The sequence below is a fragment of the Acinetobacter tjernbergiae DSM 14971 = CIP 107465 genome (assembly GCF_000374425.1).
Lineage (GTDB): Bacteria > Pseudomonadota > Gammaproteobacteria > Pseudomonadales > Moraxellaceae > Acinetobacter > Acinetobacter tjernbergiae.
In genome coordinates this window covers 1-57,671 of the sequence record NZ_KB894356.1, presented here as the reverse complement: position 1 = coordinate 57,671, position 57,671 = coordinate 1, and the positions used below count along the sequence as shown (strand labels likewise).

Annotated in this window: 53 protein-coding genes and 2 pseudogenes (1 of these 55 running past the window's edge); 31 read left to right on the top strand and 24 right to left on the bottom strand. The window is 40.2% G+C overall.

Going from position 1 to position 57,671, the window contains the following annotated elements:
* The 3 genes from C502_RS0103905 to C502_RS0103895 form a co-directional block, all read right to left on the bottom strand.
* On the bottom strand, window positions 1-374 hold the 5' portion of the coding sequence (locus C502_RS0103905; protein WP_369346759.1) for an NAD(P)-dependent oxidoreductase. It extends 508 nt beyond the left edge of the window; 374 of the gene's 882 nt are visible here — the first part of the coding sequence; the start codon lies at window positions 372-374; its stop codon lies off the left edge, out of view.
* Window positions 375-381: 7 nt separating this feature from the next.
* On the bottom strand, window positions 382-1,170 hold the full coding sequence (locus C502_RS0103900) for a crotonase/enoyl-CoA hydratase family protein (RefSeq protein ID WP_018677554.1): 789 nt from the start codon (window positions 1,168-1,170) through the stop codon (window positions 382-384).
* 76 nt (window positions 1,171-1,246) lie between these two features.
* Window positions 1,247-4,057 carry a GacS-like sensor histidine kinase gene (locus tag C502_RS0103895; RefSeq protein ID WP_018677553.1) on the bottom strand — a complete coding sequence of 937 codons (2,811 nt, stop codon included), beginning with the start codon at window positions 4,055-4,057 and terminating at the stop codon, window positions 1,247-1,249.
* Window positions 4,058-4,206: 149 nt separating this feature from the next.
* Here C502_RS0103895 and cysM point away from each other — a divergent pair, with 149 nt between their 5' ends.
* The 4 genes from cysM to C502_RS0103875 all read left to right on the top strand — a co-directional run bounded on the left by cysM (window position 4,207) and on the right by C502_RS0103875 (window position 9,815).
* On the top strand, window positions 4,207-5,130 hold the full coding sequence (gene cysM / locus C502_RS0103890; protein WP_018677552.1) for a cysteine synthase CysM: 924 nt from the start codon (window positions 4,207-4,209) through the stop codon (window positions 5,128-5,130).
* A gap of 102 nt (window positions 5,131-5,232) precedes the next feature.
* Window positions 5,233-6,054, top strand: coding sequence for a 3'-5' exonuclease (locus tag C502_RS0103885; protein WP_018677551.1), 822 nt, complete (start codon window positions 5,233-5,235; stop codon window positions 6,052-6,054).
* Window positions 6,055-6,063: 9 nt separating this feature from the next.
* Window positions 6,064-7,452, top strand: a complete 1,389-nt coding sequence (rlmD, locus tag C502_RS0103880) for a 23S rRNA (uracil(1939)-C(5))-methyltransferase RlmD (protein WP_018677550.1) — start codon at window positions 6,064-6,066, stop codon at window positions 7,450-7,452.
* 56 nt (window positions 7,453-7,508) lie between these two features.
* A complete protein-coding gene (locus C502_RS0103875) occupies window positions 7,509-9,815 on the top strand; it encodes a RelA/SpoT family protein (RefSeq protein ID WP_018677549.1) in 2,307 nt (768 codons plus the stop codon).
* A gap of 101 nt (window positions 9,816-9,916) precedes the next feature.
* On the opposite strand, the gene C502_RS0103870 is transcribed toward C502_RS0103875, so the two are convergent.
* The 5 genes from C502_RS0103870 to C502_RS0103850 form a co-directional block, all read right to left on the bottom strand.
* Window positions 9,917-10,918 carry a CsgG/HfaB family protein gene (locus C502_RS0103870; RefSeq protein ID WP_026315733.1) on the bottom strand — a complete coding sequence of 334 codons (1,002 nt, stop codon included), beginning with the start codon at window positions 10,916-10,918 and terminating at the stop codon, window positions 9,917-9,919.
* Window positions 10,919-10,991: 73 nt separating this feature from the next.
* The gene (gene lpoB / locus C502_RS0103865; protein ID WP_018677547.1) at window positions 10,992-11,594 is read right to left on the bottom strand and encodes a penicillin-binding protein activator LpoB; all 603 of its coding nucleotides are present in this window, start codon (window positions 11,592-11,594) and stop codon (window positions 10,992-10,994) included.
* Between the two features lie 28 nt (window positions 11,595-11,622).
* Window positions 11,623-12,030, bottom strand: a complete 408-nt coding sequence (locus C502_RS0103860) for a DUF1425 domain-containing protein (RefSeq protein ID WP_018677546.1) — start codon at window positions 12,028-12,030, stop codon at window positions 11,623-11,625.
* An 18-nt stretch (window positions 12,031-12,048) separates the two neighbouring features.
* The gene (locus tag C502_RS0103855; protein ID WP_018677545.1) at window positions 12,049-13,419 is read right to left on the bottom strand and encodes a COG3014 family protein; all 1,371 of its coding nucleotides are present in this window, start codon (window positions 13,417-13,419) and stop codon (window positions 12,049-12,051) included.
* A 199-nt stretch (window positions 13,420-13,618) separates the two neighbouring features.
* Window positions 13,619-14,392: an SDR family oxidoreductase gene (locus C502_RS0103850; RefSeq protein WP_018677544.1), complete on the bottom strand. Its 774-nt coding sequence runs from the start codon at window positions 14,390-14,392 to the stop codon at window positions 13,619-13,621.
* 94 nt (window positions 14,393-14,486) lie between these two features.
* On the opposite strand from C502_RS0103850, the gene mazG reads away from it, so the two are divergent.
* The 9 genes from mazG to yjgA all read left to right on the top strand — a co-directional run bounded on the left by mazG (window position 14,487) and on the right by yjgA (window position 21,143).
* Window positions 14,487-15,293 carry a nucleoside triphosphate pyrophosphohydrolase gene (gene mazG / locus C502_RS0103845; protein WP_018677543.1) on the top strand — a complete coding sequence of 269 codons (807 nt, stop codon included), beginning with the start codon at window positions 14,487-14,489 and terminating at the stop codon, window positions 15,291-15,293.
* Window positions 15,262-15,690 (top strand): ComEA family DNA-binding protein, encoded by a 429-nt coding sequence (locus C502_RS0103840; protein WP_018677542.1) that lies wholly within the window; start codon window positions 15,262-15,264, stop codon window positions 15,688-15,690. The genes mazG and C502_RS0103840 overlap by 32 nt, the downstream gene beginning before the upstream one ends.
* A 139-nt stretch (window positions 15,691-15,829) precedes the next feature.
* On the top strand, window positions 15,830-17,284 hold the full coding sequence (pcnB, locus tag C502_RS0103835; protein ID WP_018677540.1) for a polynucleotide adenylyltransferase PcnB: 1,455 nt from the start codon (window positions 15,830-15,832) through the stop codon (window positions 17,282-17,284).
* Window positions 17,281-17,769 carry a 2-amino-4-hydroxy-6-hydroxymethyldihydropteridine diphosphokinase gene (gene folK, locus C502_RS0103830; RefSeq protein ID WP_018677539.1) on the top strand — a complete coding sequence of 163 codons (489 nt, stop codon included), beginning with the start codon at window positions 17,281-17,283 and terminating at the stop codon, window positions 17,767-17,769. The genes pcnB and folK overlap by 4 nt, the downstream gene beginning before the upstream one ends.
* Before the next feature lie 38 nt (window positions 17,770-17,807).
* A complete protein-coding gene (gene panB / locus C502_RS0103825; RefSeq protein WP_018677538.1) occupies window positions 17,808-18,617 on the top strand; it encodes a 3-methyl-2-oxobutanoate hydroxymethyltransferase in 810 nt (269 codons plus the stop codon).
* Window positions 18,618-18,620: 3 nt separating this feature from the next.
* Window positions 18,621-19,466: a pantoate--beta-alanine ligase gene (gene panC, locus C502_RS0103820; RefSeq protein WP_018677537.1), complete on the top strand. Its 846-nt coding sequence runs from the start codon at window positions 18,621-18,623 to the stop codon at window positions 19,464-19,466.
* A gap of 20 nt (window positions 19,467-19,486) precedes the next feature.
* Entirely contained in the window at window positions 19,487-20,338 is an 852-nt protein-coding gene (gene rapZ / locus C502_RS0103815) for an RNase adapter RapZ (protein ID WP_018677536.1), read from the top strand.
* A complete protein-coding gene (locus C502_RS0103810) occupies window positions 20,335-20,604 on the top strand; it encodes an HPr family phosphocarrier protein (RefSeq protein ID WP_018677535.1) in 270 nt (89 codons plus the stop codon). Before rapZ ends, C502_RS0103810 begins: the two co-directional genes overlap by 4 nt.
* A gap of 2 nt (window positions 20,605-20,606) precedes the next feature.
* Entirely contained in the window at window positions 20,607-21,143 is a 537-nt protein-coding gene (yjgA, locus tag C502_RS0103805; protein ID WP_018677534.1) for a ribosome biogenesis factor YjgA, read from the top strand.
* Window positions 21,144-21,188: 45 nt separating this feature from the next.
* On the opposite strand, the gene C502_RS0103800 is transcribed toward yjgA, so the two are convergent.
* Window positions 21,189-22,832: an acyl-CoA synthetase gene (locus C502_RS0103800; protein ID WP_018677533.1), complete on the bottom strand. Its 1,644-nt coding sequence runs from the start codon at window positions 22,830-22,832 to the stop codon at window positions 21,189-21,191.
* A gap of 264 nt (window positions 22,833-23,096) precedes the next feature.
* Here C502_RS0103800 and thrS point away from each other — a divergent pair, with 264 nt between their 5' ends.
* The 4 genes from thrS to C502_RS0103780 all read left to right on the top strand — a co-directional run bounded on the left by thrS (window position 23,097) and on the right by C502_RS0103780 (window position 27,020).
* Entirely contained in the window at window positions 23,097-25,019 is a 1,923-nt protein-coding gene (thrS, locus tag C502_RS0103795) for a threonine--tRNA ligase (RefSeq protein ID WP_018677532.1), read from the top strand.
* Window positions 25,020-25,024: 5 nt separating this feature from the next.
* Window positions 25,025-25,576 (top strand): translation initiation factor IF-3, encoded by a 552-nt coding sequence (infC, locus tag C502_RS0103790; protein WP_081401092.1) that lies wholly within the window; start codon window positions 25,025-25,027, stop codon window positions 25,574-25,576.
* A 373-nt stretch (window positions 25,577-25,949) separates the two neighbouring features.
* Window positions 25,950-26,567 (top strand): glutathione S-transferase N-terminal domain-containing protein, encoded by a 618-nt coding sequence (locus C502_RS0103785; protein WP_018677530.1) that lies wholly within the window; start codon window positions 25,950-25,952, stop codon window positions 26,565-26,567.
* 27 nt (window positions 26,568-26,594) lie between these two features.
* A complete protein-coding gene (locus tag C502_RS0103780; RefSeq protein ID WP_018677529.1) occupies window positions 26,595-27,020 on the top strand; it encodes a YqaA family protein in 426 nt (141 codons plus the stop codon).
* 34 nt (window positions 27,021-27,054) lie between these two features.
* Here the strand turns inward: C502_RS0103780 and C502_RS0103775 are convergent, their stop codons facing one another.
* Window positions 27,055-28,308, bottom strand: a complete 1,254-nt coding sequence (locus tag C502_RS0103775; RefSeq protein WP_018677528.1) for an MFS transporter — start codon at window positions 28,306-28,308, stop codon at window positions 27,055-27,057.
* A 237-nt stretch (window positions 28,309-28,545) separates the two neighbouring features.
* On the opposite strand from C502_RS0103775, the gene rpmI reads away from it, so the two are divergent.
* The 3 genes from rpmI (at window position 28,546) to C502_RS0103760 (ending at window position 29,766) form a co-directional block, all read left to right on the top strand.
* The gene (rpmI, locus tag C502_RS0103770; RefSeq protein WP_004278281.1) at window positions 28,546-28,740 is read left to right on the top strand and encodes a 50S ribosomal protein L35; all 195 of its coding nucleotides are present in this window, start codon (window positions 28,546-28,548) and stop codon (window positions 28,738-28,740) included.
* 11 nt (window positions 28,741-28,751) lie between these two features.
* Complete coding sequence (gene rplT, locus C502_RS0103765; protein ID WP_004664213.1) at window positions 28,752-29,111, top strand: 50S ribosomal protein L20; 360 nt, start codon at window positions 28,752-28,754, stop codon at window positions 29,109-29,111.
* 91 nt (window positions 29,112-29,202) lie between these two features.
* The gene (locus tag C502_RS0103760; RefSeq protein WP_023274525.1) at window positions 29,203-29,766 is read left to right on the top strand and encodes an NADAR family protein; all 564 of its coding nucleotides are present in this window, start codon (window positions 29,203-29,205) and stop codon (window positions 29,764-29,766) included.
* A gap of 129 nt (window positions 29,767-29,895) precedes the next feature.
* On the opposite strand, the gene C502_RS0103755 is transcribed toward C502_RS0103760, so the two are convergent.
* Window positions 29,896-30,894, bottom strand: a complete 999-nt coding sequence (locus tag C502_RS0103755) for a hypothetical protein (RefSeq protein WP_018677526.1) — start codon at window positions 30,892-30,894, stop codon at window positions 29,896-29,898.
* A gap of 231 nt (window positions 30,895-31,125) precedes the next feature.
* Between C502_RS0103755 and pheS the strand changes: the two genes are divergently transcribed.
* From pheS to C502_RS0103740, 3 genes are read left to right on the top strand one after another with little or no spacing between them, the layout of a single operon-like run.
* Window positions 31,126-32,106, top strand: a complete 981-nt coding sequence (pheS, locus tag C502_RS0103750; RefSeq protein ID WP_018677525.1) for a phenylalanine--tRNA ligase subunit alpha — start codon at window positions 31,126-31,128, stop codon at window positions 32,104-32,106.
* 33 nt (window positions 32,107-32,139) lie between these two features.
* Window positions 32,140-34,521 (top strand): phenylalanine--tRNA ligase subunit beta, encoded by a 2,382-nt coding sequence (gene pheT / locus C502_RS0103745; RefSeq protein ID WP_018677524.1) that lies wholly within the window; start codon window positions 32,140-32,142, stop codon window positions 34,519-34,521.
* Window positions 34,518-34,814, top strand: coding sequence for an integration host factor subunit alpha (locus C502_RS0103740; RefSeq protein ID WP_004664224.1), 297 nt, complete (start codon window positions 34,518-34,520; stop codon window positions 34,812-34,814). The genes pheT and C502_RS0103740 overlap by 4 nt, the downstream gene beginning before the upstream one ends.
* Window positions 34,815-34,916: 102 nt before the next feature.
* Here C502_RS0103740 and C502_RS0103735 read toward each other — a convergent pair whose 3' ends face one another.
* The 3 genes from C502_RS0103735 to trxA all read right to left on the bottom strand — a co-directional run bounded on the left by C502_RS0103735 (window position 34,917) and on the right by trxA (window position 37,474).
* Window positions 34,917-35,162: a hypothetical protein gene (locus tag C502_RS0103735; protein WP_018677523.1), complete on the bottom strand. Its 246-nt coding sequence runs from the start codon at window positions 35,160-35,162 to the stop codon at window positions 34,917-34,919.
* Window positions 35,163-35,553: 391 nt separating this feature from the next.
* Window positions 35,554-36,822 carry a transcription termination factor Rho gene (gene rho, locus C502_RS0103730; protein WP_018677522.1) on the bottom strand — a complete coding sequence of 423 codons (1,269 nt, stop codon included), beginning with the start codon at window positions 36,820-36,822 and terminating at the stop codon, window positions 35,554-35,556.
* A 325-nt stretch (window positions 36,823-37,147) separates the two neighbouring features.
* On the bottom strand, window positions 37,148-37,474 hold the full coding sequence (trxA, locus tag C502_RS0103725; protein ID WP_018677521.1) for a thioredoxin: 327 nt from the start codon (window positions 37,472-37,474) through the stop codon (window positions 37,148-37,150).
* A gap of 273 nt (window positions 37,475-37,747) precedes the next feature.
* Here trxA and ppx point away from each other — a divergent pair, with 273 nt between their 5' ends.
* From ppx to C502_RS0103700, 5 genes are read left to right on the top strand one after another with little or no spacing between them, the layout of a single operon-like run.
* Window positions 37,748-39,268, top strand: coding sequence for an exopolyphosphatase (gene ppx, locus C502_RS0103720; RefSeq protein ID WP_018677520.1), 1,521 nt, complete (start codon window positions 37,748-37,750; stop codon window positions 39,266-39,268).
* Between the two features lie 33 nt (window positions 39,269-39,301).
* Complete coding sequence (locus C502_RS0103715; protein WP_018677519.1) at window positions 39,302-40,126, top strand: acetyl-CoA carboxylase carboxyltransferase subunit alpha; 825 nt, start codon at window positions 39,302-39,304, stop codon at window positions 40,124-40,126.
* On the top strand, window positions 40,063-41,454 hold the full coding sequence (tilS, locus tag C502_RS0103710; RefSeq protein ID WP_081401091.1) for a tRNA lysidine(34) synthetase TilS: 1,392 nt from the start codon (window positions 40,063-40,065) through the stop codon (window positions 41,452-41,454). Before C502_RS0103715 ends, tilS begins: the two co-directional genes overlap by 64 nt.
* A gap of 3 nt (window positions 41,455-41,457) precedes the next feature.
* Window positions 41,458-42,297: a pyrroline-5-carboxylate reductase gene (gene proC / locus C502_RS0103705; RefSeq protein ID WP_018677517.1), complete on the top strand. Its 840-nt coding sequence runs from the start codon at window positions 41,458-41,460 to the stop codon at window positions 42,295-42,297.
* A gap of 16 nt (window positions 42,298-42,313) precedes the next feature.
* A complete protein-coding gene (locus C502_RS0103700; protein WP_018677516.1) occupies window positions 42,314-42,883 on the top strand; it encodes a YggT family protein in 570 nt (189 codons plus the stop codon).
* 58 nt (window positions 42,884-42,941) lie between these two features.
* Here the strand turns inward: C502_RS0103700 and polA are convergent, their stop codons facing one another.
* Entirely contained in the window at window positions 42,942-45,707 is a 2,766-nt protein-coding gene (gene polA / locus C502_RS0103695; protein ID WP_018677515.1) for a DNA polymerase I, read from the bottom strand.
* Window positions 45,708-45,896: 189 nt separating this feature from the next.
* Here polA and C502_RS19720 point away from each other — a divergent pair.
* Together C502_RS19720 and C502_RS0103690 are read left to right on the top strand one after the other, a co-directional pair.
* A pseudogene (locus C502_RS19720) lies at window positions 45,897-46,296 on the top strand (DUF2339 domain-containing protein); the annotation flags it as partial.
* A 173-nt stretch (window positions 46,297-46,469) separates the two neighbouring features.
* Window positions 46,470-48,770, top strand: a pseudogene (locus C502_RS0103690) (DUF2339 domain-containing protein); the annotation flags it as partial.
* Here the strand turns inward: C502_RS0103690 and C502_RS0103685 are convergent.
* Both C502_RS0103685 and C502_RS0103680 read right to left on the bottom strand, forming a co-directional pair.
* A complete protein-coding gene (locus tag C502_RS0103685) occupies window positions 48,771-49,688 on the bottom strand; it encodes a mechanosensitive ion channel family protein (protein WP_018677513.1) in 918 nt (305 codons plus the stop codon). It lies immediately after the preceding pseudogene.
* Between the two features lie 9 nt (window positions 49,689-49,697).
* Window positions 49,698-50,519: a hypothetical protein gene (locus C502_RS0103680; protein WP_018677512.1), complete on the bottom strand. Its 822-nt coding sequence runs from the start codon at window positions 50,517-50,519 to the stop codon at window positions 49,698-49,700.
* Between the two features lie 93 nt (window positions 50,520-50,612).
* Here C502_RS0103680 and gspE point away from each other — a divergent pair, with 93 nt between their 5' ends.
* Window positions 50,613-52,103, top strand: coding sequence for a type II secretion system ATPase GspE (gene gspE / locus C502_RS0103675; RefSeq protein ID WP_018677511.1), 1,491 nt, complete (start codon window positions 50,613-50,615; stop codon window positions 52,101-52,103).
* 64 nt (window positions 52,104-52,167) lie between these two features.
* On the opposite strand, the gene C502_RS0103670 is transcribed toward gspE, so the two are convergent.
* The 7 genes from C502_RS0103670 to C502_RS0103640 all read right to left on the bottom strand — a co-directional run bounded on the left by C502_RS0103670 (window position 52,168) and on the right by C502_RS0103640 (window position 57,215).
* Window positions 52,168-52,602 (bottom strand): organic hydroperoxide resistance protein, encoded by a 435-nt coding sequence (locus tag C502_RS0103670; protein WP_018677510.1) that lies wholly within the window; start codon window positions 52,600-52,602, stop codon window positions 52,168-52,170.
* 87 nt (window positions 52,603-52,689) lie between these two features.
* Window positions 52,690-53,127 carry a MarR family winged helix-turn-helix transcriptional regulator gene (locus C502_RS0103665; RefSeq protein ID WP_018677509.1) on the bottom strand — a complete coding sequence of 146 codons (438 nt, stop codon included), beginning with the start codon at window positions 53,125-53,127 and terminating at the stop codon, window positions 52,690-52,692.
* 80 nt (window positions 53,128-53,207) lie between these two features.
* Window positions 53,208-53,555: a DUF4951 domain-containing protein gene (locus C502_RS0103660; RefSeq protein ID WP_018677508.1), complete on the bottom strand. Its 348-nt coding sequence runs from the start codon at window positions 53,553-53,555 to the stop codon at window positions 53,208-53,210.
* A 207-nt stretch (window positions 53,556-53,762) separates the two neighbouring features.
* Entirely contained in the window at window positions 53,763-54,587 is an 825-nt protein-coding gene (locus tag C502_RS0103655; protein WP_018677507.1) for a carbon-nitrogen hydrolase family protein, read from the bottom strand.
* Window positions 54,588-54,615: 28 nt separating this feature from the next.
* Window positions 54,616-55,137 carry an anti-anti-sigma factor GigB gene (gene gigB, locus C502_RS0103650; protein ID WP_018677506.1) on the bottom strand — a complete coding sequence of 174 codons (522 nt, stop codon included), beginning with the start codon at window positions 55,135-55,137 and terminating at the stop codon, window positions 54,616-54,618.
* A gap of 102 nt (window positions 55,138-55,239) precedes the next feature.
* Entirely contained in the window at window positions 55,240-56,208 is a 969-nt protein-coding gene (gene gigA, locus C502_RS0103645; protein WP_018677505.1) for an RsbU family protein phosphatase GigA, read from the bottom strand.
* Between the two features lie 128 nt (window positions 56,209-56,336).
* Window positions 56,337-57,215 (bottom strand): MlaA family lipoprotein, encoded by an 879-nt coding sequence (locus tag C502_RS0103640; protein WP_018677504.1) that lies wholly within the window; start codon window positions 57,213-57,215, stop codon window positions 56,337-56,339.
* Window positions 57,216-57,671: the final 456 nt, after the last annotated feature.

Below are 57,671 nucleotides of genomic sequence, written 5' to 3'. Positions count from 1 at the left end.
GGCGAGTCAATCCAAGTGACGTGTTGCTGTTGAGCGAATTGTGCCAGTTGTTGTGTGGCTGCTACCGACAAGCTAGAGAAATCAACAATGATTTGCTCTGTTTTTAAATATGCTTGAATCTGAGCAAAAACACTGTGGACAGCCTGATCATCGGCTAAACAGGTCAAAATGACAGGGTAATTGCTAATTTTTTCCAATTCTAAGGCGGTTGCACCTTGTTGAATCAGTGCTTCACATGCATGGGGAGTGCGATTCCAGACGGCTACAGCATAACCTGCTTGAAGCAGTCGGGTTACCATACGTGTACCCATTAACCCCATGCCTAAGAAAGCGATTGGTGTTTGTTGATTAACATGCATGTGAAATGTACTCAGTGAATGATTATTTGTATTGACGTGGCAAGAATTGAATGTCTGGATTCTTGTCTTTTTTACGTGCAAGGCTACTGTTTTTACCCAAGAGTAATTTAAGCTGCCAAAGTTTTTCTAAACGTAACGCCTTTTCTGGTTGATGCTCCATTGCATCCAACACCCGTTTCGCTGCCATAATCGCATCAGGTGAGCGTTGTAAGATTTCTTGAGCAATCATATTGGCTTTGGCTAAAGGATCATTGTCTAAGTGTGTCACCAGACCAATTTCTTTGGCATATCCTGCATCAAAGATACGTGCAGTCAGTGTCAATTCTTTGGCTAAATCAACACCGATGAGTCCTTTTAATGAACGAGTCAAGCCCATATCGGGAACTAAGCCCCAACGGCTTTCCATAATTGACATTTGAGTGTTTGGTGTTGCAATACGAATGTCTGCTGCTAGCGCAAGTTGCATACCTGCACCAAAACAAAAACCTTCGATTGCTGCAATAACTGGAATTGGTAAATTTTGCCAAATTAAGAAAGCTTTTTGAAATAAGCTTTGTCCTGGCTTAATCAGTTCCCATGCTGCAAATGCCGTATTTTTAGGATTATTCAAATCTGATAAGTCGATGCCTGCACTAAACACTTGTGCTTCACCTGTGAGGATGACACAACGAATCGAACGATCTTTCTCAATTTTTTTGGCAGTTGCAACCAGTTCTTTTAATAAAGCAAAGCTCATTGCATTGCGTTTATCTGGTCGGTTTAAAGAAACGATTGCGATTCCATTGTTCTTTTCAACGCGTAAAAGTGCCATTTGCCTTACTCTTATTGTGTTTGATTGGGGCAGCATAGCATGAGTCTTTCACCCGAAACATGACACGGCAGTCACATTAACTATCGTGCGAATGTAAGACTAAGTTTGCTGCTTGACGAACCTGTTCGATCGCAATATTCAATTCATTAAAACGATGATTGGTTTCTCGAATAAACCCATCATCCGCTTTGCGTCGTTCCTTACGCAAGGTTGAGACAAATTGTTCAAATTCGCCAGAGACTTGCTGCAAATTAGGTACGCCGACATAACGTGTAGCTCCATAAAGGCGGTGCAGCACATGTTCAAGCTGAGGAAAGTCTTCCATTTCAATGAGCTGTTGCATTTCAGTAAGTTCAGTATCAAAACTATCCACCAGCATACCCAATAAATCTTGTGCTAGATCTTCTTTGTTGGCTGCTAATTGAATGCTTTGCTGCCAATTTAAAATTTGAGGATCAATGGTTTCAGTCGAACGCTTTTGTTCCGTATTTGCAGGTTGAGCCGAGAAATTGTTTTTCGTCCAATGCGTTAAGATCTGAATGATTTGTTCCATTTGGATCGGCTTGGTCACGTAATCATTCATACCAACTTTAAGCAGTTTTTGCTTTTCATCCGCCAGTGCATGCGCAGTTAAGGCAATAATCGGAAGCTGCATGCCTGTATCTAGGGTTGACTCTAAGGAGCGAATCGCTCGGGTTGTGTCGATTCCAGACATCACAGGCATTTGAATGTCCATAAAGACCAAATCAAATGGTGGTAATTTTTGTTGTATCCGTGCTTGAATGATGTCGATGGCTTTTTGTCCACTTAACGCTTTTGTAGTCGTGACATTTAATTCGCCCAGCAATGCTTCAAGTACGATTAAATTCGGTAGGTGGTCATCCACAGCCAGTATATGTAATCCTTGACCATTAAAGTTTTCTGGTTCTGGCTCAAAAATCGGTTGATTTCCTAACAGTTGAACCAGTTCTCGGCGACTCAATGGTTGATAGAGTGGACGCGCACGATATTCATTGAGCATGTTTGGTTCAAGGCTCATTTGATAACCGTAAACGGCTAAATTTCCTTGATAACGTTGGCGAATTTCTTTGAGTAAGGCTTCGGTATCGCCACTATGATCGACAATAAGCCATGTGTTTTCTTGTTGATTTAAATGATTTAAACGACTGAATAAGTCCAAAATGGACTGCGTTTCAATATGTGAAACACGATAATTTTCTAAATATGAACGAAGTACGCTTGCCGTCGCAGGGTGAGCGAGGTAAGACACCACTTGTAAATGATCGAAATGTGGGTGCTCAACAAATTCATCTTGTTCATCTACTTTGAATGAAGCCGTAAACCAAAAAGTTGAACCTTTTTCAGTGGGCGCACGTTCTTGGTTGTCTTCAAAACCAATTTGACCATGCATCAAATGAACCAGTTGTTTCGAAATTGCGAGACCTAGTCCAGTGCCGCCAAATTGACGGGTAACGGAAGCATCACCTTGAGAGAATGATTCAAATAACTTTTTACGGTCAGTACCACTGAGACCAATACCACTATCTTGTACACTGAAATGTAAGAGACATTGTCCAATTTCATCATCTTCCATACGTACACGAACAATGATTTCACCATCTGGAGTAAATTTGATGGCATTGGAAATCAAATTAGTGAGAATTTGTTTAAAGCGTAAGGCATCACCAATCACATGCTGTGGAATATTCTCGGCATAGTAAAATGCCATATTTATATACTTTTGTGCCGCGAGAGGGGAAAGCATATCCATCACATCAAAAATAGCTTCTTCCAAATCAAATGGTGCAGTTTCGAGCTCTAATTTACCTGCATCAATTTTAGAGAAATCAAGTACATCATTAATCAGTGCCAATAGGTGAGCAGATGATTTACGAATAGTCTGGAGGTATAGGTTTTGTTCATTGCTGAGGTTCTGCTGACGAAGCAATAAATGAATAAAACCATCAATACTGTTGAGAGGTGTTCTTAGCTCATGGCTGATATTGGCTAAAAAGACCGACTTAGATTGATTTGATGAAATCGCTTGGTCACGTGCTTGACGATAGGTAATGTTCTGAACTTCGAGTGTGTCTAAGGTACGACGTAAATCTTCTTCAGTTTGTTCGGTATGTTCTTTTAATTCTAAAAAACTAAAGTGCAAGCGTTTGACTACGTTGGCAATATCACGCTGGAGTAAACGTAACTCGCCTGTACTGTTGACTACAATATGCTGATCAAGCGTATCGGCATTGAGTCGTTGCATTTGCATCCGAATTTCATAGAGTGGTGCAAGCCAAATCCGTGAAAAGACGTTTAAGCAGAGCAATAAAAGTAACAAGGTGATCAGCCCAGTGACGACCAGTGCCAATAGAATTTTATAGCGAGCTAATTCTAATGGTTGATTGTCCAATTCAATCATTAACCAAATAGAGCCTGTACTGTTGTTCGCTAATTTTTCAACATAAATACTGTTATGGTTGTGTGCAATCGGGCCAAAAAAATTACTGTTATTCGGAAAAGTTGGCCAAAAACGATTATTTTGATAGCCAATACTGAGGTATGTTTGCCCTTGATTATCAATAATGACCGCACGTTGTAAGTTTTTTTCATCAAACATTTTTTGCATGATGTTTTGAGCGCGATCATATTGATCTGGGTGCTGTTGCACCAGTTGGAGCAGTTTTTCTGCTGTTTGATGATAACGAGCTAAGATCGCTGAAGCATCGGAATGCTGTTGTTGTTTGGCTGCACTGGTGGTTTCAGATAAAACCCATAAAATTCCAACACCTGTCAGTACGGCGATCGGCACTAAAATAAGCGCAATCAATTGTCCATAGGCATGATTGAGCCGTAAGCGTTTAGAGAGGGTCTTATTGAAATTTGACATAGTGCGGTCAGATTTATCATTCTGCGAAACATCTTATCATGCTTTACCGAAATCAGAGGTATTGGCTAGCCAATAAAAAGCATAGTGAAAAGGTGCAGTATTTCTGTTTTTTCCATACAATAGTCGCCACCTTAATATCGGTGTCGATCATGACGAATACGCAAACTGATTTTTTAGCAGATGAATTTTTACTAGACTATTATGTCGGTAAAAGCCCTTTAGTGCGTTTGCAACGTTTAGCAAGTCATACTCAAGCTACCGTATTAGCGAAATTGGAAGGCAATAACCCTGCGGGTTCAGTCAAAGATCGTCCAGCTTATAATATGATTGTTCAAGCAGAGAAGCGTGGACAAATTAAATCAGGTGATACTTTAATTGAAGCCACCAGTGGTAATACAGGCATTGCTTTAGCTATGGTTGCAGCCATGCGTGGTTATAAAATGAAGCTGATCATGCCAAATAACATGAGCCAAGAACGTAAAGATGCAATGTTGGCGTATGGTGCTGAGTTGATTGAAGTGACTCAACAGCAAGGTATGGAAGGCGCGCGTGATTTAGCCTTGCAAATGCAGGCGGAAGGCAAAGGTTTTGTCCTCAATCAATTTGGTAATCCAGACAATGTCGAGGCGCATTACCTCACAACTGGACCCGAAATCTGGAAGCAGACAGGTGGGAAAATTACTCATTTTGTCAGCTCAATGGGGACGACTGGAACGATTATGGGTGTCTCTAAATATTTGAAAGAGCAAAACCCAGAGATTCAAATTGTGGGTTTACAACCTTCTGATGGCTCAAGTATTGCAGGGATTCGTCGTTGGCCTGAAGAATATCTTCCAACCATTTTTGATCGTCGTCGTGTCGATCGTATTATTGATATTCCACAGATTGAAGCAGAAAAAACCATGCGTAAGTTGGCGCGCACAGAAGGTATTAGTGCTGGAACTTCTTCAGGTGGTGCAGTTTGGGCGTCGATTAAAATCGCTGAAGAACATCCCGATGCTGTGATTGTTTGTATTATTTGTGATCGTGGTGATCGTTACTTGTCGACTGGATTATTTTCGGTTCAAGATTAAAATCTCCTTTACGGAGCTTAACCGCTCCTCACCTCTGTTTAAAAGAGGGGGAACTCCTCCCTTTATAAAGGGAGGTTGGGAGGGATTTGAAGAGATTTCAAGATGAGTTTACGCTTTCCGACTTTAGTTTTTGATATTGAAACACTGACCGATTTAAAGGCTGGTGCCCATCTTCATCATCTTGATTTACCTGAGGCTGATGTTGAACAAGCATTAACGAAGATTCGCCGTCAAGAATCAGGTAGTGATTTTCAACGTTTGCCACTGCATGAAATCGTTTGTATTTCGGGTTTGTGGATTGATGAAAAAGGTTTTCGTTTATTTTCATTTAGCCGTGAACAAAATACCGAAGCCGAAATGTTGGCGAAATTCTTTTCGATCTTTGAGAAAAAGCAACCGACCTTAGTGAGCTGGAATGGTTCACAGTTTGATTTGTCCGTTATTTTGCTTCGTGCCATGTATCATGGGCTGTCTGCACCAAGCTTATTTGATCAAGGTGAGATTGATCAGCAAAAACGTTTTAATAACTATCAAAACCGTTATCACCATCGTCATGTTGATTTGATGGATGTGATGGCTATGTTTAATGGTCGAAACTTTCAGAAACTGGATGATATTGCGAGCTTTCTAGGCTTTCCTGGGAAACGTGGTGAATCAGGTTATCACGTACCAAAGTATGTTCAGACTCAGCAGTGGTTGAAATTGACCAGTTATTGTGAGGGCGATGTCTTGAATACATGGTTGGTTTATTTACGTTGGTTATTGTTGAAAGGTCAACTTAGTCAACAAGATCATCAGCAATGGCTTCAGGCAACGATTGATTATTTGCACACTCAAACGCAACAAACAGAATTCTTACAGGTATGGCGACAAACATCGCAATATACTGTATTCACCGCACACACTTTTGCAGCAAAAAATTAGGTTGATCTTTTGAAACATAAAGCGAAACAGCGTCCAGCTCAATATCCAACATATACCTTTCACATCGAAGCTTTTTCTCATGAGGGGCGTGGAATTGCGCATTATGGAACGCATCCAGATCATCCTAAAGAAAAGCATGGTAAGAAAGTGTTCATCCGCTATGCCTTAGTGGGTGAGACGGTTCAAGCCAAGATCACCAATCAAACTTCGCGTTTAGAAGAAGCAGACATGGTCAAGCTTGAAAGTGATGCTGCTCTTGAGCGAGTTGAGCCTATTTGCCCACATTTTGGTGTGTGTGGCGGTTGTAGCTTGCAGCACATTCATCCTGACGAACAGATTCGCCTTAAGCAAAATGTTTTACAATCCCATTTACAGCATTTTGCTGGTTTGCAACCAGAACAATGGTTAGATCCGATCCGTTCTGAAAAAATAGATTATCGTCGTCGCGCTCGAGTAGGCGTTCGCTATCTTGCTAAACAAAATCGGTTAGTGATGGGATTTCGGGAACATCACAGTAATCAGTTAACCGCAATTCAGCAATGTCGTGTTCTTGATCAAATCTTGTCTGATAGTTTAGTTGAGTTAAAAAAACTACTCGAAAGTCTAACAGGCAAAGCCCACATTGGTCATATAGAATTGGCAATGGGAGACACTGAGGTTGCATTATTGATTCGTCACTTAGATGAATTAAATGTGTCGGATGTCAACCAATTGCGTCAATTTGCGTTACTAAAGGATTGGCAGTTGTATTTGCAACCTAAAGGCGCAGATAGTGTATACCGAGTCGATGATGCTCATGCACCAATGCGTCTGCATTACAGTCTGGACGAGTTTGCGATCAAATTTGCATTTTCACCATTAGATTTTACTCAGGTAAACAGTGGTGTAAATGCAAAAATGATTCAGTTGGCATGTGAATTGCTACAGTTGCAGGATGGGGAAAGAGTACTTGACCTATTTTGTGGGTTGGGCAATTTTTCTCTCCCTTTAGCACGTTGTGTGGGTGAGACGGGTCAAGTGGTAGGTGTTGAAGCAAGTGATGAGATGGTACAGCGAGCAACTGACAATGCGAAAGCAAATCAATTGTCTCAGGCTGTGTTCTTTTCACAAGATTTAACAAAAGACTTTTCGCATCATTCTTGGGCAAAACAAGGATTTGATGCATTATTAATTGATCCTCCACGATCAGGTGCGTTTGAAGTTATGCAATATGTACCTAATTTTGGAGCAAAAAGAATCGTTTATGTTTCATGTAATCCATCAACACTAGCAAGGGATGCGGGTGTACTGGCACAATATGGCTATCGACTCAAGAAAGCAGCAGTGATGGATATGTTTACCCATACTGAACATGTTGAATCGATTGCCCTATTTGAAAAAACTGAGCAGGCAGTTTGACAAGCCCCACGAGATAAACGATTAGAGAATGAGTTACATATCCAGAGGAGAATGGTATGGTCACAGTACGTGAGCAGTTACCAGGACGACTCCATGAGTTGTCTGAGGAAACGACTGTAGAACATGCCGCTGAAGCGCAAAGTGGTCTGGTATCTTGGCTAGACCGAGTGCGTGATATTTTGGATGGGGCACAGCTAAAGCAACTTCAACAAGTTGCAGAGCTGACCTTGGCAAAAGAATTAGAAACTACGGTGACTCGTCGTAGCAATACCTTTAGTACAGGTATTGGTATGGCTGATATTTTAGCGCATTTACATGTTGATGAAGACACATTGTCAGCGGCAGTGTTGTATCGAAGTGTGCGCGAAGGCTTAATTACCTTAGAGGATATCCAACAACAATTTGGCGAACAGGTGCTGAGTCTTGTACAAGGCACGCTTGCAATGGGTAAGCTCTCCGAGTTGATTGAAAAAAATAAACGTTTAGAAGACCATTTCAATAATAATCAACGTGAGCATTTAAACGGCATTTATAAAATGCTGATTTCGGTGACAGAAGATGTACGTGTCGTTTTAATCAAACTGGCTGAACGTACTTATGCCTTGCGTGAATTGGCAACGGCGAGTAAAGAACGTCAAGAGCGTGTTGCACGTGAGATTTTAACGATCTATTCGCCACTTGCACATCGCTTAGGCATAGCACAGCTCAAATGGGAGCTAGAAGATCTTGCTTTCCGTTATTTAGCACCAGAACGCTATAAAGAAATTGCATCGTTACTGAACGAAAAACGTTTAGAGCGTGAGCAATATATTCAATTTGTCATTGATAAGTTGAAAACGGAATTGGGTACGCATCATATCCAAGCTGAAATCACTGGGCGAGTGAAGCACATTTATTCGATTTATCGAAAAATGAAAAGCAAAAACCTGAGTTTTGATCAGCTTTACGATATTCGTGCAGTACGTGTATTGGTAAAAAGTGTACCTGATTGTTATCACGCTTTAGGCATTGTGCATCAATTATGGCGTCATATTCCCAACCAGTTTGATGACTATGTCACCAATCCAAAGGCAAATGGTTATCGCTCATTACATACTGCAGTGATTGCAGAAAATAAATCTTTAGAAGTGCAAATTCGTACCTTTGAAATGCACAATGAAGCAGAGTTAGGTGTTTGTTCGCACTTCAATTATAAAGAAGGTGCAAAAAATACCGATCATTCATTTAACCATCGATTGCATTCTTTACGTGCCGTACTTGAGCATTATCAAGAGCGTACCGAAACGACGCCACATGGCGAAGATGAAGAGTCAAATGGCATAGATCAAATTCAAGATTTTGAGAATTTTGAAAAGATTTATGTATTTAGTCGTGATGGTGATATTAAGGAATTACCACGAGGTTCAACCGTTTTAGATTTCGCTTATCATGTGCATACTGAAGTTGGAAACAAGTGCTACGCAGCACGTGTCAATCAGCGCTATGTGCCATTAACCTATACCTTGAAAACAGGTGAGCAGGTTGAAATCTTAACCAAGAAAGACCGCGAACCTAACCGTGATTGGTTAGTCAATTCTTTAGGCTATATCAAAACGGCGCGTGCGCGTGACAAGTTACGCCATTGGTTTAGACAGCAAGATCGCAGCAAAAACGTTGAAGTTGGACGTGAGTTACTGAATAAAGAATTGTCTCGTTTAGCTATTCATCCAAAAAGTATTGATTTAAAAGATTATTCATCTCATTTCAACCTGAAAGCGGGTGATGATATTTTAGTGGCTTTGGTGAGTGGTGATATCAGCCTTCATGCCTTGATGAATCAAGTCAATCGTCAGATGCACTTGGATCAAGATGAGCCTGAACTGGTTTTAAAACCTGCGTTAAATCCTCGTGCGAGCCATACGCTCTCAGCACACGGGATTTTGATTGATGGTTTGGATAATGTTGAGCTGCATATTGCGCAATGTTGTCAACCTGTGCATGGTGAGTCGATTGGTGGTTATATCACTTTAAACCGTGGTGTCAGTATCCATAAGATCGCTTGTCCAGATTATTTACGCATGACGACACAAGAGCCTGAGCGTGCTGTTGAAGCGGATTGGGAAATGCAACCGACCCGTGGTCAGAGCGTGCAAATCGTGGTTGAGGCTTATGATCGCCGAGGTCTACTTAAAGACCTCACCCAAGTGATTTTTTCAGACCAAATCAATATTCGTCAGGTGAATACCATTTCTGAGGCAGATGGGATTGCCAATATGAAGTTGTTGATTGAAGTGAAAGGTTTGGCACAACTGTCTCGTTTATTGGCTCGTTTAGAGCAGCAACCAGGCATTATTAGTGCAAGACGTTTGGTTCAGGGTAGTTGATTGACATTATATTTATAAAAAAGAACACTTTAAATGAATTTAAAGTGTTCTTTTTTTGCATCAACAAAAAATCATAAATTGAATATACACAGATTATTCGATCACCAACGAATCGGTTTTTCACTCGAACCTGGTGTGAGTTCAGCATCCGAGAGTGGTTCTGAACTCTCTACTTGTGTCGAGTTTTGTCGAGAGTAACTGATCGGCATTAAAGACAAGCCATTTAAGACATCATTACTTATTTGTTGTGCGAGTAAGTCTGATGAGGTTGTAGATTGTGAATTATGAATAAGCTCTCCTAGAGATTGGCGTTGCTGTTGATTTACAGTTCCTGCAGCAGCAACTTTTCCTGTATTCACTTCAATCACTCGCCAATTTAGACGGATTGCTTGTTGCCCAGCTGGAACAGCGCCATAAAATGAACGTCCTTGAGTCGTTTTTGCTTCATTGATACGTCCAACTAAAATATAGTCAGCGCCCACTTTTTGCCCAAGTCTTGCCATTTCTGCTGGTGCACCATCCCAACGAAGAAAGGCATTTTCACTTGCCATTTCCTCAATATAGTCACGACTCACCAAACTTAACTGACGTGAGTTTGCCAGTTGAGTGCCGACCAAATCAGCAACTTCTGTCACAAAGTCATCAGCATCACTGCCATCTGTGAGTTGAGTTTTTGAATAGTTATATTGAAATGGCATAACCGCAATACGGCGTAAGTGTTGATCCGCTACACTTGATTGAAACTTGCTGACATAAGCACGCACTTTGGCGCGGTAGTTCTTGCCCGAACCCGAAACGCTTAACACCTGAAAACGATTAATCGCATTAGTGCCCTGTGTTTCAACACTGAACACAGGCGAGGTTTTTCCTTGGTAGCTCCAATGGTTGTTGCTGACCACCATGTTCACTTCTTCCGCTAAGTCAGTGCGTGAGCTGACACTGGTGCCATTTACAGACTGGGCTGCAATCAGCAAGGCTTCTGCAATAGCCTGTTGTTGGGTTGGGCCGCTACCTGTGGCTTCTTTCATGACTTCTTGTAGGGCGGCGTTAGCTGAGTGAATTGTTGTTAAGCAGAACAGGGCTGCACAAAGTAAGGATTTCATCATTTTCTATCATTCTATATGACCCGATGTTCAGCAGGTGCTGAGCATCGGGTTTATTGTTGTTGTGAATGGTTTATAGACCAAAAGCAGCACGTTTAGCCGATTTACGAATTTCTTTTTCGCCTGTCCATTCAACAATACCTGTTTTCAGGTTTTGTAATTTGAAAGTGAACTTGTAGTACACATCACTCTTACCGCCTGAATTTTTGACGATGCTGGATAAGTTACCATTCAGCATGTATTCAGCGGCAATTTGAGAGCCTGTTTTCACTGCTGTACGTTTGTCTACCATGCCACTTTGCTGTTGATAAGCTAACTGGTCTGCCATTGCGCCCACAGAAGTCATGTCAACGAAACGGAATTTTCCAGAATTAATCAGTTTATTCTGGATGGTGTCAGTGATAGATTCAGTATCAATATGCTCTTGGGTCTTGTTTTTGATACGGTCAACAAACAGTACTGGACGGCGAGCCTGAGTCATTTCAATCACGGGTGGAAATGCCAGCATGTCATCAACCATCTTGGCTGCAATTTGTTGCAGGTCGGTTGAACCAAAATCTTTGGTTAAGGTCTCGGTTGCCTGTGCATCGCCATAAGATACAGCCTGGGAGGCACAGCCACTGAACAATGCCATGCTGCCAATTGTGGTTGCTAAAGCCAAAGTACGGAATTTCATGTTTTACCCCTTATAAATAAGCTGTTGATTAGTCTTTTTTCATGTAAATAAGTACGTCTACACCACGTGGGTTTGGTGCGACCGACTGAACGGTTTTAACTTCACGTCCCTGTAATGTAATCGGTTTCCAGGTGGCCCCCTCTGGATTGATTTCAGTGCCATCGGCATCAAACCAAACGATCTTGTATTCAAAAGACTGTGCATAGAACCAGCCATTCTTTAAGGCCAGTGACGCTTTTTTAATATCTCCAAGGCTGACCATATTGATTCGATTGACACCAATACGGGTTGCGAGAATAGGATTGCCTGTCATGGTTCTGACATTACTTGCACCAGTATTTGGGTCTGTTTGTGTACGCATCGCATTTGGTGCTGTACATGCAGTTAAGCCAAGGCTAAAGCTACACAGAATTATGGGTAAAAGGCGTTGTTTCATTATGTTTTACTCAAGTTATTATTTAGCGATACTGAAGCTATCAGCGACAATTTGTTGGTTGGTTTCGATACCATGAATGAAGGTCGTCTGATTAGCTTTCACTTCAATATTGATCGATTGATTTGCATAGTTGTTTTTAAGTTGGATGGTATGACTACCAACAGGGAGTAAAAGGCGAGTGACTTGTGCATTGCTTGGGAGGGTATTCCATGCACGAACATCTGCTTTTTCTGTGGCAGTGTTATAGATATTGCCTGCAAGTTGTCCAAATACGCCTAAACGATTGCCCAGTTCTTTTTGTACAGCGTATTTCGCTGTAGAACGTGCAATTTGAGTTGTGAGATTAGCGGCAATCTTTTCTTTTAGTGTTTTGACAGCCAACGCACCAATATCAGTAAGTAATGCTGTATTTGCAACGGTTTTCCCATTTACAGCCACATCAACCTGACTTGGTGCAACATAGGTTGAAGGGTCATAGCTTGCAAATGAGATATTCACTAATCCATTTAGTGTTGGAATTGCTAAGGTCGAAGAAATTTTTTGAGGAACTAATCCTTGCTCCAGAAAAATAACAACTGGATATTGACCATTTGCTTTCTTTGCGGCGTTATCGAGTCGTTTTACATCATTTTTAATAAAATCATTTGGCTGTAGTTCATATGCTTTTTTATAATCAACTAAAGCATCATTTTTTTCACCCAAGGCTTCCCATAATGTTGCCGCCATATAAAATGCATACGCATTTTGATAGGTATTTTTTACTTTACCCGCAATTGTATTTAGTCCAGCTAAAGCTTCATCGTATTCAGCTGGAGCAGAATTAACATTTTGACCTTTAGCTGCTGCTTTTTCTGCTTCTTTGCTATGAGCTAATTCAATTTCGCGTTGAATACGTTGCGCTACACGCATTTCAACAGCCGCGCCCTCAGTATTATTTAAAGCTAGATAGTTTATCGATTGGTAAACATGTGCTAATACCTGTTCATATTCAGGAATCTTATAAGGTGCTACACTATCATTACTCACGAGGGAAAGTGCCTTAAAACCTAATTTAGAGGCGCTAATTGTTGCTTTATTATTTTGAGCATCTAATAGTTCAAATGCTTTTTCAAAAGTTTGCTTACTGGCTTCATATTGTTTGTTTGCTTGTTCTAAACGCGCCTTTTCTAATAGATACAACGCTGCATCATTACTTTTAGCTTTTTTTTCAAATAATTCTTGCGTTGGTGCCGATATCGGTTGAGTCAATGATGAACGAAAATTTTGAGCCGTATCCGTATAGTTATCAAATAAACCAGCATGTGCTTGAGTTGTTAAACCAGAAATCGATAAACTTATGCAACTGATGAATAAGAGTGAAAGCTTTGGTTTTAATAATAAAGATGACATATAAACCCCTGTAAAAATACAAAATGTATCAAAAATTATGCAAATATACAAAAAGTTATAAATAATTAACAGGGATTTAAGGAGATATTTAATAAATATTTTTATTTTATAAAGTAAAAGATTTTTTTATTAGTATAAGTTTTTGAAACATAATATTTATTTTGATTCATTCAAATATTATTTGAATGAATCTTTTAATTTATCTTTTTGATAGAAAAATATTGGTAAGCCGATTTAAAAACTGTGGGCTAATACTCGACAATTGATACATCAGCTTAGTTTTGATACCTACAGGAGTATGGGTCGGGATCAGGGCATGATCTTTTTGTTGGGCTAACTGTAAGACTTGTTTCGCAACATCCGCAGGGGTTAAATCCACACCAATATTTTGAATACTGCCAGCATCCATATTCTTTACCATATCGGTTTGTACAAATAGAGGCATTACATCGAGTACCCGAATATTATATTTTTGCCATTCTACATCTAAGGCCTCTGTTAAGCCTCGAACCGCAAATTTACTCGCAGAGTACGATGCTAAATCAGCTTGTCCATAAATTGCTGAGGCGGAGGATAAATTAATCACACGGGCAAAACTTGCTTTTTCTAGATGGGGTAATCCAGCATGGCAACCATTCAGAACTCCTTTGATATTGATATCCACAGTGCGATGATGGGATTGAATCGATGTATCTTCAAATGCGCCAGAGTATAAAATTCCAGCGTTATTAATTAAAATATTCAGTTCGCCTGCCCAATTTTTAAAATCTTGTAGTGCCATTTTCCACTGGCGAAAGTTACTAACATCCAAATAACCAGCTTTAGCATTTTCACCAAGCTCGTTGGCTAAACGAAGCGCTTGCTCATCATTAATATCATAAATACCGACTTTATAACCGTGACGATGAAAGATGCGCGCAATCTCAGCACCAATTCCTTGTGCCGCTCCGCTAATAAATACGCTATGTTGCATTGCTTTCCCTTGCTTTATCATATTTCTTTAATCGGCGTATATTACGCATAAGCAGCTTCAAGCTGCAACAATTTGGCTGTATTTGGAGAGGATCATGGAAAAGTTATTAGAAATTATGCAAGAGTTGCGACAAAAATGCCCATGGGATCAACAACAAACACCCAATAGCTTGACTCGTTATGCGATCGAAGAAGCTTATGAGGTTGAAGCAGCAATTCGAGAAGGGGATCTTAATGAAATTCGCAACGAGTTAGGTGATTTATTATTACAAGTGGTTTTTCAATCCCAAATGTACAGTGAACAAGGCGCATTTAACTTTCATGATGTGGTGGATGCAATTAGTGAGAAATTAATTCGTCGCCATCCGCATGTCTTTCAGACAGAGAAATATCAGCACCTAGATTCGGAACAAGTTAGTGAATTATGGAAGCAAATTAAACAACAAGAGAAACAAGGCAAAGCCCAATCACGTTTAGATGACGTGAAGCATGCACCTGCGTTGCTACAAGCACAAGAAATTCAAAAAAAAGCCGCACAGCTCGGTTTTGATTTTGAAACGGTTGATGATGCTTATGCAAAACTAGATGAAGAACTAGAAGAGTTACAACAAGCGATCAAAAATCAAAAAAGTGATGAAATACAAGAAGAGTTTGGCGATTGTCTATTTTCTTTAATCAATGTAGGACGTAAACTTGGTCTGTCGAGTGAGACCGCATTATTGGCAACGATTTATAAATTTAGAAGCCGATTTGCATATATTGAACAACAAGCACAAAGACAAGACAAAGACTTGCAAGAAATGAGTTTGGCAGAAATGGACGAACTTTGGGAGCAAGCAAAAAGACACTTAAAACTTCAGGGGAAATCCAATGAATTTGCCGCAGCTACGCAGCAAACATAATCTTTTTCTATTCATCTTTTTATATTTAGGGTGTTTTTCATATGTAGATGCGCAGCCTTTTGATCAGTCCTATGAAAAATGGAAAGCGCAACAACAGGCACGTGATCAGCAATTGGCGAAGCAACCAAACAATAATTATTATTTATCAAGACCTACACCACAACAAGGTTCAAAGCAAGTTTCATCTTCTGTAAACATTCAAGGAGATAAAATTAGTTTGAACCAAGCAAATTTACAGCAGCTACAAACGTTGAATGGCGTGGGTGAGAAAAAAGCTCAGGCAATCATTGAATATCGCCAAAAGAATGGTGGTTTTAAAACGGTTGATGAGTTGGTGAATGTCAAAGGAATTGGACCCAAATTGCTCGAAAAAAATAAGGCAAGGTTGGTGTTGTAGGATGAAAAGTGAAATGAATTTGCGAATTAAACAGGCTGATCTGTTGAAACTTCAACAGAATAAATTGCCCTTTGTGTGTGTTACAGCTATGATTAGCGACAAATTGTTATTTACGTCCTGACGTAGGAGACAGTGTCTTTTGCAAACTTTGCGTGCGTCAAAATGTGGTCTGTCCACAACCCAACTCCCTTCTTCAATATTAGATGTGCTTGATAGCCTGACGAAAGCTGGCTATGAGGCATATATTGTAGGCGGCGGTGTTCGCGATATGATGTTAGGTCTTAATCCAAAGGATTTTGATGCTGTCACCAATGCAACACCAGCTCAAGTGAAAGAAGTTTTTGGTCGACGTTGCCGAATTATTGGGCGACGTTTCGAATTAGCACATGTTTATTCTGGTCGTGAACTGATTGAAGTTGCGACCTTTCGCGCCCCCCCAAAAAAGGCAGTGACCAGTGCGTCTGGCATGATTCTGCGGGATAATAATTGGGGAACGATTGAGCAAGACTTTGCACGTCGAGATTTCTCAATTAATACCTTGTATTATCAACCGCGCCAAGCCATTGTGCTTGATTTTTGCCATGCGGTTGATGATATTAAAACCCGTACTTTACGGTTTTTGGGTGAACCTGCGCAGCGGTTTGAAGAAGATCCTGTGCGAATGTTACGTGCTTTACGTTTTGCTGCGAAACTTAACTTTCAAATTGATCAATCGATTATTGATGTTTTTAATGTTGAGCTGACGCAACTGTTACGTGATGTCTCACCGCATCGTTTATATGATGAGTCTCAAAAGCTCTTTACTATGGGGCATCTCGCGCGCGTTTTGCCGATGTTGATTGAGTTTGGGGTTTGGAAACAGTTATTTGCTGAAATTCCTCCAGAACTCACGACTTTTATTGAACGTGCAGCCAAGAATACCGATCAGCGAATTCAAATTGGCAAGACCATTAATCCAGCATTTTTCTATGCGGTCTTGTTGTGGAAGCCATTTTTAGAACGCTGTGATTTTTATTTAAATAAAGGTGTTGTGCCTGCTGAAGCGCGTGCGCAAGCGGGTCTTGATGTGCTTAAACGTCAGGCGACACGAACTATTATTCCGCGTTTTGCAGAAACCTTTATTCGTGAAGTTTGGGAAATGCAAACCCGTTTGTTGAATCCGAAACCACAACAAATCGAGGCTTTGGCTGGACATGCACGTTTCCGTGCAGGATTTGACTTCTTATTGTTGCGTGAAAAATCAGGTGATCGTAGTACTGACGGTATGGGTGTTTGGTGGGAAGCCTACCAAGAAATGTCAACAGACCAAAAAGAAGCAACAATCCGTCAATACAATCGTCAACGGAGTAAAACACGCCGTAAGGCTGTTGAAGTCGATGAAGCGAAAGTGACAGAGATTGAGCCTTTAGTAAATGTGCCTGAGCCAAGAAGTCGTCGTGCTAAAAAAGAACGTGTGAGAGCTGATGAATCTGCGAGTCGTTTTATCGAAAAAGCGACTATGGGTTCTGGTCAAATTCATACGGATCACCCGATTCTCAAGCGTAAACGGGTACAACGTGATTTAGCCCAAGTTGTTTTTGGACCAACACAATGACGACTCGTGCTTATATTGGTCTAGGTAGCAATTTAGGTGATTCGCAACAGATTCTGAGTGAAGCTGTTGTGAAGCTAGCAAGCTTAGGTTTAGTACAGGTTTCACGACTTTATCAAAGTCCGCCAATGGGGCCGCAAGATCAGCCGAATTATTTAAATGCGGTTGTTCAACTCGATACCACACTTGCACCGCTTGCCCTATTAGATCAATTACAACAATTTGAGCAAGATGCAGGGCGTATCCGTGTGCGGCGTTGGGGCGAACGAACGCTTGATCTTGACTTGCTGATCTATGGTCAAGAGCAGATTCAAAATGAACGTTTGACAGTACCGCATATTGGTCTTTTAGAACGTGATTTTGTGATTGTTCCCTTATTGGATTTAGATGCTCATTTACAGTTGAATGGGTGTTCATTAAAAGATTTAGAACTGGTACAGCAGGCAAACTTAACTGTAATCGCAGACCAGTCTTGGGCAACCGCTTAAGATTGCTTTGTTCTGGAAACGCCGTAGAGGACATCATCATGATTAGTCTAAGTGACTTAAGAAAATTTAAAGCCGAAGGACGTAAGTTCTCATGTCTCACTTGTTACGATGCAAGTATGGCTAAAGCGATGGAGTTGGCTGAAATTGATACGATTTTAATCGGTGATTCTCTAGGCATGGCAATTCAAGGCAGAGATTCTACGCTGCCTGTGACAGTTGAAGATATGGCTTACCATACGGCAGCTGTGCGCCGTGGCAATTCACATGCTTTAATTATGACTGATTTGCCATTTATGAGTTATGCGACGCTTGAAGATGGTCTAAAAAATGCCAAAGCCGTGATGCAAGTAGGCGCACAAATGGTCAAGATTGAAGGCGGTGCGTGGCTTGGTGAATTGGTACAAGTTTTGACCCGTAATGGTATTCCTGTGTGTGTACATTTAGGTTTAACACCACAATCGGTACATGTATTTGGTGGCTATAAACTTCAAGCACGCACACGCGAAGCAGCAGATCAGTTGATTGCAGATTGCCAAGCTGTGGTTGATGCGGGGGCAGCTGTTTTATTACTTGAGTGTGTGCCAGCACAGTTAGGTCAGGAAATTGCTGAACTATTTCCAAATACACCTGTGATTGGCATTGGAGCAGGTAATCAAACCGATGGGCAAGTCTTGGTTGTACAAGACATGCTTGGTTTAACTTTTGGTCGCGTTGCGCGTTTTGTGCGTAATTTTATGAAAGAACAAGCAGGGGAAACAGCAATTATAGATGCGTTTAAATCGTATCATGCTGCTGTTCAAGATCAGTCATTTCCAGCGAAAGAACATACTTTTCAAGTTGAGCTCTAACTCATGAAAACAGAAACAACAATACAAGGTTTAACTGCATCATTAGCACCAGCAAGAACAACAAAAAAATTAATTGGTTTTGTACCAACTATGGGGAATTTGCATGAAGGTCATTTGACTTTAGTGCGCGCTGCAAAAAAAATCTGTGATGTTGTTGTGGTGAGTATTTTTGTCAACCCAATTCAGTTTGGTGCAGGCGAGGATTTTGATAGTTATCCACGTACTTTAGAACAAGATAGTCGTTTATTGGCAGATGTGGGTTGCGATATTATTTTTGCACCTTCTGTTGAACAAATGTATGGAAAACATCCTCGTTTAACCAATATTAGTGTTAGTCAAATTACCAATGATTTATGTGGTGAGTCACGACCTGGTCATTTTGATGGTGTTGCCGTTGTTGTAACCAAATTATTCAATATTGTACAACCAGACTATGCTTTTTTTGGTCAGAAAGATTATCAACAATTGGCAGTGATCCGTCAGTTGGTACAAGATTTAAACATTCCGCTTGAAGTGATTGGTGTGCCGATTGTACGAGCAGCAGATGGCTTAGCCTTAAGCTCACGTAATGGTTATTTATCAGAGGAAGAGCGAATTGCTGCTCCAACGATTTATCAATTATTAAAACAAGCAGAAGCTGCATTGGGAGAAGGGCAGGCACTTTCACAAGTGTTAGCAAATATCTCAATTGAATTGACACAAGTTGGCTTTGTTGTGGATTATGTAGAAGCGCGCCAGCCTAATTTGCAACCAATTGAACAATTTGATCGTGATTTAGTTCTGTTTGTTGCCGCTAAATTGGGCTCAACTCGTTTGATTGATAATTTGCAGATTGATTTTAAAATATAAAAAGTAAAGGGCAATATGCGATGAAGCGTATTCTTATCGTTACAGGACAATCAGGCTCAGGAAAATCCTCTGCATTACAAGTGTTAGAAGATCTGGGCTATTATTGTATAGATAACTTACCTTTGGCATTGTTGCCTGAAATTGTGGCTAAACTGGATCATGAGAATAACTTAGAACAGTTGGCATTGGGTGTGGATATTCGGAGTACTCGTGCTGATATGCAGGAGTTTGACCATGTTTTTGAGCAATTAAAAAAACATGGTACGGTCGATATCATTTATTTAACCACGCAAGATCAAGATTTAGTTGCACGGTTTAGCTCTTCGAGAAGACCGCACCCGTTGGCAAATCGTTTTAATAGTCTGTTGCAATGTATACAAGAAGAAAAACAGCTATTAATCCCCATCCAATTTCGTGCAACAGTGCATATTGATACAACGGGTAAAAGTGTCCATGACCTTAAGCATATATTGCTGTCTAGATTAGGACAATCTGATAAGTTGATTGTTATTTTGCAATCTTTTGGTTATAAGCATGGCATTCCATTGGATGCGGATTATGTTTTTGATGTACGTCATTTACCGAATCCTCATTGGGACTTAGAGTTGCGTCGTCTTTCAGGATTGGACGATCCTGTGCGTCGTTTTTTAGAAAGTAATCAACAAACCAATGAAATGTTTGCTGATATTTTTGCTTTCTTGGAAAAATGGTTGCCTGCTTTTGCAGAAGGACATCGACATTATATGACTATTTCAGTGGGATGTACGGGTGGACAACATCGTTCAGTTTATATTGTGGATAGACTCAAACAAGCTCTTAAGGCAAAATGGACTGTCCAAATCTTACATAGAGAAATGAAGCACTGGTCATGATAGACACAACAATTGATGTAATTAATAAACTCGGCTTACATGCGCGTGCATCTGGTAAGCTGATTGAAGTGACGACAAAATTTAGTGCTTCGATTCAAATCGGTAAGGGTGATAAACTGGTTGATGCGAAAAATATTATGTCTTTGTTGATGTTAGGTGCTGGCAAGGGCATTACATTAAGATTGGTAATTGATGGTGCTGATGAAGATAAGGCACTGGAAGAAATTCAAATGCTGTTCGCAGCAAAATTTTATGAGGCAGAGTAATAGTGGCACGTAATACCCAGCGTTTTACCGATGAAGATTTTGAGTCATTAGACGGGCGTGCGAGTAGAACTGAGCAGAAAAAAGCTGTACAGCGAATGGCAGCTTTGGGTGAGCAATTAGCTCAACTCAATCCAAAGCAAATTCAGAAGCTTCCAGTTGATGAGCGTTTAATAGATGCTTTACTTGAAGTACAAAATATTAGTGCTCATGAAGCACGTCGTCGTCAATTTTTACGTATTGGTAAATTATTACGAAATGAAGATGAAACCACGATTTTATCTTATTTAACACCGCAACAAGGTGCTAAAAAACAAATGCAATTGATGCGTTGGGTGGATCGGATGATTGATCAAGGTGATCCAATCATTAATGAGTTTAGCAAAATCTATAATGCTTCTGAACGTCACACATTACGTCAGCACGTTTTGCGTATTCATCGGGATATCAAACAGCAGGTGAGTGAAGAGCAACTTGTCGCATCCAAGCTTAAATTTGTGAACTATGTGCAGCAAGTCGCCTTGTTATCTGATCAAGGTTAAAGCTAAAAAGAAGTTTCCTTGGAAACTTCTTTTAATTTTGGGGTATTAACTTTCAAATGAACCATCTGCTCGTTGTTTTGCCCATTCTCTTAAAATAAACTTTTGTAATTTCCCTGTCGATGTTTTGGGAATCTCAGTAATAATTACATCTTTGGGAACTTTAAAGCGAGCCAGTTCTTTTTGGCAATGTGCAATGATGTCTTCGGCTGATGCAGATGCACCTTGCTTCAACTCAATAAAAGCACAAGGCACTTCTTGCCAGCGTTCATCAGGTTTTGCTACAACCGCAGCCGTTAATACAGCAGGGTGACGGTAAAGCACATCTTCGACTTCGAGCGATGAAATATTTTCGCCACCTGAAATAATAATGTCTTTAGAGCGATCAGTAATTTTGGCATAACCATCAGGATGGCAAACTGCTAGATCGCCTGTATGAAACCAACCACCTTTAAAGGCTTCTTCAGTCGCTTGTGGATTTTTGAGATAACCTTTCATCACGATATTACCACGGAACATAATCTCGCCCATTGTTTGCCCATCATTCGGTACAGGCTGCATCGTTTCAGGATCAAGTACTCGCATGCTGTCTTGGAGTGGATAAGGAACACCTTGACGAGAGTGTAGTTGAGCTTGTTCTTGAATGGATAAATCACTCCAGCCTGCTTGCGAAGCACATAATGCCGATGGGCCATAGGTTTCCGTCAAACCATAGACATGGTTAACATTGATTCCAAGATGACGCATACCTTCAATAATCGCAACAGGCGGGGCAGCTCCAGCAACCATGACTTCAACATGGTGGTTGAAAGCTGTTTTTTGTTCTGCTGGAGTATTGATGAGCATGGATAAGACAATTGGTGCGCCACAGAAATAATCGACTTTGTGTTTAGCGATGTATTGAAAGATGAGAACGGGGTCAACTCGACGTAAGCAAATATTGGTGCCGCCACTGGCTGCAATTGACCAAGCAAAACACCAACCATTACAGTGAAATAGCGGCAGTGTCCATAGATAAACTGCACGAGGTTTCATACCGCATGCCAAGATGTTACTGGCCGCATTCAGATAAGCACCACGATGGTGATAAACCACACCTTTCGGATTCCCTGTTGTGCCTGAGGTGTAATTTAAACTAATCGCATCCCATTCATCTTGTGGAAGTAGCCATTCAAATTCAGAATCACCTTCAGCCAACCACGATTCATATTCATATTGCCCAAGCGCAATTTGCTCACCTTCATATTCCTGATCAAATACATCAATCACAATAATGTCTTGAGAGACCAGCGTTAGGGCTTCTGCTGCAAGTTGTCGAAATTCAGGATCGACCAAAAGGACTTTGGACTCGGCATGAGCCAACATAAATGCAATGGTTTTGGCATCGAGGCGAGTATTCAGCGTATTGAGTACCGCACCTGCCATTGGTACAGCAAAATGTGCTTCAATCATTGCAGGTACATTCGGCAAGAGTACCGAAACGGTATCATTCTTTTGAATACCTAACAGAGTGAGCTGATGTGCAAACTGGCGGCAGCGTTGATAGCTTTGTTGCCATGTGATTTGACGTTCCCCATGAATAATTGCGGCTTGGTGTGGATAAATATAAGCAGCACGTTCTAAATAACGTAAAGGTGATAAGGCAACGAAATTTGCAGGGGTTCTCGGTAATTCATCATATGCACTAACCATGTGTTTGCTCCATTTGTGTTTTTTTCATTTATATCTATATCAACATAGTGTGTCATTCAGTCTAAATCATTTAGGCTTTAGTCGGAGATGGTGCCTAATCAATCTAGGTTTTTATGATTGAAAGGTTTCATCCTCAACTAAACCTGTGTAAAATCTTGAATACTTTTTTATCCGCCGTTTTTTATCTTTTGAGGTTCGCCTCAATACATAATCTCGCGGTGATATGCTCCTTCGTATAGGGCATCACTCCTTAAGGATTTTATTATGCCAATTATCACTTTGCCAAATGGCGATCAAAAACAGTTTGATCAAGCCGTATCTGTGATGGACGTTGCATTAAGCATTGGTCCAGGTCTTGCAAAAAATACCGTAGCAGGTCGTGTCAATGATCGTTTAGTCGACGCTTCAGACTTGATTGCTGAAGATGCAACTGTACAAATTATCACGCCTAAAGATGAAGAGGGCGTAGAAATTATTCGTCACTCTTGCGCACATTTAGTTGGTCACGCGGTTAAACAATTGTTCCCAGAAGCAAAAATGGTGATTGGTCCAGTCATTGAAGAAGGTTTCTACTATGACATTTGGATGCCACGCCCATTTACTCTAGATGATATGGCAGCGATTGAAGAGCGTATGAAAGCGCTTATTGATCAAGATTACGATGTCATTAAAAAAATGACACCACGTGATGACGTGATTGCAGAATTCACAGCACGTGGCGAAGAATACAAATTGCGCTTGATCGCAGACATGCCGAATGAAACACAAATGGGCTTGTACTACCATCAAGATTATTTGGATATGTGCCGTGGTCCGCACGTACCAAATACTAAATTCTTAAAATCATTCAAGCTCACAAAAATCTCTGGTGCTTACTGGCGTGGTGATGCGAAGAATGAACAGCTTCAACGTATCTATGGCACGGCTTGGGCTGATAAAAAACAGTTAGCTGCATATATCAAACGTATTGAAGAAGCTGAAAAGCGTGACCATCGTAAAATTGGTAAAGCATTAGACTTGTTCCATATGCAAGAAGAAGCACCGGGTATGGTGTTCTGGCATCCAAATGGTTGGACAATCTACCAAGTGCTTGAACAATACATGCGTAAAGTTCAACAAGACAATGGTTATCAAGAAATTAAGACACCACAAATTGTTGACTTAGTGCTATGGGAGAAATCGGGACATGCTGCAAACTATGCAGACAATATGTTTACGACGCATTCTGAAAATAGACATTACGCAGTAAAACCAATGAACTGCCCATGTCATGTACAAGTGTTTAACCAAGGCTTGAAATCTTACCGTGAATTACCAATTCGTTTAGCTGAATTTGGTTCATGCCACCGTAATGAGCCATCAGGTTCTTTACATGGTATTATGCGTGTCCGTGGTTTTACTCAAGATGATGCACATATTTTTTGTACTAAAGCCCAAATTGCACAAGAAGTCTCTGAATTTATTAAATTGACTCTAGCTGTTTATAAAGATTTTGGTTTTGAAGAAGTGCAAATGAAATTGTCAACACGTCCAGAGAAGCGTGTCGGCAGTGAAGAAATGTGGGATACTGCTGAGAAGGCCTTGGCTGATGCTTTAGATGCTGCTGGTTTGCCGTGGGATTTGCAACCTGGTGAAGGTGCATTCTATGGTCCAAAAATTGAATTCTCATTGAAAGACTGCTTAGGTCGTGTATGGCAATGCGGTACAATTCAATGTGATCCAAATATGCCTGAACGATTAGATGCTACTTTTGTGACTGAAGAAAATGATCGTGATCATCCAGTCATGCTACATCGTGCAATTCTTGGTAGTTTTGAACGTTTTATTGGTATACTAATTGAACACTATGCGGGCTTCATGCCACCTTGGCTTGCACCTATTCAAGCATGTGTCATGAATATTACTGATTCACAAGCTGAAGCATGTGAGCAAGTAGTCGCAAAACTCAAGGAAAATGGTCTTCGTGCTATTTCTGACTTGAGAAATGAAAAAATCGGATTTAAGATTCGTGAGCGTACCCTAGAGCGTATTCCTTACCTTTTAGTTCTTGGTGATCGAGAAGTGGAAGAAGGTACTGTTAATGTGCGTACTCGCTCAGGAAAAAATTTAGGTACTATGTCGGTAGATGCGTTTATTGACTTAGTTAAATCTGCCGTTGCCGAACGCGGCCGGTACATTGTGGAGTAATAAAGATTAAACAGCCTGACCGTAACCAACAACAAGGTGCTAAAAGTAACCGTCCTGCGATTAACGATGAGATTCGTGCGAAAGAAGTACGTCTCGTTGCGGCAGATGGGGAACAAAAAGGTGTCGTTTCATTAACTGAAGCGTTGCGTGCTGCTGAAGAAGCTCATCTTGACTTGGTTGAGATCGTTGCAAATGCAGAGCCACCTGTTTGTAAAATCATGGACTACAACAAGCATTTATTTGACTTAAAGCAAAAGCAAAAAGATGCGAAGAAAAAACAGCATCAAGTGCAAGTGAAAGAAATCAAGTTACGTCCTGCAACGGACGTAGGTGATTACCAAATAAAATTGCGTGCAATTTTACGTTTCCTTGAAGAAGGAAATAAGGTGAAAATTACCCTACGATTCCGTGGTCGTGAAATGGCGCATCAGCAGCTTGGTTTGGTTCAATTGCAAAAGATTGAAGCTGACGTTGCTGAATTTGGCGTGATTGAACAAGCACCGAAGATGGAAGGGCGTCAAATGGGCATGTTAATTGGTCCGAAAAAGAAAAAGTAATTTTTCTTTAAAAAAAGCACCGCAACAAGCGGTGCTTTTTTATGTCAAAAAATTATGGATTGACCTACTCAGAAGCTTACAAGTCTCAACGACAGCTACTTAAAATAAAACATGTTAAACCATGACTAATGAAGTGAATTCATAACTGTAAATTGTGCTTGTAGTTAGCATGTTTTATTTAGTCATAATATATAGGACATAGGTTGTTTGGATAAAAACGGAAAGAATTTTTTAGGAAAATAAGTGTGATTTTCACAATATTTTCTTTTAAAACATAGTTTTATTGTTTGTTTTTGTGTTGGGTTGCTGATTAGTAAGGAATAAATATGCTATAACGAGGCAACCATCATGAGAAAGATGAATAGGGTAATAAATGATTGACTTATATTATTGGGGCACACCCAACGGCCATAAAATAACAATTGCCTTAGAAGAAATGGGGCTCGAATATCAGATTTTCCCAATCAATATTTTAGAAAATGACCAATTTCAACCTGATTTTCTAAGAATTTCTCCTAATAATAAGATTCCAGCGATTGTTGACCAAATTGGTCCACGTGGTGAACCAATCTCTGTATTTGAATCAGGTGCGATTTTGCAATATTTGGGTCGAAAAACAGGTTTGTTCTATCCGGCTGATGAGCAAGAACGGGTTGAGGTGGAACAATGGTTAATGTGGCAAATGGGTGGATTTGGTCCAATGCTAGGGCAGAATCACCATTTTAATAAATTTGCACCTGAACGAATTCCGTATGCAATTGAACGTTATATCAATGAAACTAAACGCCTTTACACTGTACTAAATAAGCAATTGATTGGTCAGAAGTTCGTAGCGGGTGAATACTCAATTGCAGATATGGCAATCTTACCATGGGCATTGCGTTATGAATGGCAGGGGATTCAGTTGGAAGATTATCCTTATGTCCAAGACTATATTGAACGTTTAACGGCTCGCCCTGCAATACAAAAAGCTTTGTCGATCCAAGTCTAATTTTTCTATCGTGTTTAAGTTTGCCTCATGAGTTATTGGTTATTGTTTATATCTGCTTTTGGGGCTGCAACCTTATTACCGTTACAGTCCGAAGCAGTATTAATAACCTTATTGATACAAGGGCTTTCCAATCCTCTTTATCTGATCTTGGTTGCGACTATTGGTAATGTCTTAGGTTCTTGTGTGAACTGGTGGTTAGGGTTGAAAATTGAACATTTTAAAGATAAAAAATGGTTTCCTGTTTCAGAACAGCGTTTAGAGCAGGCGCAACAGATTTATCATAAATATGGTTTTTATTCACTTCTACTGAGTTGGACACCTGTGATTGGTGATCCAATTACCTTGATCGCAGGTTTGATGAAGGAAAATTTTTGGCGATTCTTATTGGTTGTGACAATTGCCAAAGGTGGTCGTTATCTCACTTTATATGCTTTATATCTAGGAATTTTTTAAAAATAAGGGAAAGATTTAGCCTTTCCCAAAATACTTAATCATTAGTCCCTTTGGTAATATCGACTTTGAATAAGTCATTGGTTTTAAACCAACAGTAACTTACAACCGCGAGCGTCATACAGCCGCCAAAAATAGTTGCGGTGATTGTCCCAAGATATTTAGCTGCCAGACCTGATTCAAACGCACCGAGTTCATTGCTCGATGAAACAAACATGCCATTTACCGCAGCAACACGACCTCGCATATTCTCGGGTGGAAAAATTTGCAATACAGTTTGGCGGACTACCACGGAAATACTATCGCAGGCACCCGTCATCATCAGTGCAAACAGTGACAGCCATATATTGTTTGAAAAAGCGAATAAAATTGTAAAAATACCAAAACCAGCCACTGCCAAGAGCATATTTCGCCAAGCGTGGTGCATGGGTGGGAACTTGGTCAGGACAATCATGGTAATAAGTGCGCCAATAGATGGAGCTGCACGTAAATAGCCTAAACCTTCAGGACCAACGTTTAAGATTTCCTCAGCAAAAATTGGCAAGAGTGCAATCACGCCACCAAATAATACCGATACCAGATCTAGAGAGATTGCCCATAAAACAATTTTGGTTTTCCAGATAAAGCGGAAACCATCAGTCAGGCTTTGTAGTACATTCTCAGTTTCCATTTTTGGAAAGGTGCGTTTCTGTAAGCAATTAATCAAAATAAAGCAGATTGCCAATAATGCGGTCACGGCAAAAAGACTGGTTTCTCGGCCAAGAAATGCCAACATAAAACCACCTAACATTGGCCCAATAATGACACCACTTTGCCAACCGATGGTGGTCCATGTTGCACCATTGGCATACAGTTCGCGAGGAATCAAAAAGGGTTTGAGCGAGGTTGCTGATGGGTTATAGAAGCCCCGTATTGTTCCTAAAGCAAAAATAACGGCATAAATGCCCCAGGACAGTGTGCTAATGCCAATTTTTTCTAAGCCATGTAAATGGAACAAACCCCAAAGCACTAAAGGCAAAGGAATGGAAAAGAATAAACAAACTTTCATAATACTTTGTTTATTCAGCTTATCCGCAAAATAACCACCCCATAAGGATAGGGTAATGAATGGAATCGCTTCGGCTAGACCAATAAAACCCAAGGTGAGTGGATCACGGGTGATTTGATAAAGTGAATAGGCGACGATAATTTCCTGAATCAAAATTGCCAGTGTTAAGCAGAATTGATTGAGGGTGACAATAGAGAAATCCCGATACCGCAATGCAGCGAAAGCATCATTTTGTATAGTCATATTCTTTTGAATTTAAAAGCTTGTACTTATTATAGGTGTTAATTTTGTAGATGTTTCTCGTAATTTGAGAATTGATGATAGAAAATAACGTTTATATAAAATAGATGATTTACTATCAAAAAATGAGCAATTTACTTTTGTTTTAGCTTGCTATGCTTTAGAATACTCGCTCCCTTACCTGCAGGTCGTTTTTGCAATGGTGCAAACGTTCCGAACAGGTGTTCAAAAGAGGTTGTTATGCCTAAGATGAAAACTCGCCGTGGTGCAGCTAAACGCTTTAAAGCGACTGCTAACGGTTTTAAGCGTAAACAAGCGTTCAAACGCCACATTTTGACCAAAAAATCTGCTAAGCGTATCCGTCAATTGCGCGGCTGTGTAATGGTTCACGTAAGTGACGTTGCATCAGTTCGTCGTATGTGCCCATACATCTAAGGAGATTATAAATGGCTCGTGTAAAACGTGGTGTAGTGGCTCATCGTCGTCACAAAAAAATTCTTGCTCGCGCTAAAGGTTACTATGGTGCTCGTTCACGCGTTTACCGCGTAGCGTTCCAAGCGGTAATCAAAGCTGGTCAATACGCTTACCGTGACCGCCGTCAAAAGAAACGTCAATTCCGTGCTTTATGGATTGCGCGTATCAATGCTGGTGCTCGTTTAAACGGTTTGTCTTACAGCCGTATGATCGATGGCTTGAAAAAAGCTCAAGTGATCATCGACCGTCGCGTATTAGCTGACATCGCTATGCATGATGCAGTTGCATTTGCTGCTTTAGCTGAAAAAGCTAAAGGCGCATTAGCTGCATAAGCTTAGAGATTCAAAGAAGGCCGCTTTTTAGCGGTCTTTTTTATTTTTAGAACATTCATTTTAAACAATAGATAATAAGCAGAGATAAATGATGCAAGATGAAATTTTTTTAAATGATTTAATTGAAAAAACTAAACAAGGTCACCAGTTCAAGTATTTATATTTTTGGGGACATACTCCAAAGCAAGCCAATCTTGTTGATAAAAGTTGTTTGAGTCAGTGGTTTCCATCGCCATTTAAACAGGATGGAATTGAATATCTCACGGCTGAACATTATATGATGGCGCAAAAAGCGAAACTCTTTCATGATGATGAGATATTTAATCAAATTTTGAAGGTCACACATCCAAATGAGGCAAAGCAACTTGGTCGAAAAGTGCAGAACTACGATGAACAAGTGTGGCTAGAAAAACGCTTTGATATTGTGGTGGAAGCCAATCTAGCTAAATTTTCACAGCATCCTGAACTAAGTGATTTCTTAATAACGACGAAGGATCGTATTCTTGTTGAGGCATCACCCGTTGATAAAATTTGGGGCATTGGTATGTCGCAAGACCATGAACAGATTCAAGATCCGAAACAATGGAAAGGCTTAAACCTACTTGGTTTTGCACTCATGCACGTGCGGTCTCAATTTCTGGCTCAGTCACACTGAGCCTTTGAGGGGGTATACTCAGATTATAAGTTTGTTCAAACATCATGATGTTATAGCAGTGCAATTTGAGCCAACATCTGAATCTGATTTTATCAACATGTATGAATATGACTTGGAGCGTAATGAGGGTTATAGCCCAAAATAATAAGCAACCATACAAATGATCACAGTTAGGATAATCAATTTAATAACACCTGCTGTTCCGACTTTATGGTGGTGTACTTGATTAAAATGTTCTGAGGTTTCCATGGTTCGGTCAATGATTTCAGGTTCGGCAGTGAGCTGAGCTGTTTGATAATGGTTGGCTATTTTGACGATAAGCTTTGCAAATAAATCATCCGTTTTTTGTGAAAAATTACGTAGATTGATTTGTTCTTCTGGGCTAATCAATTCACCTGAATCATGATAAGGGTGTCGTCTTTTTTCTTCTAAATAATCAGTTAATGCTTGGGTGCGATGTAATAAACGATGCGCACAGTCCGCAGGATAATCGGTTGGAATGAGTGCAAGCTGTTTGCTTGAAATAGCTGTTGGATTAATCTCGTAGCCGTAAAAAGGAAAGTCTTGTTGTTCAGGTTCTAAAAAGTCTTCAGTATATTTATGATTGAATAACTCTCGTTCTAAGAAAACGGCAATCTCATTCCAATTTAATTTTTGTAAGTCTGCATCAACTTTTTTTGCGAATTTATCATTCAACTCATAGCGCCAAAAGCTTTCTTCGCGGAGCGTTGTGCATTGAGAAAGTGGAGCTTCAAACTCATTATCACTGTTGTACCACTCTGCAAGTTCAAGTCCACAAATCCAAGCAGTTTTCTTATTGGCTTGATGGCTGACAATAAAATGCGCAAAGGGAAGTAGCTCGACATTAGGATTTGGGTTCTGCTCATCATTGAGGATGCTAGATAAATGTAGGCTGAGTTTTTTTACGCCTTGCTTTTTTAAACCGTCAAGCCAAATTTGGAAATGTTGAGCCAAGAGATGCTGTGAGCGTAAATCTCTAAAGATCAGTCTATTTTGGTTGAAAATTGGGTGTTCAATCCAACGACTAAAATTAAGATTTCCTGCAAGAAACTCATTGCCATAAGTGACAAGTGTAAGCTGTTGTTTCCAAATTTGATCAAGCGCCATCGTTATTATTTCTCATGGACGATAGCGCTATCTTATACATTTTATTCAGTTATTGATGATTTTTTACGAAAATTTAACTGATTGGTTGGCAAACTCCTTTATTTTGTTGTTAAACCTAAGTTTGAAAAAGTACGCTATTTAAACAGTGGTTTATCTTCATAAAATAGGTAAAAAGCTGATAAACTATAGCGTTTTATTATATTCCTATATTTTGTTGCTTTGAGAGTTACTATGTCATTGGAAGCCCTGACCACTGAAGCGCTTGCTGCCATTGCAGCGGCTCAAGACCTTGCTGCACTCGATCAAGTCCGTGTGCAATTTACAGGGAAGAAAAGCCAGCTTGCAGAGCAGTCGAAAGCACTTGGAAAAATGGATCCTGAAGAGCGAAAGGTACAAGGTGCTGCGATTCATGCTGTTCGTGAAGCAATCAATACGGCTTTGACCGAGCGTCAACAGACATTGCAACAGGCTGAACTTGCGAAAAAGTTAGCAAGCGAAACGATTGATATTACTTTACCAGGTCGCGGTCAGCGCATGGGAAGTATTCATCCTGTTACTCAAGTACAAGAACGTATTTGTCAATTCTTTACCAAAGCAGGTTTCCAAGTTGCACATGGACCTGAAGTTGAAGATGATTATCATAACTTTGAAGCCTTAAATATTCCTGGGCATCACCCAGCGCGTGCGATGCATGACACGTTCTATTTTGATGCTACGCATTTGCTGCGTACCCATACTTCGGGTGTGCAAATCCGTACCATGGAAACCAGTCAACCACCTATTCGTATTGTGTGTCCTGGTCGTGTATACCGTTGTGACTCGGATCAAACCCATTCTCCGATGTTCCATCAGATCGAAGGTTTATACGTTGCTGAAAATACCAGTTTTGCCGAGTTAAAAGGTTTGTTAATCAACCTACTGAATGAATTCTTCGAAAAAGATTTAAAAGTACGTTTCCGCCCGTCTTATTTCCCATTCACTGAGCCAAGTGCTGAAGTGGATATCATGGATGAGCGTGGTCGTTGGTTGGAAGTCCTAGGTTGTGGCATGGTGCATCCACATGTACTTCGTGCTGCAGGCATTGATCCTGATAAATACAAAGGTTTTGCTTTTGGTCTAGGGGTAGAGCGTTTTGCAATGTTGCGTTATGGCATCAATGATTTGCGTATGTTCTACCAAAATGACGTGCGTTTCTTACGCCAATTTGCCTAAACAGTTTTTCAGGATTAAAGAAGGTTTCTACAAATGAAAATTAGTGAAAATTGGTTACGCACGTGGGTCAACCCTGCGATTGATAGCGAAACACTTTCTAATCAATTGACCATGCTTGGTTTAGAAGTTGATGAATTAGCACCTGTAGCAAAACCGTTTACGGGTGTGGTTGTTGGTGAGGTTCTCACGGTTGAACAACACCCAGATGCAGATCGTTTACGTGTGACAACGATTAATATTGGTTCAGGTGAGCCATTACAAATTGTATGTGGTGCACCAAATGTTCGTGTAGGAATGAAAGCACCTGTTGCCACGATTGGTGCGGTATTACCAGGCGATTTTAAAATTAAAAAAGGCAAACTGCGCGGTGTTGAATCACAGGGGATGCTGTGTGGTGCTTCTGAAATTGATTTAGAAGATAAAATTGATGGGTTGTTAGAACTGCCTGTTGATGCACCAGTTGGAATGAATATTCGTGAATATTTAAAACTTGATGACAATGTGATTGATATTAGCATCACGCCAAACCGTGGTGACTGTTTTAGCATTCGTGGTATTGCCCGTGAAATTGCAGTGATCAATCAGCTACAAGCAAATGAACCTAAGATTCAACCGATTTCGGCAACGATTACGGATGAAAAAGCAGTCACCATTACAACTGAAGGTACGCCACGTTATTTAGGTCGTATTATCAAAAATGTGAATGTGAAAGCAGCAACACCTGAGTGGATGGTACAAGCACTTGCTCGTTCAAGTCTTCGTACGCATAGTATTTTGGTGGATATTACCAACTATGTATTGCTTGAGTTGGGTCAACCGATGCATGCTTTTGATCTAGCAAAAATCGAAGGTTCGATTCAAGTTCGCCAAGCTCAGCCACAAGAAAAACTGACTTTGCTGAATGATCAGGAAGTTGAATTGCAAGATGATATGATGGTCATTGCTGATGATCAAAAAGCATTGGCAATTGCAGGGATTATGGGTGGCTTAGACTCATCTGTAACAGATGATACGCAAGATATTTTCCTTGAAAGTGCGTTTTTTGCGCCTTTAGCGATTGCGGGTCGTGCGCGTCGTTTTGGTTTACATACTGATTCTTCACAGCGTTATGAACGCGGCGTTGATTTTGAATTGCCAATGATTGCGATGCACCGTGCTTCTGAACTGATTCAAGCCTTTGCTGGTGGTGAATTTGGTCCAATTACGGTTGCTGAGCAAGAAGCTTTATTGCCGAAGCGTGAAGCGATTGCATTGCAACAAGCGCAAGTTGATCAGTTATTGGGTTATGAAGTGGCTGGTGATTTTATTGCTGATGCTTTGATGCGTTTGGGTTGTGACGTTGAAACCAAAGCGCAAGGTGAGTGGAGTGTCGTTCCGCCATCACACCGCTATGATATGGCAATCTATCAAGATTTAATCGAAGAAGTTGCACGTATTCACGGCTATGACAATATTCAAATTAGTTTGCCAAAAATTGATGTGCAATTAGAAAAGTATCAAGACCGTTTTGAAATTGCACAATTACGTCAAACTGTTGCGACATTGGGTTATCAAGAAGCAATCAGCTTTAGCTTTGCTGATGCAAAACTTGAAAAGCAGTTGAATCCAAATGTACAACCATTAATGCTTGCCAATCCAATTTCAAGTGATTTGGCAGCAATGCGTAGTACCTTGTTATCGAGTTTGATTCCTTGTGTGCAGTACAATCTCAATCGTCAACAGCAGCGTGTACGTTTCTTTGAGTTGGGCTTGCGTTTTGATTATCAGAATGCGCAAAGTATTCATGATCTTCAGCAAATTCCAACTTTGGCACTGATTGCCGTTGGTTCTCGTACACCAGAATCTTGGCATGTGAAACCTCAAGCAATGGATTTCTTTGATTTCAAAGGTGAGATTGAGGAGGTTTTAGCTGCGGGTCGTGTGAATGTTGAATTTGTTCGTACTGAACGTGCGTGGCTACATCCAGGTCAATCTGCAGAAATTTTAGTCAATGGACAATCGATTGGTTATCTCGGTCGTTTACATCCATCTTTGGAAAATGAACTTGATTTAGGCATAACTTGGGTTGCTGAGCTAGATCAACAGGCGGTTTTGCAATCTTATGTATCTAATTTTACAGAATTATCACGTTTTCCATCGGTTAGACGTGATATTGCGCTTTTAATCTCTGATAAGATTGAGGTAAGAGATATTCAGCGATTGATTGAGCAAACTGGTGGAGAATTACTCGACTCTACATGGTTGTTCGATGTGTATACGGGACAAGGGGTTGAACAAGGTAAACGCTCTTTAGCTTTTGCATTGTTGTGGCAACACCCAACTCGTACGCTTGAAGATGCTGAAATTAAATCTGGTATGGATAACATTATTCAAGTGTTGGAAGACACTTACCAAGCGACATTGAGGGCCTCATGACAGCATTAACAAAAGCAGAGATGGCGGACCATTTAAGTGAGCTTACTAGCTTAAATCGCCGTGAAGCAAAACAGATGGTCGAGCTATTTTTTGATGAAATTAGCCAAGCATTAATTGCGGGTGAACAAGTCAAACTTTCAGGGTTCGGTAATTTTGAGTTACGAGATAAACGAGAGCGTCCGGGACGCAATCCAAAAACAGGCGAAGAAATTCCGATTTCTGCTCGCCGAGTGGTGACGTTTAGAGCGGGTCAGAAATTTAGACAGCGTGTTGGAAATGAGCAGATCGATTGATCTGCTTTTTTTATATTTTATTTCGATATTTATGAACTTTAATAAAATTTGGGCATAAAAAAAGAGAACCAAAGGTTCTCTTTTTTATAATCTAGAATTAGATTATTGAGCAGCAGAAGCTGGAGCAGCAGCAGAAGCTGGAGCAGCTTCAGAAGCAGCAACTTCAGAAGCAGCAACAGTAACTTCAGAAGCAGCAACAACAGCTTCAGAAGCAGCAACAACAGCTTCAGAAGCAGCTACAGCTTCAGAAGCAGCGCCTTCAGCAGCAGGAGCTTCTTTTTTAGCACAGCCAACGAAAGCTAAAGTAGTAGCAACGGCAGCAGCAACAGCAAATTTTTTGAATAACATGGCATCACTCTCATAAAATTGTGAGATTAAAAAAAACCTGAGTTAGTCTGTTTGTGCTTTTATTATTCCTAAACGCTTTAGGTAACAACGCAGGGAGCAGCCTAACTGGTCTGTCGCTATCCTATCAAAGCAAATCATGAATTACTACTGTTCTGTCCAACAAAACGACAAAAAGGGTCAGAATTTGGCTATTTTTTGATAGAAAAAAACTATTGAAAATTAGTTTTGAATCGGTATATGGCTAAAAATGATATCTTGAAATTACTAATAATTATATAAAACAATTGTTTGTGAAATTATTGTGATTTTAAAATTTTCTGTAAATATTATGTAAGCATGTCAACCAAATAAAAAAAGCTACCATTGGAGGTAGCTTTTTTATAGTCTTGATTTAAGTTGAGGCTTTACGCTTCATTTGATCAAAGAAATCATCGTTGGTTTTGGTTTCTTTCATACGATCTAACAGGAATTCCATTGCTGCAAGCTCGTCCATAGGATGTAATAATTTACGTAAGATCCAAACCTTACGCAAATTTTCTTCACTCATGAGACGTTCTTCGCGACGAGTACCAGATTTCTTAATGTTCATTGCTGGGAATACACGTTTCTCAGCAATACGACGATCAAGCGTAATCTCTTGGTTACCTGTACCTTTGAATTCTTCGTAGATCACGTCATCCATTTTACTGCCTGTTTCAATCAATGCAGTTGAGATAATCGTGAGTGAACCGCCTTCTTCAATGTTACGTGCAGCACCAAAGAAACGTTTTGGGCGTTCTAATGCATGGGCATCAACACCACCTGTAAGTACCTTACCTGATGATGGAACCACGGTGTTGTAAGCACGTGCTAAACGCGTAATTGAGTCGAGCAGAATAACAACATCTTTTTTATGTTCAACTAAACGTTTTGCTTTTTCGATGACCATTTCGGCAACTTGAACGTGGCGAGCAGGGGCTTCATCAAATGTTGAAGCAACAACCTCACCGCGGACCGTGCGTTCCATTTCGGTAACTTCTTCTGGGCGTTCGTCAATTAAAAGTACGATTAAGAAGACTTCAGGGTTATTACGGACAATTGACTGCGCAATGTTTTGTAATAACATTGTTTTACCGGCTTTAGGCGGCGCAACAATAATTGAACGTTGACCTTTACCAATTGGTGCAACCAGATCAACAACACGCGATGTTAAATCTTCTGTAGTGCCGTTCCCGAGTTCCATTACCATTTGTTCGGTTGGAAATAATGGTGTTAAGTTTTCAAATAAAATTTTATTACGTGAGTTTTCAGGCGTGTCGTAATTAATCTGGTTGACTTTTAATAAAGCAAAATAGCGTTCACCTTCTTTAGGTGGACGAATTGTGCCAGTAATGGTGTCACCTGTGCGTAAATTAAACCGACGGATCTGTGATGGGCTGACATAAATGTCATCAGGTCCTGCTAAATATGAACCCGCAGCCGATCGTAGGAAGCCAAACCCATCAGACAGAATTTCGAGAACACCATCACCAAAAATTTCTTCGCCATTCATAGCGTGGCGTTTTAAAATGGCAAAAATAATATCTTGTTTACGGTTACGTGCCATACCTTCAAGGCCCATAAACTCCGCAATTTTAATGAGTTCGCCAATGGGTTTTTTCTTGAGTTCAGTTAAGTTCATAAGTGGTCAGACAGAATGGAATAAGTTGAGGGGGTGTTGAAAAAGAATAAAAAATCGACCGCATACATACATGCTGATGTAATTGTATTTACACAATCACAGTTCAGTAGTCTGGTTCATTGTTTCAGAGAGAAATGTGAAAACAATTGTTATTGCCGAGCGGCGATCTTATGTTTTGTATCTTGTAAGAAGTGCGATGAAGTAGATTCCATTCAAAGCTTCTTGATCAAAGAATATAGTTGAAATTAAGGAATTTGTCAATTTTTACTGAAATGCACCATTCAATTAATAGCGCATTTCAGTATTTCACATAATCAAAATTTAATTAGATATGTTGATCAATAAATGCTGCAAGTTTAGAGCGAGGTGCAGCACCGACTTGTTGAGCAACAACTTCGCCATTTTTAAACATTAATAACGCAGGAATATTACGAATGTTATATTTTACAGCGGTATCTTCACACGCCGTCACATCAACTTTAACGATTTTTACTTTGCCTGCATATTCATTTGACAGGTCTTCAAGAACAGGTGCAATTGCTTTACACGGTGCACACCAACCAGCCCAAAAATCAACAAGTACAGCTGTATCAGCATCCAAAACATCTGCTTGGAAGTTTTCATCAGTGGTATTAACAATAGTCGCAGACATGAGGTTACTCCAAATTTGAGAAATAAAGTGCGAATTGGTTCATCATCACGATGAATATTACATTGCTACTTTATTCAATGTAAGGGTTTGTTGCGATTATTCAAGTTTGAAAATGAAAAGTCTAATGGATGCTCACGATATTGATCATCGGCTTATACAATGATTTATAGAATAAAAGCGAAAATACGCGACTTTTATTGCTTAAAATGACTTTAAAATTGTAAGCATGTGAATTACTCTAATGCGTGAATTGAGCATGGGTTTATATGAATAATGTCTGATTTTCTGATTGATGAAGAATTACTTGCTGCAATTGATATGGGATCAAATAGTTTCCATCTTGCGATTGCTCGTGTTGATCACGGTGAAGTGAAAAAAGTTGCTTCAATGTCAGAAAAAGTACAGTTAGCCGCTGGGCTAGATGAAAATAAGAATTTAACTGAAGCTGCGCAACAACGTGGACTAGCGTGTTTAGCACGGTTTGTTGGGCGTTTAAGTTCAGTACAGGCAAATCGTTTGCGAATCGTGGCGACCAATGCTTTAAGACAAGCAAAAAATGGTCATGAATTTATTCAGAAAGCCGCTGAAATTTTACCCAAACCGATTGAAATTATTGCTGGTCGTGAAGAAGCACGCCTAATTTATTTAGGTGTGTCGCATACCATGGCGAATGGTGGACGACGTCTAGTCATTGATATTGGTGGGGGATCAACCGAATTTATCATCGGTGAGGAGTTTGAGCCACTTCATACCGAATCATTACAAATGGGCTGTGTCGCTTATAGTAAAGCTTATTTTGTTGATGGTGAGATTTCAAGTAAGGCTTTTGATAAAGCCGTGGTTGCTGCACGTAAAGAGCTTTCTGCGATTGCGAATACTTATAAAGCTGAAGGTTGGGATACTGTCGTTGGGTCAAGTGGAACCATTAAAGCTTGCCGCCAAATTGCAGTGAATCTTGGCTTAAGTGATGAACAAGAAAACTTAACACGTGATGGATTATATAAGTTAAAAGATCGGTTACTCAAATTTAAACATACCTCAGAGATTGATTTTGAAGGTCTGCGTGAAGATCGCCGAGCAGTTTTGCCAGCAGGTCTTGCGATTTTATATGCAATTTTTGAAGTGCTGGATATTGATAAATTGGCATATTCTGATGGTGCCTTGCGTGAAGGTGTGATGTATGACTTGCTTGGTCGTTTCAAGCATGAGGATATTCGAGATCGCAGTGTACAAGCTTTGATGGGGCGTTATAACGCAGATCCAAAGCAAGCCGAACGAGTGGTCAATACCGCACAACAGTTGTTTGATGGGGTTGCTCAGTCGTTACATTTAACCACAGAAGACAGTGACTTATTACGTCGTGCAGCCTATTTACATGAAATTGGCTTAGCGATTAGTCATGGTGGTTATCATCGCCATGGCGCATATTTACTGCAACATTCCGATATTCCTGGTTTCTCACAAATTGATCAAAATCACCTTTCACATCTTGTTTCACATCATCGCCGTAAGTTACGTGCAGATGCAAAAAATGACGTTTTAAAGGTGGGTGGTAGTCATTTAGTCTACCTTTGTTTGTTACTCCGTTTAGCCATTTTGCTGAATCATAGTCGTAGTGATCAGATGCTTCCTGCCATTGAACTAAGTGTTGTAAATGATCAACAATGGCAACTCAGCGTTTCTGGCGATGCTAAACAATGGCCTCTATTGGTTGCTGATCTGCATGATGAACAAGTTCAGTTTAAGCATTGGGACATTGGATTACATATCCAGTCAGACAAATTTGTTGATTAACAATACATCCTTGTTAGGGATTATCTACGACTTATGAAAAATAAAGCGATTCAGTCCAAGGCTTGGGCTACGGTTCAAATTGCACGACACCCTGAACGTCCGCAATTTCTAGATTATGTCAGTGAAATCTTTACTGAATTTGATGCACTTCATGGTGACCGTTTATTTGGTGATGATGGTGCGATGATTGGTGGTTTGGCGCGTTTTGACGGACAACCTGTGATGGTCGTCGGTCAACATCGTGGTCGCAGCACACGTGAAAAATTACAGCATAACTTCGGCATGTGTAATCCAGAAGGTTATCGTAAATCGCAACGTTTATTGGATATGGCTGAGCGTTTTAATCTTCCAGTTTTTACTTTTGTTGATACCATGGGTGCATATCCAGGCGTAGGCGCGGAAGAGCGTGGTCAAGCGGAAGCGATTGCAACTAGTCTGGCACAACTTTCAAGCTTGAAAGTTCCTGTCATTGCCACAGTATTGGGTGAGGGCGGTTCAGGCGGTGCATTGGGTATTGGTGTTGCAGATCGTGTAATCATGCTGTCACATAGTATTTATTCGGTGATTTCTCCAGAAGGTTGTGCATCAATTTTATGGAAAACAGCCGATAAAGCAGCTCAGGCGAGCGAGGCACTTGCTTTAACCGCAGATAAGCTTAAAGCTTTGGGTATTGTTGAGTATGTTGTAGATGAAGGTGAGGGTGCGCATTTGCAACCTGAAAAAGTCATGTATGATTTGAAAGATGTACTAAAACAAGCTTTAGATGAATTGCAACCGATGGATGCTCAAGCACGATGCGACGCACGTTATCAACGTTTAATGAAGTTTGGCAGCAGCAATTTAGGCATCGTGTCTTAGCACAAACACAACAATTTCCTGAACACGCCCAATTTTTAATTGGGTGTAGCGGCGGCATGGATTCCATGCTGTTGCTGTATCTAATGGCTGAAATTTTTCCAACACAAACCCGTGCGATTTATATCGATCATCAATTACAGTCGATGAGCGCTGCGTGGGGAATGCAAGTACAAAAACAATCTGAAGTGTTGAATATTCCTTGTATGGTTCAGAAAGTCTCTGTTGAGACGGGGAATTTAGAGCAACAAGCTCGCCAAGCACGTTATCAAGCCTATCAGCAACATTTGAAACCCAATGAAATTCTAGTTTTGGCGCATCATCAGCAAGATCAAGCTGAAACGTTATTATTACGGTTATTTTCTGGGGCAGGAGTCAATGGTTTGGCTGCGATGCAGCAAATTGATATCCGTCAAGAGATGACCATTTGGCGACCATTTTTAGATTTAAGCCGAGAACAAATTGAGCAATGGTCGCAGCAATTTGGTTTTGATTATGTTACCGATCCAACCAATCATGATACGCATTATGATCGGGCGTGGTGCCGAGAAGAACTATGGGCCGTTTTACAAAAACGCTTCCCGAAGATGCAAACGGCTGTCGCTCGTACCAGTTATCTTATGCAGGATGCCGCTGAAATTTTAGCGGATGTGTTACAGGGCGATTGGAAGCAATGCGCCACACATCGTGAGCTTGACTTGAATACATTTGCTCAACTTTCCGCAGCTCGACAACGTCAATTATTGTCTGCTTGGATGAAAGGAGATGATCAATATCGTCCAAGCTACGAGATGGTAAAACGCTTACAACAAGAAGTGATTCTGGCAAAACCAGATGCTCAAGCGACTTTACACATCAATCAAGATTATTTCGTTCGCTATCAGAAGAAGTTATATCGTTTAACTCACGACCAGTTATATGCAGAAAAACAATCTACCATTCCATCTGTGTTGTTAGAGCGATATGAGATGGGTGAAACGATCAAAGTTGCGGCTGGAACATTTAAGATCGAATCTCAAACTCTTGGGTTTTCCCCAAAGCTTCTAGGGCGAGAGCTAATGTTACTGAAACGGCAAGGGGGTGAAAAAATTCATCTCTATGGTCGAGTTGGGCATTGGCCACTCAAAAAAGCCATTCAAGATGCACAGATTTTGCCTTGGTTACGTCATACAATTCAAATATTAGTCGTGGATAATGTTATGCTTGGGGTTTTTAGCCCTAAAGGTTTCTGGTTGGCACAATCTGAGTATCTAGAGCAGGGTGGTTGGCAACCAAGTTTAATTTCTGACTGTAATGACTTTTTTCAGCAGTCTTTTTCACGTGATGAGTAGGACATGGCGACAGCATTGAATCAAAATATTTGTTTTATTGGCGGCGGTAATATGGCGCAAGCCTTGATTGGTGGCTTGCTTTCTCGTGGTTTACCCACAACCCGTATTACGGTTTCTGACCCTGTAGAACAGATTCGTCATATATTAGAAGAAAAAGGGATTCAAACCACAACAGATAATGTTGATGCAATTCAACATGCAGATGTGGTGGTTTTAGCGGTAAAACCACAAGTTTTGGCAACGGTTTTACAACCATTAAAAGATTTATTGTCAGATAAACTGGTGATCTCAATTATTGCGGGTGCTGAGATTCAAACGATTTCAGCGTTGATTGGTGGGAGTGAGCGTATTGTACGTGTCATGCCAAATACACCAGCATTGGTTCAAACTGGCGCACATGGTATTTATGCCTCAGCAGCAGTCAATGCACAAGACCGTGAATTAGCGACTCAAATTCTTGCGACTACGGGTTTAACGATTTGGGTGGATAATGAAGCTCAAATTGATGCGGTCACTGCGGTATCAGGTTCTGGTCCTGCGTACTTTTTCTATTTAATGGAAAGTATGATTCGTGCGGGTAAAAATTTGGGCTTAGATGAGAAAGTTGCAACTGCATTGACCTTGCAAACGGCATTAGGTGCTGCACAAATGGCAATTACCAGTTCAAATTCTCCAGCAGAGTTACGCAAAAATGTGACTTCTCCAAACGGTACAACACAAGCAGCACTAGAAGTATTTGATCGTGCGCAGATTTCACAAAATATTCAAGCAGCGCTTGCAGCCGCTCAGAAGCGTAGCCAAGAGCTTGCACAAGAGTTGGATGACAAGACTAAATCAGTTTAATTAGGATAAAACAATTATGGGTGCAAGTTCTGCGCTAATTTTTGGTGTTTTGATCAATGTTGCAATTTTATTGGTCTTCTTTCGATTTTTAATGCAATTGGCGGCAGTCAGTCCATACAATCCAGTGGTGCTTTCAACCATGAAAGCCACCAAGATTGTGGATCTTTTTAGCCGTAGTTTGCCTACTATTGCGAAAGGACGTGTTAATTTAGCAGCGATTGTTTTATTAGTTGTACTTTATTTACTGAAAATTTTTGGTTTGATGTATTTAGCAGGGCAAATGCCACATAGTGCAGTCTATTTGGTGATTACCACTTTTGTGACCATGATTCAGGATTTAATTCGTTTTTGTAAGTATTTGATTTTTGCTACAATTATTTTGAGTTGGGTGGTGATGTTTACGCAGTCTAGATCCCCATATATTGAAGTCATACAAGAACTTGCAGAGCCTTTACTTGCACCTTTTCGCCGCCTATTGCCTAATCTTGGAATGATTGACTTATCTCCAATCTTGGCATATTTGGCATTATATGTTGCTGAAATTTTGATGAATGAAGCCGCCAAAGTCCTTTTAACAGGTCTTTAATCTGCTTCAAAACAAAAGGGACTGTATCAATTACAGTCCCTTTTTTATTTACATTATTTTAGTGAGCGGCATCCCAGTTTTGCCCCTGTCCGACTTCAACCACAAATGGCACTGAAATTTCTAATACCGATTGCATCACGTCAGCAATTTGTTTTGAAAGTTCATTTGCAATCGCAATATCTGCTTCAAATACCAATTCATCGTGTACTTGTAATAAAAGCTTGGTTTGATCTTTAGGTAGGATTTTATCAACTGCAATCATCGCAAGTTTAATAATATCAGCCGCACTTCCTTGTAAAGGTGCATTAATCGCAGCACGCTCAGCCGCTTGTTTAATCATTTTATTGGTTGCCATAATGTCAGGTGTGTACAGGCGACGACCTAAAATGGTTTCCACAAAGCCTTGTTCACGTGCAATTTGACGGGTGCGTTCCATATAGTCGAGTACGCCCGGATAACGTTGGAAATAACGTGCAATATAGCTACGAGATTCTTCGCGTGTAAAACCTAGTTGCCGAGTAAGACCAAACTCAGACATTCCGTAAAGTAAGCCGAAGTTAACGGCTTTGGCTTGGCGGCGTTGATCATGGGTGACATCTTCAATTGCAATTCCCAATACTTCTGATGCGGTACGACGGTGTACGTCTTGACCTTGTTGGAAGGCGTGGACTAAGGCATCATCCTGAGAGAAATGTGCCATCAAACGCAGTTCAATTTGTGAATAATCGGCTGCGAGTAACACACGACCTTCAGGGGCGATAAAGGCTTTACGAATCTGACGACCAATTGGCGTACGAATTGGAATATTTTGCAAATTTGGATCAGTGGAAGATAAGCGACCTGTTGCCGTGAGTGCTTGGTGATAACTGGTATGCACACGATGTGTTGTATCGTGAGATTGCTCGACCAAGCGATCAGTATAGGTATTTTTGAGTTTTGCTAATCCACGATGTTCTAAAATGACTTCAGCTAAAGGATGTTCAATTTTCTCTAAAATACTTTCACTGGTACTGTATTGACCCGTTGCTGTTTTTTTACCCCCTTTAAGCCCAAGCTTTTCGAATAAAACTTCACCGACTTGTTTTGGCGATGCAACATTAAAGGCTTCACCTGCTAATTCGGCTGCTTGAGCTTCAAGCGTTTGAATCGTTTCAGAGAACTCGACACTGAGCTGATCCAAAAATTGATGATCGAGTTTAATCCCATCTTCTTCCATACCTGTGAGTACACGAGCAACAGGCATTTCGATGTTATGCAAAATATTGACCAGTTCAGGGTGGCTGTGCAGTTTTGCTTTTAACACTTCATAAAGACGATAGGTGACATGGGCATCTTCAGCCGCATAATGCGCTGCCACTTCCAGTTCAATCTGGTTAAAGGTTTTCTGTTTAGCACCTTTACCTGCGATTTGTTCAAAAGTTGTGGTCAAATGGCTGAGATAAAGTCGTGCAACATCATCCATGCCATGACGTGTCGCCGCAGCATTGAGTACATAAGAAGCCAACATGGTATCGAAATACCAACCTTGAATAGTGATGCCATGATTGGCAAAGATATGCGCATCATATTTGAGATGATGACCAATTTTTCGCACTTGTTCATTTTCAAGAATTGGTTTGATCTGTGCAAGAATCTGTTCACGATTCAACTGTTCAGGCGCACCTTCATAATCATGTGCGACAGGAACGTAATAGGCATCATTGGCATCGAAAGCCACTGAAAAGCCAACTAACTCTGCGATACGATAATCTAAGTTGGTGGTTTCAGTATCAATCGCAAAGTGATCGGCTTGTTGCATACGTTGCAACAGCGTATCCCAAGCTGCTTGTGTGAGTACGGTATGATAGGTCGCTGTTCCGAGTTGATCATCTTGGCTAGACAGGCTGGCATGATCTTCGGCAAGCACTTGTTCTGTTTTTTGTTCTGCTTTGACAATATTTTGAGAGGTTTGTTGATACGCGGATGTATTCGGATTGTTTGGATGATCTAAGGACTGTAGTTGGTTACGAAACTCTAATTCGGTATAGAGATGGCGTAGGTGATCGGTATTAGGGTTACAGAGTTTAAGATCATGCCAATCTAAATTGAGTTCTAGATCACAGACAATACTGGCAAGTTGATGGTCAATCTTGATGTTATCTAAATTATCTTTAATATTTTGACTAATTTTGCCTTTAAGCTGATCTGCATTGGCAATGATGTTATCCAATGAGCCATATTCATTTAGAAGTTTAGCCGCAGTTTTTGCACCTACGCCTGGGACGCCCATAATGCCGTCAGAAGCATCGCCCATCAGCGTGAGATAATCAATAATTTGATGTGGATGCACACCGAATTTCTCAAGCACCCCCGCTTCATCCAAAACACGTTCTTTAAAACTATCTTCAAGTTTGACATGTTCGTTGACCAATTGTGCCATGTCTTTGTCACCTGTCGAGATCAAGACATGATGACCTTCAGCCAAAGCGCGTTTGGTGAGTGTCCCAATAATATCATCGGCTTCCGCACCAGGTAGGCTATATAAAGGAATGCCTTGTGCTTTGATGAGTGCATGTAAATAAGGAATTTGTTGAGACAATTCCTCAGGCATGCTTGGGCGATCGCCTTTATAAATGGGTGATAATTTATGGCGGAAAGTGGGTTCTGGTGTATCAAAAATTACAGCCATATGGGTTGGCTGAGTACGACGCATTAATTTTTGGATTGCTGAAATTGCACCACGTATTGCATTGGTATGTAAACCTGTAGAGGTTGTTAATGGCGGTAAGGCGTGAAAAGCACGAAATAAAAAATAAGACCCGTCAACCAAGACAAAAGGTGGCATTATGCAAATCCTTATGATGAACTAAATGCCATTTTACGTGAAAAAGTAGTGGCTGTCCTTGTTGTCTTGTAGAGCAGTGGCAAACTGTGTCGTGTTAAATAATTGCAGTATTTTGTATGTAAAAATGGCTGCTTATCAAGTGATCAAGTAAGATAACTTAAATGAAGCTGTCATAATTGATCTAAGTCTATGTATAAAAAAAATAAACAGGGAATTATTATCGTTTTAGTTGCTTTGACTGTGCTGCTTGCTTGCGCAATTGCATTTCAATGGCATGGAGCGATTGTTGCCGCAACAGTTGGATTAACTGTTGTTATTGTGCACATTCTTTCAGAGATTCATCAGCGTTTGTGTCAGTTGGAACAAGTTGCGCCGAATGCTTTTGCACAATCTGCCAATATTCATGTACAAAAAATTGTCATTTATAGTGCAGCATTGGTGGCACTTTTTGCTTATGCCAATACATGGATGTGGTTAGCTGGCGGTGCATTGTTGGTGCTGATGTTATGTTTAATTCAAACGATCAGTGCTTTTCAGACCCGTTTGCTACATTTAGAGCAATATGCAAATGTAGAGCCTGAAATAGAGGCTTTAGTTCAGCAAAAGATCAACGCCCAAAATATTGAACTGCATTTTGATGAAGCTAAGCAGACAGAAACTCAGACTCCAGCTTTTGAACAGTATCCTGCTTGGATGCAAGCTCAACCTGAATCATCGCAAACTGCAATTGATGTAGCGACTCAGCCACCTAATTTAGCCCAAGCAAAAGCGCCAGTTTGGTGGCAACCAGCCCTAGATTGGATGATACACGGCAATCCAATTTTACGTGTTGCCGTTGTACTATTGATGGTCGGTGTGGTGCTGTTATTACGCTTTGCCAGTGAGCATTGGCAGTTAAGCCTAGGTGTAAAACTCAGTTTTATTGCTGTTGCTGGGGTTGTTACGACCATTGCAGGCTATTTTCTTCAAAAGAAAAATCAGCTATTTGCTGTAGCTTTACAAGGCGTGGGTTTAGCAGTTGTATTTTTAACGCTCATTTTTTCACATCATTTTGCAGTGATTGCCAGTTTAACTACCGCCAGTATTTTATTCGTGATTTTATTGTTGGCGACGGTTTATCTGAGTCTAAAACAGCAAACCTTGTATTTGTCAATGCTGGCTTTGAGCATGGCTTACCTTGCGCCATTGGTGATTCCGCAAAATCATCCTGATGTGATTTTCTTATTTGGCTATTATTTTTTAATTAATTTAGCTGTTGCTGCGGTTAATTTTATTCAGCCGTGGAAAATTCTGCATCAAATCGCATTTTTCGCCACCATGTTTATTGGTGGTGCAACGATTGGGATCTATGCAAAAACATATCAGTTTGACACCTTAGATATTATCTTATGGTTGCACATTACTTTATTTATCTGGCTGAGTATTCGTTATAGCCAATTGATGTTACGCACACAGCATCAAGACTCAAATATAGCGCAGGAAGCTCATTACAGTAGTCAACGCTTACAACCAATTTTAGATGTAGGATTGATCTTTAGTGTACCTGTACTGGGGTTCTCTCTACATGCATATTTAATGCATAACTCGACTCAAGCGTTGACTTGGGGAGCAGTTGCATTAGCTGTGGTGTATATCTCGTTAAATCTATGGATTAAACGTCAGCATCCACAATTATCCACCTTGGCAAAAAGTTTTTTTATTCTGGCAGTGGTCTTTACGGCATTAATTTTTCCATTGGCGAAAGGGGCGCATTGGACATCGACGGGTTGGGTGATTCAAGGAACAGCATTGATTGTCTGGGGGGTAACAGAACGTTATCGTTTAAGTCGCTATATCGGTGTCGCACTGGTATTGCTAAGTTCAGTGGCTCTACTTTTCCAAGTTTGGTCAAATGATCATTTTCCAATTCTAAGTACAGTGATTTATGCCGTAGCACAATTTATTTCTGCTTTTTATTTGTTGCACTACCAAAATGTCGAAAAATATTTCAGCGCTCGAATGTTGAGTGGAATTTTTCTAGCGCTAGGGATGTATGCAGGAGCGATTGCAGGTGTTGAGTTTATGCAATGGCAACAACATGGACTCAGTCCATATTTAGTGATTGCAGTTTTATTGTTGGCTTTGTTTCGTCTTGCTGTTCACTTTAAATCAAAATTGCAGTGGGACAATGTACAACTGATCCTATTGGGGAGTTTATTATTTCTGCTTTATGGAGAAAGTTTTGCAGAGAATGTATATTTCCTGTTGCATTGGTCAAGTCACTTAAATCAAGTGACCTTTGCTATGGCTTCAGTCGTATTGGCTTTGATGCTAATCACCTTAAAAACTGCTTCTTCAAAACAAGGTCTTATTATACGGTCAACTTTATTGTGGTTAAGTTTGGCGAGCATTGGTTTGGCGGTTTCCCCAATTATGCCACTGATTGGATTGGCCCTCATTCCAGCATTATATGGAATATTTTTAATAGCCAATAAAAATACACAAGTTTTACAACAAATACCTGTGCTTAGTTTAAGTCTAGTTTGGTTGATTCTGATTAGTTTAGATACACACTCTGCTGAACAATATTATGTCTTGCCACTGTTAAACTTGACCGACCTGTTCTCTTTAGTCGTATTCATCGGGCTGATTTGGACAATCTACCATTATAAGTTGAGTGATGAGCATTCAATCGAATGGGGCTTTAAAGTGGCAACCATTTTAATTGGTCTCTTGATCTTGAGTAGTGTGGTAGTGCGGGCAATGCATCATTATCTTGGGACACCACTCTGGAGTATAGAGATTTGGTCGAATGGCGATGTGCAGCTGAGTTTGACTTTGTTGTGGGTGATTTTGGCTTTTGTTCTGATGACATTTTCAAGTCGCCGTCATATTCGACAAATCTGGTTTGTCGGGGCTGCCTTGTTAGGTATTGTGGTTGTTAAATTATTGCTGCTTGATCTATCGCAAAGTGGCACATTAACTCGGGTAATTTCATTCATTGGTTCAGGTGCAATCATGCTTGTGATTGCTTATCTTGCACCGTTACCACCAACACTTGAGGAATCTGAGAAAGAGAGTTGATTATCGCTCTTTCTCCGCTTTTTTCAGTTCTTTTTGATGGGTATATTGATCAACCTCGTCATCTTCTAATGGTAAAGGGCGATCAATTAAGCCCATTTTAGGTACAGGAATTTCAATTTGATTTTCCAAGAATCCATTACGGACACGTTCTTGCATTTCATCACGAACTTTCAATGCATTTTCCTGTCGACACCAAACCGCAAATAGGAGTTCAATCGAAGATTCCCGAAATGCTGTGACGGTAACGGTTGCTTTCGGATCATCCATCACCAATGGATATTTGGCAGCAACATCTAATAATACTTGTCGAACTTTGATAATGTCTTCATGGAAATTGATCGCCAATGTAATTGGAATACGCCGTATTGGATATTTTGATAAATTCATGACGGGTGTTCGAATCAGTTGCTCATTGGGCAGGCGAATATAGACATTATCCAGAGTAAGTAATTTGACTGAGAGCAAGTCAATTGAAATCACTTGTCCTTCTATCGTTTGCCCTCGAATCAAGGTGATTTGAATTGTATCGCCAACCTCAAAAGAACCCTCACCAATCAAGAACAAGCCACTGATCAAATTGGTTGCTGAGGTTTGTGATGCAAAACCCAAAGCAACGGTTAGAATCCCTGCCGCACCTAAGAAGACGCTGAGTTTAAATCCAGCCTCTCTTAAACTGGTCATAATAAACAGCAGGAAAATAAAATAAAAAATACCTCGACGCCATAGCAGGCGTTGGTGGGCATTAAAACCGTTGCCAATGGTGCGAATGAAGGCATTGGATACCAGTCGAGCGATGACAAAACCGATAAATGCGAGAATAAGTGCAACAACGATTTCACTTAAGCGTTCGAAGTTAATATTGGTAAAAATACTGGTGAGGCTACTAGCAACATCCTTGGGAATATTTGAGTCGGGCATAGCAACCTCTTAAAAGAATGAATCAAACATATTGAATAAGGTACTGCCAGGCGCACGAGGAGGATGAACATAAATCACCTCACCTGCTTGGGCAGGTGTTTTATTTTCAATCCGAATACGTGCAGGATGATCTGTCCCTTCGTAATAGACTTTGATTTGTGAAGTCCATAAACGCCCTGTACTTTCACTATAAAACAGGGGCAGAGCAGGAACAGGTACATTCATACGATCAAAACGTAACTGATGTGGGCTGGTATTGTGAAATTCAATTGGAGTGACTGCACGGAAAGCACGCGGTTTTAACAGATTTAAATCAGTACGACCATCGACAGACGTGGCATAGCAAATTTCACCATTTTGAGGATCTTTACCAAACCATGTGTCTTTCGGCTGAATCACAGGAATATCAAATAGCGGTTCAGTGAGTCCATCGACTAAACCTGCAATCCATAATGGTGTGCTGATATATAAAGTCCCTCGTTGTCCTGCGGGAATATAGATTGGGTCAACAGGCTTAATCACGACAGAACGATCTGCTAAACGCGGCATTAAATGGAATGTACTTTGGGTGTTATGAAACATATAGCGTTCGATTTTTGCAGGTTGTGGCATTGCAAAAATCGTGTCATTTAGAACTTGCCATTGTTGTTCATAATCATGCTGGGACTGGGGGCGATGATATTCCAATCGCCACTCTTTAAGACCACGTGTCAGGCGGAACAGTAATGAACCAAATTGCCAAGCTTTGGCTTGCTGAATTTCAAATTGTTGTTCGCCCCACCATTTCAATGTGTTGGAATGTGGCGTTTGATGTTGATTATTTTGAGACAAGATGCAAAATTCCTGTGTGAGTATGCTAAACAGACTTCACGCTGTAATCTGCTTAGAGTACACTCAATACTTTCTCTTATCATTATTTGTGTGATGCAAATACTTAAACAAATACAAATTCCTTATAGTTTTGCGAAACGACATGGCGTGTTATTACGTTATGAAGGCGATCAAATTTTTATTGTGCGACGGAAGGACACCGCGCGTATTGCTTTGCAGGAAGCACGTCGAGTTTTGGGGAGGGTAGCTCATGATCAATTGTGTACTGATCAAGAGTTTCATGCCTTACTCAGTTCCAGTTATGCAGGTGATACAGGCGAATCTCAACAAGTTGCAGCGGGTCTAGAAGATCATCCCGATTTATTAAGTTTGGCAGATCAAGTGCCTGAAGCTGAAGACTTGATGGATCAAGAAGATGATGCTCCAATTGTTCGTCTGATTAATGCCTTGTTGTCTGAAGCCATTCGTGTCAGTGCCTCTGATATCCATATCGAAGCCTTTGAGAAAAAACTCTCAGTACGGTTACGTGTCGATGGACAGTTGCGTGAAATCGTTCAGCCACGCCGTGAACTTGCACCGCTTTTAGTTTCACGTATTAAAGTTATGGCGAAACTAGATATTGCTGAAAAGCGCGTCCCTCAAGATGGGCGTATTTCATTACGGTTGGCTGGGCGAGAAGTGGATGTGCGTGTTTCGACATTACCTTCATCTCACGGTGAACGTGTGGTGATGCGTTTGTTGGATAAGCAAGCAGGTCGTCTGAATATGACCCATCTCGGGTTGATGAAAAATGACTATGAGCGTTTAACGCAATTGGTACATCGACCACATGGCATTATTTTGGTGACTGGACCAACAGGTTCGGGAAAAACCACGACCTTGTATGCAGCATTATCTGATTTGAATGACAACACCCGTAATATTTTGACTGCTGAAGATCCGATTGAATATCAAATTGAAGGGATTGGTCAAACACAAGTCAACACCAAAGTGGATATGACTTTTGCTCGTGCTTTGAAAGCGATGTTGCGCCAAGACCCAGATGTGGTCATGGTGGGCGAGATTCGTGATCTTGAGACTGCTGAGATTGCGGTACAAGCCTCTTTAACGGGTCATTTAGTGCTATCAACACTGCATACCAATACGGCAATTGGTGCGGTAACTCGTTTAAAAGATATGGGAATCGAGCCTTTCCTACTGGCGAGTTCCTTGATTGGAGTTATTGCGCAACGTCTTGTTCGTACCTTATGTCCACATTGTGTGACTTGGCGTAAAGCGGATGATTTTGAGCGACAAGTGTTCCAACATCTCAAAGTGGATCAACATATGCAGTTACCTCAACCGAATGGTTGTGAGAAATGTTCACATGTTGGTTTCAGTGGGCGAACCGCCATCTATGAAATTGCCCCAATTGATGAGCCGATGCGCCGTTTGATTCATGGCAATGCAGCTGAATTTGAGTTGGAAAATCATGCGCGTCGTCATGCAGCTTCGATTCGTGATGATGGTTTGCTCAAGGTTCTAGCAGGTAAAACCACATTAGAAGAAGTATTGCGTGTGACCAATGAAGCGGCTGAAGAATAATTAAGTTAAGCCCTTAAATAAAAAAACAGCATGGTGATCCATGCTGTTTTTCTTTGCGAAATGCTTATTCTGTGGTCACGATATTAAAATTCACATCAATGTTGCCACGAGTCGCATTTGAGTATGGGCAAACAATGTGCGCTGCGGCAACCAATTGTTCAGCTTCAGCTTGTTCTATACCAATCAGATAAACATTTAAAGTGACTTCAATACCAAAGCCATTTGGAATTGGACCAATTCCAACTTCACCCTCAACATAAGCATCTTTTGTAATTTTGAGTTTGTCGCGATTTGCAACAAATTTCATCGCTCCTAAGAAACATGCCGAATAACCCGCAGCAAAAAGCTGTTCAGGATTGGTGACTTCACCACCAGCACCGCCCATTTCTTTAGGTACACCGAGTTTTACATCTAATACACCATCTGATGATGTTGCACGACCATCACGACCGCCTGTAGCTTTGGCTTTTGCACGATAAACAACTTGTTCTAGAGACATGGTTTTTATTCCAAAATAATATTGTGTACAATTAAATCGTATACGATATAAATAAAAAAACAAGTCTTTCCTCTCTAAATTTAAATATTATTTAAGTAGGTTGTCACGTAGTGTTGAAATTTGATCTTTTAAATTGTTCAGCGTTGATGGTGTACATGATGCCGCTTGAGAAATTTGATTGGGAATATCAACCGCTTTGAGTTTTAAATTGTGCCCTTGTTGTGTCAGCGAAATAATAACTTGTCTTTCATCTTTGGCTGAGCGCTTGCGCGTAATCAGTTGTGATATTTCCAATTTTTTTAACAACGGAGTGAGTGTGGAGGATTCTAAGAACAGCCGTTCTCCAATTTCAGAAACGCTTAATTGATCCTTTTCCCAAAGCACTAACATCACAAGATATTGAGGATAGGTTAATCCAAGAGGGGCAAGCAATTGACGATAGACTTGATTTAAGGCAAGGTTGGTCGAATAAATCAGAAAACATAACTGATTATCTAATAACAATTGCTGATGCTCATCGCCCATGTGGTTCTCAAACGTTGTACTAATATAATGAGTATATCGTGATCTATTGGTGATTACCTAAACCGATTCTATTTCAATCATTACCAGAGTTCAGCAATCTTTTTCATCAAACGTGCTCTATAACGTGCCGTTGGATTGTTAAGATTATTTTGGGCTTCTTGCTCATAATATTGTTGCCAAGCAACAATCATGTCTAAGGTTGCACCTTTTTGTTTGATAATAATGACATCCTCTCGCTGGATATTATCTAATCGTTGTCTTGCACCTTCAGCTCCTGTTCCCCAACCAATCACCCATTGCCCAAAAGAGTTTAGTGATAAATTTTGTGGCGTGGACAAGGTATTTTGTGGACTCGTATTCGTATCAACCACTGCTGCATGGAGTTGTGCAATTGCCCCTATAAAAAATAAAAAAATTACTTTAAACATAAATCAAACTTAATACGAATTAATTGAAGATATTACATCAGACATGGAATTTGATCGTTTGATCCTGTTCTACCATGATGAATAAAGTCTATTAAATCATGATCCTGGAAAACATACATTTATGAAAGCTGACTATTGCAGTCAAAGTGTTGTCAGATGAGGATAATTTGTACAAAGGGTGACTTAAATACGTGGAGTGTCTCATTTTTAATAATTGATGAGCTTACGATGCTCCATCAGTGGCATTGCAAGTCGGATCTCATTTTGCTCGGCTAGATCAAATGAACAGGTCATTAAACCGTGTCCTTCCGTATTGATTATTTCTAACAGTTGCCCTCGGCTATTGGTAATTCCTGCATGTCCCCAAGTTTGGCGTTGTTCACCATGCCAACCTTGTTGGGCTGCACCTAGAACATAACATTGGCTGTCCATTGCTCGTGCTTGTAATAGTAATTGCCAATGAAGCTGACCTGTTGTGTAAGTAAATGCAGCAGGCGCAGTTAAAATATTTGCCCCTTGCTGACGTAACATTAGAGCAAGTTCAGGGAAGCGCAAGTCATAACACACCATTAAACCAATATTGCCATAAGGTGTTTTTGCAACAACGACGTTATCACCTGCTTCAAAGAACTTTGACTCTTGATACCCACCAACCGCATCACCGACTTGTACATCAAACAAATGGATTTTGTCGTAACGTGCTTCAGTTCTTTCAGGGCTAATGCATAAGCTGACCGTTCGAACTCGACCATCATTAATAATTGAACCATCTGGACGAAAAGGGCAAGGGAGTGTGCCCGCGATAATCCAGATTTGATAACGATAAGCAAGTTGTTCTAAACGCTGTTGAATGCTCTCGAATTGCGCAGCAGTTTCACGCTGTTTTCCAGCTGCAAAACAGACGAAATTTTCAGGGAAAACAATCAACTCTGCCGCTTGAGCCTTACTTTGTTGAATCAATGATTCAATGACAAGGAAATTTGCTTCAATGTCATTTTGAGAATTCATTTGTACAACAGAAAGTAAAGTCATATCGGCATCAAGATTAGGTTTTCAACAATTATGCATTTTGTTTTTGTGAATCAAGAGATAAGCACTCTTGTTCTTTTTGCAATTGCTTCACAAGAGGCTCAAACATATTTTGGTTATTTTCATTTAAACGCATCAATGTTTTGTGTGCATCAAGTACAGTATTGAGCATTGCACTATGTGTTACATGCTCTTCAGTCAGTTCTAAAGTGAATACATTGGGATCACCGCAGTAATTTAAAATTACAAATACCTGACCTAGCCCCATACTATTGGCTAAGGTAGTAATATCTGGATTTGTTGAAAGCATTACAGCTTGTATGTGATGAATTTGTTTTAGCTTGAGACCTAATTTTGCCAACACACCTAAAACAGTGCTGTCAATAAACGTGGTTTCACTTAAATCAACGATTGCACCGACAACATTTTGTTGCTGTTCAATTCTGTTGAGTAGTTTGTCTAAACTTATGCAAGAGTGAGCACGCACTTCGCCTATAAGTTTGAAAATATGCGTTCCATTTAAACTTGCATATTCAACATGACCTGTTGACATATAAATGCCATTTTCAGAGAAAGGATATAAAATTATCCCATAGTGATATTCTAGACACAAGTGGTTGGATGCTGTGATCTAATTAAAATATTGATTTTAAAATTAATTCATTCGACATAAGCTGAGAATTGCGATGTCATCTGCGACATGATCTGGTGCTTTGAATGAATCATTTTGCAGATGTTCGACCAATTGATTGAATTGATCATTCAAACCACCATCAAAAGGTTCAAGAGCACCATCTGAACATAAAATAAATCGTGCATGACGACTTAATACACAACGATGTTCTTCAACTTCAAGTTCTTCTGTGAGCCCTAATGGAAAGCTACTTGTCGTCAGGATTTGTGGTGGCTGATTAGGTTCAAAGATAATCGGAGGAGGATAATGTCCAGCGCTAGACCAACGTACTTCATGGGTAACTAGATTTAGTATTCCTGCGACCATGGTAATATGTTTTTCAATATTTTCTTGTACGAGCATGGCATTTAGTTTTTGGATCAATTGACCAGGAGTCTTTGAGCGCCCATGAAATGCAGCCATCCATGAGGTAAGTAAGCTACTAGTTACCCCATGCCCAGAAACATCAGCAAGATAAAAGAGAACTTCGTCATCATTTAATCTCCAGTAATCATACCAATCTCCAGATAAATAAGCAGATGGTTGAAAAAAAGATTCAAATTGATAGTTGGGTAACTCAATTGGGTTGGGTAACAGGCGCTTTTGTAATTCAGCTGCGGATGGTAAATCTCTACTATCTTGATTGCGCTTATACTGTGCATCAATTTTAAATAATGAATGTACAGGATTTTTAGGTAAACTATTCCAAATCCAACCTGCGAGTGCACCCATTTCCCAAGCTTCAGCTAAAGCATTTCCTTCATGTTCGAAAGCTAGAACAATAGTAGGTAGTTTCCACTGATGTTTTAAAAAATCTTGTACATCTGCAATCGCAATAATCGTTTGATCATACAAATCTAAATCATCGATGTGAATGATCTGCAAACTCGGTAACTCAATTAAAGCTTGATCTAAATAAGGTATTGAGCGTGTCGGTTGAATGAAATACATAGATGAATAACCAATCCTTTGTATGATCATTATTCATTCATCATAGATGAAAGATGATCTAAAACATAGTATTGCCAGCGTTAAATTTACTGACAATTCTATATTTTGAAAATATTATTTAAATTTAATCATTTTTCTTCAACAGATGAATCATTGGCATCATTTTCATCACTTACAAAAGAGACGTCATTTGAGTCGCCACGTTTTTCTGCAATTTGAAATGCTTTACGTTGCAAATAGAAGTCGCGAATCATTGAATATTTATCACCTTTTAAACTTTCCTCAATATCTAATATTTGAGAGCGAGCATCGACCGCTTGTAATAAGTTAGTTGACCAATATATGCCTTTTTGATCATCTAATAAATATTTCTGTGGGCGACCAAAACTATCTGCTGCTAAGCCAAAACCATCACGGAAAGTACTTGGACCAAAAAAAGGCAACATCACATATGGTCCAGATGGAACTCCATAATATCCTAAAGTTACTCCGAAACTTTCTTCTTCGGTGGATAGTCCTAATCGACGAGCAGGGTCTGCAAAACCTAAAGTTGTTAGTGTATTGATTGAAAAACGACCCAATGTTTTAGCAGCGCGGCTTGGGCGACCTTGGATTAGCTGATTTACTGCATTCCAGGGTTCACCTAGGTTTTTGCGAAATTGGCGATATGGACTACGCACTTCTACAGGCACTTTGGTAACATATTGTATTGCTACAGGTTTTAGTAGATTACGATCTAAAGCATCATTAAGAACAAATATTTGGCGATTTAATGGTTGTAAAGGATCTTTAACTGCATCGGGTTGAGCTGCATTAGCATTTACTTTTAAATCGTTCTTCGTTAGATGTTTTAAATCTTTAATTGCTTGAATAGTTGAAATCTTTTGTTCAGCCGTTAGTGGGGTATTTGTTTGGGCTGCTGATCCATTCGGAACTTCTTGTGCCAATACTGATGTACATGCTCCTGTTGTTAGCAGGCTGAGCAAGATAAAATTAGAGTAATGCATACTAAGTCCTTATTGCTGTTAGAGCGAAAATACATTCATTAAAATGATTGTGCAGCTCAACGCAAAATATAGATATGAGAAATACAGTTTAATTGTTCTCTTATTATTAAAACAAATTTGGTCGAAAAATATAAGAAAAATTGTGAATTTGCTCTAAAAACGACCAGTTAAAAAGAAATAATAAGAAAGGGGGTTGTATTGGGTTAGGAATGCTGTAGAATGCACATCCATCGGCGGTGATGCAGATAAAAACTTGTTGAGAAACAAGGATTTGGCTTAAAGGTTGGATTCTTGGAAAGATTGGTAGGTTTTGAAAATATCTAAATTACCTGTTGACTTTAGTTGAAATTAGAGTAACATAGCCGACCTAGCTTGATGATGACGAATCATCGAGAAGATCATTAAGAGAATAGAAGAACAACTTGTGTGGATTTTTACTGATTGATCGATCGAAAA

What these genes read in the sequence shown, in the direction of transcription:
- C502_RS0103900 (WP_018677554.1), bottom strand. Translation starts at nt 1,170, where the DNA reads ATGGCACTTTTACGCGTTGAAAAGAACAATGGAATCGCAATCGTTTCT.
- C502_RS0103895 (WP_018677553.1), bottom strand. Translation starts at nt 4,057, where the DNA reads ATGTCAAATTTCAATAAGACCCTCTCTAAACGCTTACGGCTCAATCAT.
- cysM (WP_018677552.1), top strand. Translation starts at nt 4,207, where the DNA reads ATGACGAATACGCAAACTGATTTTTTAGCAGATGAATTTTTACTAGAC.
- C502_RS0103885 (WP_018677551.1), top strand. Translation starts at nt 5,233, where the DNA reads ATGAGTTTACGCTTTCCGACTTTAGTTTTTGATATTGAAACACTGACC.
- C502_RS0103875 (WP_018677549.1), top strand. Translation starts at nt 7,509, where the DNA reads ATGGTCACAGTACGTGAGCAGTTACCAGGACGACTCCATGAGTTGTCT.
- C502_RS0103870 (WP_026315733.1), bottom strand. Translation starts at nt 10,918, where the DNA reads ATGAAATCCTTACTTTGTGCAGCCCTGTTCTGCTTAACAACAATTCAC.
- lpoB (WP_018677547.1), bottom strand. Translation starts at nt 11,594, where the DNA reads ATGAAATTCCGTACTTTGGCTTTAGCAACCACAATTGGCAGCATGGCA.
- C502_RS0103860 (WP_018677546.1), bottom strand. Translation starts at nt 12,030, where the DNA reads ATGAAACAACGCCTTTTACCCATAATTCTGTGTAGCTTTAGCCTTGGC.
- C502_RS0103855 (WP_018677545.1), bottom strand. Translation starts at nt 13,419, where the DNA reads ATGTCATCTTTATTATTAAAACCAAAGCTTTCACTCTTATTCATCAGT.
- C502_RS0103850 (WP_018677544.1), bottom strand. Translation starts at nt 14,392, where the DNA reads ATGCAACATAGCGTATTTATTAGCGGAGCGGCACAAGGAATTGGTGCT.
- mazG (WP_018677543.1), top strand. Translation starts at nt 14,487, where the DNA reads ATGGAAAAGTTATTAGAAATTATGCAAGAGTTGCGACAAAAATGCCCA.
- C502_RS0103840 (WP_018677542.1), top strand. Translation starts at nt 15,262, where the DNA reads ATGAATTTGCCGCAGCTACGCAGCAAACATAATCTTTTTCTATTCATC.
- folK (WP_018677539.1), top strand. Translation starts at nt 17,281, where the DNA reads ATGACGACTCGTGCTTATATTGGTCTAGGTAGCAATTTAGGTGATTCG.
- panB (WP_018677538.1), top strand. Translation starts at nt 17,808, where the DNA reads ATGATTAGTCTAAGTGACTTAAGAAAATTTAAAGCCGAAGGACGTAAG.
- panC (WP_018677537.1), top strand. Translation starts at nt 18,621, where the DNA reads ATGAAAACAGAAACAACAATACAAGGTTTAACTGCATCATTAGCACCA.
- rapZ (WP_018677536.1), top strand. Translation starts at nt 19,487, where the DNA reads ATGAAGCGTATTCTTATCGTTACAGGACAATCAGGCTCAGGAAAATCC.
- C502_RS0103810 (WP_018677535.1), top strand. Translation starts at nt 20,335, where the DNA reads ATGATAGACACAACAATTGATGTAATTAATAAACTCGGCTTACATGCG.
- C502_RS0103800 (WP_018677533.1), bottom strand. Translation starts at nt 22,832, where the DNA reads ATGGTTAGTGCATATGATGAATTACCGAGAACCCCTGCAAATTTCGTT.
- thrS (WP_018677532.1), top strand. Translation starts at nt 23,097, where the DNA reads ATGCCAATTATCACTTTGCCAAATGGCGATCAAAAACAGTTTGATCAA.
- C502_RS0103785 (WP_018677530.1), top strand. Translation starts at nt 25,950, where the DNA reads ATGATTGACTTATATTATTGGGGCACACCCAACGGCCATAAAATAACA.
- C502_RS0103780 (WP_018677529.1), top strand. Translation starts at nt 26,595, where the DNA reads ATGAGTTATTGGTTATTGTTTATATCTGCTTTTGGGGCTGCAACCTTA.
- C502_RS0103775 (WP_018677528.1), bottom strand. Translation starts at nt 28,308, where the DNA reads ATGACTATACAAAATGATGCTTTCGCTGCATTGCGGTATCGGGATTTC.
- rpmI (WP_004278281.1), top strand. Translation starts at nt 28,546, where the DNA reads ATGCCTAAGATGAAAACTCGCCGTGGTGCAGCTAAACGCTTTAAAGCG.
- rplT (WP_004664213.1), top strand. Translation starts at nt 28,752, where the DNA reads ATGGCTCGTGTAAAACGTGGTGTAGTGGCTCATCGTCGTCACAAAAAA.
- C502_RS0103760 (WP_023274525.1), top strand. Translation starts at nt 29,203, where the DNA reads ATGCAAGATGAAATTTTTTTAAATGATTTAATTGAAAAAACTAAACAA.
- C502_RS0103755 (WP_018677526.1), bottom strand. Translation starts at nt 30,894, where the DNA reads ATGGCGCTTGATCAAATTTGGAAACAACAGCTTACACTTGTCACTTAT.
- pheS (WP_018677525.1), top strand. Translation starts at nt 31,126, where the DNA reads ATGTCATTGGAAGCCCTGACCACTGAAGCGCTTGCTGCCATTGCAGCG.
- pheT (WP_018677524.1), top strand. Translation starts at nt 32,140, where the DNA reads ATGAAAATTAGTGAAAATTGGTTACGCACGTGGGTCAACCCTGCGATT.
- C502_RS0103740 (WP_004664224.1), top strand. Translation starts at nt 34,518, where the DNA reads ATGACAGCATTAACAAAAGCAGAGATGGCGGACCATTTAAGTGAGCTT.
- C502_RS0103735 (WP_018677523.1), bottom strand. Translation starts at nt 35,162, where the DNA reads ATGTTATTCAAAAAATTTGCTGTTGCTGCTGCCGTTGCTACTACTTTA.
- rho (WP_018677522.1), bottom strand. Translation starts at nt 36,822, where the DNA reads ATGAACTTAACTGAACTCAAGAAAAAACCCATTGGCGAACTCATTAAA.
- trxA (WP_018677521.1), bottom strand. Translation starts at nt 37,474, where the DNA reads ATGTCTGCGACTATTGTTAATACCACTGATGAAAACTTCCAAGCAGAT.
- ppx (WP_018677520.1), top strand. Translation starts at nt 37,748, where the DNA reads ATGTCTGATTTTCTGATTGATGAAGAATTACTTGCTGCAATTGATATG.
- C502_RS0103715 (WP_018677519.1), top strand. Translation starts at nt 39,302, where the DNA reads ATGAAAAATAAAGCGATTCAGTCCAAGGCTTGGGCTACGGTTCAAATT.
- tilS (WP_081401091.1), top strand. Translation starts at nt 40,063, where the DNA reads ATGCGACGCACGTTATCAACGTTTAATGAAGTTTGGCAGCAGCAATTT.
- proC (WP_018677517.1), top strand. Translation starts at nt 41,458, where the DNA reads ATGGCGACAGCATTGAATCAAAATATTTGTTTTATTGGCGGCGGTAAT.
- C502_RS0103700 (WP_018677516.1), top strand. Translation starts at nt 42,314, where the DNA reads ATGGGTGCAAGTTCTGCGCTAATTTTTGGTGTTTTGATCAATGTTGCA.
- polA (WP_018677515.1), bottom strand. Translation starts at nt 45,707, where the DNA reads ATGCCACCTTTTGTCTTGGTTGACGGGTCTTATTTTTTATTTCGTGCT.
- C502_RS0103685 (WP_018677513.1), bottom strand. Translation starts at nt 49,688, where the DNA reads ATGCCCGACTCAAATATTCCCAAGGATGTTGCTAGTAGCCTCACCAGT.
- gspE (WP_018677511.1), top strand. Translation starts at nt 50,613, where the DNA reads ATGCAAATACTTAAACAAATACAAATTCCTTATAGTTTTGCGAAACGA.
- C502_RS0103670 (WP_018677510.1), bottom strand. Translation starts at nt 52,602, where the DNA reads ATGTCTCTAGAACAAGTTGTTTATCGTGCAAAAGCCAAAGCTACAGGC.
- C502_RS0103665 (WP_018677509.1), bottom strand. Translation starts at nt 53,127, where the DNA reads ATGGGCGATGAGCATCAGCAATTGTTATTAGATAATCAGTTATGTTTT.
- C502_RS0103660 (WP_018677508.1), bottom strand. Translation starts at nt 53,555, where the DNA reads ATGTTTAAAGTAATTTTTTTATTTTTTATAGGGGCAATTGCACAACTC.
- C502_RS0103655 (WP_018677507.1), bottom strand. Translation starts at nt 54,587, where the DNA reads ATGACTTTACTTTCTGTTGTACAAATGAATTCTCAAAATGACATTGAA.
- gigB (WP_018677506.1), bottom strand. Translation starts at nt 55,137, where the DNA reads ATGTCAACAGGTCATGTTGAATATGCAAGTTTAAATGGAACGCATATT.
- gigA (WP_018677505.1), bottom strand. Translation starts at nt 56,208, where the DNA reads ATGTATTTCATTCAACCGACACGCTCAATACCTTATTTAGATCAAGCT.
- C502_RS0103640 (WP_018677504.1), bottom strand. Translation starts at nt 57,215, where the DNA reads ATGCATTACTCTAATTTTATCTTGCTCAGCCTGCTAACAACAGGAGCA.